Below are 52,453 nucleotides of genomic sequence, written 5' to 3'. Positions count from 1 at the left end.
CAAAGCCGCAGACACTCGCCAAACCGCTGGAAGTGCACGATCTCCCGCTCCCGCAGGAAGCGGATGACGTTGTTTACATCTGGGTCGTCGGAAAGACGCAGAATGTTGTCATAGGTGAGGCGGGCTTTCTGTTCTGCGGCCAAGTCCTCCGTCAGATCGGCAATAGGATCTCCGGTGGACTGGATAGATCCGGCGGTCCAGGGGAAGCCGGAGGCGGCGGTGGGGTAGACCCCGGTGGTGTGGTCCACGAAGTAAGGGGCGAAAGCGGAATTATTCCGCACGTCCTCATCGCTGAGATTTCTGGTGAGCTGGTGGACGATGGCCGCTACCATCTCCATGTGGCCCAGCTCCTCGGTGCCGATATCGGTGAGCAGCCCCTTGGCCTCGGCGAAGGGCATGGAGTATCGCTGGGACAGATAGCGCATGGAGGCCCCCAGTTCGCCGTCGGGGCCGCCGTACTGGCTGATGATGAAGGCGGCCAGCTTGGGATTGGGCGTGGCGATCTTTACCGGGAACTGGAGTTTTTTCTCATAAATAAACATCTCATTTCACCTCGTTCTGCCCAAAATTCCAGGGCCACGGGTCCTGGAGCCAGCGGTAGGAGCTGCCGGCGGCGGCGCTGGTCTTGGTGATGGGGCCGAATTTGGCCTCATAGGCGGCCTTGGCGCTCTGCTCCATGGCGGAGTACTGTTTAAAGAGCTCAAAGGCCTCCATGTCATCCGGGTGGGTGTCCAGGTAGGTGCCCAGCTCCAGCACCACAAACTCCAGGGCCTGGAGCTCCACCAGGGGGGTAGAGGGCAGGGCGCTCCCCTCCACCTTTAAATGGAAGGGCAGGTTCAGACCGGGAAACAGGGTTCCGTTGCTGAGCGCGTCATTCTGGGAATATTGCTTGGAGCCGGTCTGCTGAAAAGGTACATAGGGGACCGCCAGCCCGGCGCAGGAGGGCATGGTGCCGTAGTTGTCCGGGCAGGAGGGCATCGGGCAGGAATTGCCGGTTTCGTTGTTCAAGACAGGATTCCTCCTTGGTTAGGATCGGAGGGCGCTCAGGGCTCCTCCACGTCATTCTATGTTCCGTCCGTCCGGCCGGTCCCCGGCGGGGAGGAAAAGGGGGAGGGGAGAGGCGGAATGTGGGGAGATTTGAGGGGAGAAAAGCGGGAACTGCCGGAAAAACCGGCGGAGAGACGAAAAAATATTTTTCATATGCCGCCGCTGCAGACCATAGTCTGAAGGGGAGGTGGGGCCTTGTGAGAGGGAGAACGCGTTGGCTTGCGGCGGGCGTCCTGGCGCTGGGGGCGGTGATAGGCGGGGTATTGTGGCGGCTGGAGGAGAGCGTGTCCGCTGCCGCGCCGGCCCCCGCAGGGCTGGAGGTGCGGTGGATCGTGGACGCGGGCCACGGGGGAGAGGACGGAGGAGCGGTGTCCCCGGGCGGGGTGGTGGAGAGCCGGATCAATCTGGAGATCGCCCGGCGAGTGGACGGCATTTTTGGCTTCTGCGGAGAGCCCGCCCTCATGCTCCGCACCGAGGACATCTCCCTCCACGACCCGGAGGCGATCTCCCTGCGGGAGAAAAAGGCGTCCGACCTGCACAACCGGGCCGATACGGCGTCGTTATACCCGGAGGCCGCCCTGGTGAGCATCCACCAGAATATGTTCCAGCAGTCCCGGTACCGGGGAACCCAGGTCTTTTATGCTCCGACCCAGGGCTCTCAGGAGCTGGCCCAGGCCATTCAGGGGGTGGTGCGGGAGAGCCTCCAGCCGGAGAACAGCCGGGAGAGCAAGCCCATCCCAAGTACGGTGTACCTGATGAACCACATCCCCAACCGGGCGGTGCTGGTGGAGTGCGGTTTTCTCTCCAACCCGGAGGAGGAGGGACTGCTTCAGGACCCGAAATATCAGACGAAGCTGGCGGCGGTCATCGCGGCGGGGTGTCTGGGAGGAGGCTCCGCGTCCTCATAAGGAAGTTGTGTTCCAATGCCCTGTGTGATAGAATGTTTGTACGAGTAACGGAAAAGGCGGGTGGAATCCATGGAGGGAGCATTTGTCAACTTGACCCCGAAAAATCTGGAACGGGAGCACCTGTGCTGCATCATCCGCAGCAAAAAACCCCACCCGGGGGTGGAGGCCAAGCGTCAGTGGCTCTCCGACCGCTTGAAGGAGGGCCACGTGTTCCGAAAGCTGGACGCGAAGGCCACAGTATTTATCGAGTACGTCCCCCTGGAGACGGCCTGGGTCCCGGTTCTGGGGGACAACTACCTCTACATCTACTGCCTGTGGGTGCTGGGCGGTGAGAAGGGGAAGGGGTACGGCCGGGCGCTGATGGAGTATTGTCTCTCCGACGCCCGGGCAAAGGGCCGGTCCGGGGTGTGCATGCTGGGGGCGGCCAAGCAGAAGGCCTGGCTCTCCGACCAGTCCTTCGCCCAAAAATTCGGATTTGAGGCGGTGGACGCCACCGACTACGGCTATACCCTGCTGGCCCGGTCCTTTGACGGGACGGCCCCCCGGTTTGCGCCCCAGGTCAAGGAGCCAAGGGTGGAGGGGGAGGAGCTGACCATCTTCTATGACTTCCAGTGTCCCTATATCCTCCAGAGCGTGGAGCTGGCCCGGTCGTACTGCCAGGAGACCGGAACTCTGGTGACCTTCCATCCCGTGGACTCCCTGGAGAAGGCCAAGGCCTTGCCCTGTGTGTTCAACAACTGGGCGGTGTTTTATAAGGGAAAGTTCGAGACGGTGAACCTCCTAGACCTGGCCGCGCTGAAGCGGATTTTAAAGAAATAGGAAAAACAGAGGACGCCGGACTGCCCGCGGACAGTCCGGCGTCCCTTTGGAAATAGGATAAAGTAAAATAGCTTTACGGGGTAACGGCCCACACCCGGGCGGGCAGACCGGTGGCCCCCTTGATGTTGGGGTAGGACACCAGGATCACCGCCCCGGCGGGGGCCACCTGGTCCAGATTGCACAGCAGCTCCACCTGGAGCTTGCCGCTGGAGAGCACGTACCGCTCGCAGGCCAGGTCGCCCGCTTCGGCGGCCAGCTGGGAGGCGTCGGTGTCGATGGTCTCGTGGCCGTTGGCGGCGGCAGAGCGGGTCTCATAGATGTACTTCAGCGCCTCCATGGACCAGCCGGGGGTGTGCTCGCCCCCCTCGGCATCGAAATTGGACAGGGCGTCCATGCTGGGCCAGCGCTTGCCCCAGTCGGTGCGCAGGGCCACGAAGGCCCCGTCGGGGATGGGGCCGTACTTGGCCTCGTAGTCCAAAATGTCCTGGACGGTGACGGCGTAGTGTACGTCCTCCTTCACCTTTTCGCTCACGTCCACCACGCACAGGGGGTACACCAGCTGACGGGCCCCGTAGGCCTCGGACAGCAGGCCGCCCTTGAGGAAGTGGCCGGGGAAGTCGATGTGGGTGCCGAACTGGCCGGGAAACTTGAAGGTCTGAATCAGGCAGTCCAGCATGGGGTTGCCCCAGTCGTATACCATTTTGGACAGCTCCACCGACCCGTCCGGGATGCCCGCCCAATAGGGGCTGTCGTTGTCCAGGGGGTGGGAGAGCTCCACCCACTTGTACTCTCTCGCCTGTTCCAGTGCGGTCCAAAGTTCGTACATAATCGCTGCCTCCTCCGCCATGCAGTGCATGGAAATTTGATAGCTTATTGTACCACGGCAGGGGAGGCCCTGTCCAGAAAAAGCGCAGGGCGGTCAGGAGACCGGAATGGTCTCCCCAAAGACGTTGACGGAGGCCACCTGCTCCGGGTCCGTGATCCGCTCCAGCTGGAACACGGCCTCAGCCTGGCCGGCGTCCGAGTTATAGGTGAGATCCAACAGCCGGGACATGGGCAGCGTGGAGCCGTCCGCCAGGGTGAGGGAGGTCTCCTCCATCAGGGAGGAGAGGCCCACAGGCCCCCACATGCGGCTGTCGTGCTCCTCTCCCTGGAGAGTGAGGGCGCAGCTGATGGGGGAGAGGTACAGCTGGGTCACCTCCATCTCGTCCTCTCCCACCAGGACGGTCTGGCCGGACGGGACTTCCCTGCCGCTGTCCTCCGCCGGCAGGTCCACGGTGCAGCTCCACTCCTCCAGGGGAAAATCGGTCTTCCAGTACAGGAGGGTGTCCGGCACGTCGGACCAGAACCTGGAGGGGGACAAGACAGCGGTGCGGCCGGTAAAGGGCTCAGTCTCCGCCTCCAGATAGGAGGTGGGAGAGCGGTACCAAAGGAAGGTGAGTTGGTTGTCCGTGGGATCATCGTCGGACAGGAGGGTAGAGCCGGACCGCCAGCCTCCCACCCCAGCCGCGTTCTCCGCCTCGGGGAAGAGCTGGGAGGAGAGGTCAAAATAGTAATTGTATTGATCCTGGTACAGCGCTGTCCTCTCCGGGGCGGTCACCTCCACCAGGACGGTGAGGGAGTACCGGTCGGCCAGCGCCTGGCGCACCGACACCGTCCAGCCGTTTTCATAGGTGTGGCTCTGGTCCACCGCCACCACGCCTGCCCCCAGAAGCTCCGTGTCCTGGGGCGTGCGCTGGAAGAAGGAGAGGAGCCTGGGGTCCAGGGCGGAAAACGCGGCGGCGGCGCAGGCCAGGGCCATGGCCGCGGCGGCGGTGAGGACAAACACACTCTTTTTCCAGCGCCTGGACGGATTTTTCACCGCTTTCTCCGGCGCCTGGAGGCGGGCGAGCATGGCCTCCTCCTGCTCCGGGGCGGGGGACATCTGTTCAAAAAGATGGTTGAGTTCACGAGGGTCCATAGCCTTCCGCCTCCAATCGCAGTTTCAGGGCCTTTCGGGCCCGGGACAGGTGGCTGCGGAGGGTGCCCGGCGACTCCCCCAGCAGCTGGGCGATCTCCCCGGTGGAGTAGCCCTGGTAATAATAAAGGTAGAGAATGAGCCGCTCCCGGGCGGGCAGGGCCGCCACCTGCTCCCACACGCCGGCCCCCTCCGGCGGCTGCCAGGTGAGGCGGTCCAGCTCCTCCGGGTCCGCCCGGCGGGTGCGCCACCAGTGCTTCAGCTGGTCCCGGCACTCGTTGCGGGCGGTGACGATGAGCCAGGCCTTCTCCCGCTCCGGGTCCTGGAGGGCGGGCCCACGCTCCAGGCGCTTGCGGAAGACCGTCTGGGCGGCGTCCTCCGCGTCGGGGACGTTTTTCAGCATCAGCAGACAGATCTGATAGACCATTTTGATGTGCCGCCGGTACAGCCCGGCCAGCTCCTCCGGGGCCAGGGCCGTGCGCTTCTCCATGGGACCGCCTCCTTGTTCTCGCTCTCTATTTATAACACGATTGTCCCGGGAATTGTGCGGCAGAGGGGGAAAAATTCTTTGCGCTCTGCCAAAGTGCGGGAAACAAAAGGCCGGAGGAGGGGGGCGCATTGATGCTGTTCCACCAGAGAAGGACACGGAAAATTCACGAATTTTTCATTCTTGGACTGGGAATTCATGTTGCCATCCCGTCTGGAATATCGTATAATAACTAAGATAGACATGTTGTCTCCAAAGGGCTGGCTTCGGCCCGGCTGGGGAGTGGCCGTCAATCACAGCAGGAAGGAAGGGGTCGCGTTGTTGGAGACGTTGATGAGCTTTATTCAGGAGGAGATCCCGTTTGTCACCACCATCCGGATCTTCGATCTGATCGACATCGCCATCTTGTCCGTTGCCATCTACCAGCTGCTGTGGATCATGCGGAAGAGCAGCTCCGGCCGGGTCATCAAGGGCGTCCTGGTGCTGATTGTGGCCATCGCCGCGGCCGACTGGCTGCAGCTCACCGCTACCAGCTGGGTGCTGAACTGGGTGGTGGAGTGGGGCATCCTGGCTCTGGTCATCCTGTTCCAGCCGGAGATCCGCCGGGTGCTGGAGCGGCTGGGCAGCGGGAAGCTGTCCAGCATGTTCAGCAGTCAGCGCCCCGCCTCCCCCTACGACATGGAGACCGCCATCCGGGAGACGGTGGAGGCCTACACCTCCATGTCCAAGGACAAGGTGGGGGCCCTCATGGTCTTTGAGCGGAAAAATCTGCTGGACGACGTGATCAAGACCGGCACCCCCCTGGACTGCTCCGTGTCCAGCGAGCTGCTGAAAAATCTGTTTTGGAACAAGGCCCCCCTCCACGACGGCGCGGTCATCGTGCGGGAGGGGCGTATTGTGGGGGCGGGCTGTATGCTCCCCCTGTCCGGCAATGTGAATCTGAGCCGGGATCTGGGCATGCGCCACCGGGCGGGCATCGGCATGAGCGAGCACTCCGACGCGGTGGTGGTCATCGTCTCTGAGGAGACCGGCTCCATCTCCGCCGCCATGGGCGGCATGCTCAAGCGCCATCTGGCCCCGGAGACCCTGGAGCGCCTGCTGCGCAACGAACTGCTGCCCGAGGAGGCGGAGGAGGAGAAGAATCTGAATCTGAGCGGCCTTCTGTCCAATCTGATCAGCCGTGGAAAGAAGGAGGGGGAGGAATGATGGAGCGTCTGAAGGAAAGCCGCTGGCTCTATATCCTTGTCTCCGTCCTGATTGCGGTGGCCTTCTGGCTGTATATCCGTAATGTGCAGAACACCGCCAGCGACTATACCATTTATAATGTCCCGGTCCAGATCACCAACAGCCGGGTGCTCAACGAGCGGGGACTGACGGTGGCCAGCCTGTCCCAGGACACGGTCAATGTGACGGTGAACGCCCCCTGGAGCGTCCAGCGGAACCTGAACCGGAACAACATTGTAGCCACGGTGGATGTGTCCACCATTACGGAGGCGGGTTCCTATGAGCTGGCCTGTACGCCCCGGCTGCCCACCAACGTGGACACCACGGACGCATACTTTCCCGCCAACCAGGAGACCCAGACCATCACTGTCACAGTGGACACCCTGACCACCGAGACCATGAATGTGGAGGTCCGACTGGAGGGCAATGTGGCCGACGGCTATCAGGCGGGCACGCCGGTGGCCGACCCGGAGACGGTGACCATCAGCGGCACCCCGGACGCGGTGGCCCAGGTCCGACGGGTGGTGGCCGTCCTCCAGGCGGAGGATCTGGACCAGTCCTTTGCGGGCAGCCTGCCCCTGGTCATGCTGGACGCCGACGGCAACGAGATCACCGACACCAATGTGACCCTCAGCCAGGACACCGCCTACGTCACCATGACGGTGGGCGTGGTCAAGGAGGTGGACCTGACGGTCAACCTCATCCCCGGCGGCGGCGCCTCGGCGGACAACGGGACCGTCACGGTGGACATCCAGCCCAGCACCATCACCGTGGTGGGCACCCAGGAGGAGCTGTCCGCCCTCACCGAGATCTCCCTGGGCAGCATTGACCTGGCCCAGGTGATCGGCACCTCCACCCTCACTATGCCCATTGAGCTCTCGCCCACCCTGGAGAATGCGGACGGGGTGACCGAGGCCCAGGTGACCGTCACCGTCAGCGGACTGGAGACCCGGTCCTTTGACGTGACCAATATTTCCGTCATCAACGTGCCCGATCCCTATGTGCCGAACCTGGTGACCACTACCCGGACGGTGGTGGTCCGGGGGAGCGCCAGCGTGCTGGACCAGATTGACGCCAGCCAGCTGCGCATCGTGGCGGACCTGTCCGACGTGGCGGGCACCGGCATCCGGTCCGTCCCGGCCCAGGTCTATCTGGACGCCAGCGACGAGGTGGGGGTCATCGGCACCTATACCATCAGCGTAAACATTACCCAGTGACATCGGAGGCGTTTCATTTCTATGGTACAAAGCGCAATCGTAAAGAAACAGATCAAAGAGGGCGTGGTGGAGGTCTCCCTGCTGCGGCAGGTGGAGTGCGGCCTGAGCTGCAGCGGAAACTGCGCCGGCTGCATGCAGAAGCCCCAGGGGGAGCTGCTGGCTTTGGCCAGCGACCCCATCGGCACCAAGCCGGGGGAGCGGGTGGAGGTAGAGCCCTCCGCCGGCCACTCCATCGGCCTGTCCGCCCTGGTGTTCGGCGTGCCCTGTATTTTCCTGGCTCTGGGCTACCTGGCGGGGATGGCCCTGGGACTGGGAGAAGGGGCCTCGGTGGGGACTGCGGCCGTGGGCCTGCTGGTGGGCTTCCTGCCCGCCGTGTGGGTCAACCGCCGGATCACCCGCAGCCAGAAGCCGGAATTTGTCATCCTGCGCCATCAGGCGTAAGGCGGTGGATGCGTGTTCGGCTACGTCCGGCCTGTCCGGGAGGAACTGAAATGCCGGGACTTTGACCTGTACAAGGCCACCTACTGCGGCCTGTGCGGCGCCATGCGCCGGCGGTACGGGTGGCTGGCCCCCATGTTCCTCAACTACGACTTCACCTTTCTGGCCCTCCTGCTCTCTGAGCCGGAGGAGCGCTTCGCCCCCTGCCGGGGGCGGTGCCACGCCAACCCCCTGCTGAAAAAGCCCATGTGCCAGCCGTCTGAGGCCCTGGACACGGCGGCGGACGAGAGCGTGGTGCTCACCTGGTGGCAGCTCCGGGACAAGGCCCGGGACAGCGGCCTCTGGAAGGGGCTGCCCGCCCGGACGCTGGCCCTGCTGCTGAAGCCGGCCTACCGGAAGGCGGCCCGCCGCCGTCCGGAGTTCGACCGCTGTGTGCGGGAGAGCCTGGAGAAACTCTCCGCCCTGGAGGCGGAGAGGTGCTCCTCCATGGACCGGGCGGCGGACACCTTCGCGGTGCTCCTCCAGGGGGCGGCCCCAGCCTCCGGGGAGGAGATCCGGGACCGGGCGCTTCAGCAGCTGCTCTACCACCTGGGGAGGTGGATCTACCTCATCGACGCCCAGGACGACCTGGAGGAGGACCGGGCCTCGGGGAACTACAACGCCGTGGCCGCCCGCTTCGGCCCGGAGGGGGACGACGAGGCCATGAGGCGGACCCTGGACCACTCCCTGAACCTGATGGGTTCGGCGGCCCAGCTGGCGGACTTTGGATGCCGCTGGCCGGTGATTGAGAATATTCTGTATCTGGGCCTCCCGCTGGTGCAGCAGGCTGTGTTCGACGGGAGCTGGAAGCAGATTCAAAAACAAAAGATATGGAGACACAACACATGAGAGATCCCTACAGCGTTCTGGGCGTCAAGCCCGACGCCAGCGACCAGGAGATCAAGAAGGCATACCGGGAGCTGGCCCGCAAGTATCACCCCGACAACTACGTGGACAATCCTCTGGCCGACCTGGCCGAGGAGAAGATGAAAGAGGTCAATGAGGCCTACGAGGCCATCCAGAAGCAGCGCAGCGGCGGCGGAGGGAGCGGCGGATACAGCCAGTCCTCCTCGTCCTCCTCGGGCGGCTATCAGTACGGCTATCAGCAGCAGTCCTACGGTGGGGGGACCAACAACCCCACCTTTAACCGGGTGCGCAACCTGATCAACATGGGGGACCTGAACTCCGCCGAGCGCCTGCTTCAGGAGGTGCCTCAGAAGAGCGGCGAGTGGTACTTCCTCATGGGCAGTATCGCCTACCGCCGGGGCTGGCTGGACGAGGCCATGCAGAACTACAATCTGGCCGTCCAGATGGAGCCGGGCAACATGGAGTACCGCCAGGCCCTGAACATGATGCAGCGGGGCGGTCAGGCCTACCGCCCCTATGGGAACAGCGGAGGCATGGACTCTCTGGACTGCTGTACCACTATGCTGTGCCTGAACTGCTTGTGCGGAGGCTGCAACTGATATGAAGTTTACAAAGACGTGGCAGGTGGCCCTGGGCGGCGTGCTGGCCGCGGGCAGTCTGGCTGTGCTGTGGCTGGCCTGCGTGGTCCCCTCGGGACAGCTGGGGGTGACCGCGGTGGCGGGCCTGTTTCCGGTGGGGGCCGTTCTGGCCGCCGGACGGGGGGCGGGTCTTCTGTGCTGGGCAGCGGCCTCCATTCTGGGGCTGCTGCTCCTGCCGGACAAGGGCGTGGCCCTGATGTACCTGGTGTTTCTGGGACTGTACCCGGTGGTCAAAAGCCGCCTGGAGCAACTGAAGAGCCGCACGGTGGAGTGGGCAGGAAAGTTGATTTATTTCAACGCGGCCCTGACCCTGCTGTGGTTTGCCTTCCGGGAGCTGTTCCTGCCCGCCCTCCCGGAGTGGATGAGCGCCCAGGTGTGGGTCCTCTATTTGGCGGGCAACGTGATCTTTATTTTGTATGACATCGCTCTGTCCCGGCTGATCGGTGGGCTCAACGCCCGGCTGCGGCCCAAGAGAATGTGAATGTGAACATGAGGGAGTGACCGGATTTGGTCAAGAGTATGACAGGGTACGGCCGGGCGGAGGATACCGTGGGCGGCTGTACCATTACGGTGGAGCTGCGGTCGGTGAACAACCGGTATCTGGACTGCAATGTGCGCATGCCACGGCTCTACCTGTTCGCGGAGGAGGTCATCAAGTCCCGGGTGCAGAACACCATCTCCCGGGGCAAGGTGGATGTGTTTGTGACCCTGGACAACACAGGGGCCGAGCAGGTAAAGGTATCGGTGAACCGCCCGGTGGCCGACGGCTATTTCGCCGCCCTGAAGGAGCTGGCGGGGACCTATGAGCTGCCCCAGGACATCTCGGTGTCCCTGCTGTCCCGGTTCCCCGACGTGCTGCTGGCGGAGAAGACGGAGGAGGACCTGGAGGGCCGGGCGGCGGCCATCTGCGCCGTGCTGGACCGGGCCCTGGCCGACTTCGACCAGATGCGCACCCGGGAGGGAGAGCGGCTGGAGGCGGACGTGCTCTCCCGGGCCCAGACCATCGAGACGCTGGTGGGCCAGGTGGAGGAGCGCTCTCCCCAGACCGTGTCCGAGTACCGCGCCAAGCTGGAGGCCCGGATGCAGGAGGTCCTCTCCAACACCCAGATCGACCCCGCCCGCATCCTCACCGAGGCGGCCATCTTCGCCGACAAGGTGGCGGTGGACGAGGAGACCGTCCGTCTGCGTAGCCACATCGAGCAGCTGCGGGGGATGCTCTCCAAAGGAGGGGCCGTGGGCCGGAAGCTGGACTTCCTGATCCAGGAGTTCAACCGGGAGGCCAACACCATCGGCTCCAAGTGCAGCGACCTGGAGATCGCCCGCCATGTGGTGGATATCAAGGCGGAGATCGAGAAGATCCGGGAGCAGGTGCAGAATATTGAGTAAGGGGGCGGCGCGTTGAAGCTCATCAACATTGGATTTGGAAATATGATCTCCGCCGGGCGGCTCATCGCCATCGTCAGCCCGGACTCCGCCCCCATCAAGCGGATGGTCCAGGAGGCCAGAGAGCGGGGTGTGCTCATCGACGCCAGCTACGGACGGCGGACGAGGGCGGTACTGGTTATGGACAACGACCACGTGGTGCTCTCCGCCCTCCAGCCGGAGACGGTGGCCAACCGGCTGTCCGGGGAGAAGGATACGGGAGAGGAGGAAGACGAATGACGCGAAAGAAAGAGCGGGGACAGCTGATTGTCCTCTCCGGCCCCTCCGGGGTGGGCAAGAGCACGGTGATTGCCGAGCTGCTGGGGCAGCGGGACAACATCTATTTCTCGGTGTCCTACACCACACGGCAGCCCCGGGTGGGGGAGCAGAACGGCGTGAACTACAACTTTGTCTCCCGGGAGGAGTTTGAGCGGATGATCGCCGCCGACGAGCTTTTGGAGTTTGCGGAGTATGTCCATAATTACTACGGCACCTCCCTGAAGCTCATCCAGGAGAAACTGGCGGCGGGGATTGACGTGCTGCTGGACATTGAGGTTCAGGGGGCGGCCAAGGTGCGGGAGCGCTGCCCCGACGCCCTGTTTATCTTTATCATTCCCCCGTCCTTTGAGGAGCTCTCCCGCCGGCTCCACCGGCGGAACACGGACAGCGAGGACGTGATCGCCGGCCGCCTGGAGAAGGCCCGGCAGGAGTTCCGGGAGATCCCCAAGTACGACTACCTGGTCATCAACGACAAGGTGTCAAACGCGGTGGAGGAGATCGCCGCCATTCTCACCGCGGCGGAGTGCCGCGTGCCCAACCGGAGCCACATGCTGGCTCAATTTGCGTGATTTTGAAGAAAAGAGGAGTTTTGCCCTATGATGCTGTATCCTGCTATGAGAGACCTGCTGAACAAGGTGCCCAGCCGCTATAAGCTGGTGAACGTGGTGGCCCACCGGGCCCGGGAGATCTCCACCGAGGCCGAGCTGGCCGGAGAGCCCCTGGACGAGAAGTCGGTGAGCATCGCCATCCAGGAGGTGGCCGACGGCAAGCTGGACGAGCAGCTGGAGCAGATGAACCAGCTGGAACAGAGCCAGCCCCAGTAAGAGCGAAGGGGAGAGGGGAAGCCCGTGGGACACATGACGGCCAAGGTGGCGGTGGCCAAGGCGATCTACGCCATCGACCGGCCCTATGACTACCGGGTCCCCCAGGAGCTGGAGGGCCGCCTGCGGCCTGGCATGCGGGTGCTGGTCCCCTTTGGGGCGGGCAACCGGGGGTCGGACGGCATCGTCCTGGCCCTGAGCCGGGAGGGGCCGGAGGGCGGCCTGAAGGATGTGATTGCCGCCCTGGACGACCAGCCGGTGCTGGACGAAAAGTTGCTGAAGCTGGCATTGTGGATGCGGGAGCGGTACTTCTGCACCGTCTATGACGGTGTGAAGGCCATGCTCCCGGCGGGGCTGTACTATGCCCTGCGGGACTGCGTCGCTCTGAGGAGCGGGGTGGACCGGGCGGCGGCCTTCGAGGCCGCCGGGGAGTCTAAAGCCGCCCAGAAGCTGGCGGAGCTGCTGCTGGCCTGGGGCGGACGGGGCGACATGGAACAGATCCGCACCGCCTTTGGGGCCAAGGACCCGGACGGCGCCATCCGGACACTGATTGACCGGGGGGCAGCAGAGCGGATCACCAGCGCCCAGCGGGGCATCGGAGATAAAAAGGAGAAATTGGCGGTGCTGGCCATGCCGGCGGAGGAGGCCATGGCACGGGTCACCCCTCGCCGCAGGACGGCGCCGCTGCGCTATTCTGTGACCGAGCTGCTGTGCCAGCTGGGGGCGGCTCCCGCCAAGGAGCTGTGCTACTTCACCGGGGCCTCCATGCCCACCGTCAAGTCCCTGGAGAAGAGCGGCATCCTCACCCTGGAGGAGCAGGAGGTATTCCGCCGTCCCGCCGTGGCGGAGGTGGAGCCTGCCGGTCCCATCGTCCTCAACGAGGAGCAGGAGGCGGCCTTCCAGGGGCTGGACGCCCTGTGCCGGACGGAACAGCCGGCGGCCGCCCTGCTGTACGGGGTGACGGGGAGCGGAAAGACCCAGGTCTATCTGCGCCTGATCCAGGAGACCTTGAAGCGGGGAAAGACCGCCCTGTTCCTGGTGCCTGAGATCGCCCTGACCCCCCAGCTGCTGCGGATCTTTGCCGCCCACTTCGGCGAGCAGGTGGCGGTGCTCCACAGCTCCCTCCGGGCGGGGGAGCGGTACGACGAGTGGAAACGCATCCGCCGGGGAGAAGCCCCGGTGGTCATCGGCACCCGGTCGGCGGTATTCGCCCCCCTGTCCAACTTAGGACTCGTCATCCTGGACGAGGAGCAGGAGGCCAGCTATAAGTCGGAGAATAACCCCCGCTACCATGCCCGGGAGGTGGCCAAGTACCGCTGCGTGCAGGAGAACGCCCTGCTGCTGCTGGGCTCGGCCACTCCGTCGGTGGAGACCATGTACGCCGCCCAGAGCGGCAGCTACCGCTGCTTCACCCTGCGGCAGCGCTACAACCAGAAGGCCCTGCCCCAGGTCCACATCGTGGACATGAAGGAGGAGCTGAGGGCGGGCAACGGCACCTCCATCAGCCGCGCCCTGCGGCAGGAGCTGGAGGAGAACCTGGTGCGGGGGGAGCAGGCCATCCTGTTCCTGAACCGCCGGGGGGCCAGCCGAATGGTGTCCTGCGGGGAGTGCGGCCATGTGCCCGAGTGTCCCCGGTGCTCGGTGAAGCTCACCTACCACTCGGCCAACGGGCGGCTCATGTGCCACTACTGCGGCTACTCCCAGCCCCTGCCCAGGGCCTGCCCAGTGTGCGGCGGAGGGCTCAACTTCATCGGGGTGGGCACCCAGAAGGTCCAGGAGGAGCTCCAGGAGCTCTTTCCTCAGACCCCCATCCTGCGCATGGACACGGACACCGTCACCGCCTCCCGGTCCCACGAGGCCATTCTGGAGGAGTTTCAGAAGAAGAACGTGCCCATTCTGGTGGGCACCCAGATGGTGGCCAAGGGTCTGGACTTTGAGAACGTCACCCTGGTGGGGGTCATCCTGGCGGACCAGTCCCTGTTCGTGGACGACTTCCGGGCGGGGGAGCGCACCTTCTCCCTGCTCACCCAAGTGGTGGGCCGGGCGGGCCGGGGAGAGAAGACGGGCCGGGCTCTGATCCAGACCTACACCCCCGAGCATGACGTGGTCCGGTTCTCCGCCCGGCAGGACTACGACAACTTCTACCGCACCGAGGTGCAGCTGCGCCAGCTGCGGCAGGAGCCCCCCTTCCGGGATATTTTTCTCATCACCGCCTCGGGGGCCAACGAGTCCGGCGTGCTGCGGGCCTGCATCCGTTTTCGGCAGGCGCTGGAGGAGGGGCTGCGCCGCCTGGAGGACCGGGAGTGGCAGCTGCTGGGGCCCGCCCCGGCCCCGGTGGCCAAGGTGAACAACCGCTACCGCTATCGGCTGACCCTGACGGCCCCCAACCGGCACCCGCTGCGGCTGCTGCTGGCGGAGCTGCTGCGGACAGCCCATCGTGACAAGGACAATAAAGGGATTACCCTTTACGTAGATGTGAACCCATACTAAGGGAAAATTCGGCGGAGCCGGCGGCTCCGTCCGCGTCAAGGAGGAGAAGGAATGGCCATTCGCAAGATTTTGACAGAGGGAGACCCGGCCCTGACCAAGGTCTGCCACTCGGTCACCAAATTTGACCAGAAGCTGTGGGACCTGCTGGACGACCTGAAAGAGACCCTGGAGGAGGCCCATGGGGCCGGTCTGGCCGCCCCCCAGGTGGGGATTCTGCGCCGGGCTGTCATCGTCATGGACGAGAATTTTGAACCCATCGAGCTGGTGAACCCGGAGATCATTGCCCAGAAGGGGGAGCAGAACGGCCTGGAGGGCTGTCTGTCCGTCCCCGGCATGTGGGGCTATGTGAAGCGCCCCGAGTGGGTGCGGGTTCGGGCCTATGACCGGAACGGAAAGGAGTTCGAGGTGGAGGGCACCGGCATGACCGCCCGCTGCTTCTGCCATGAGCTGGCCCACCTGGACGGCCACCTGTACACCGAGCTCACCGACCGTCTCTACACCACCGAGGAACTGGACGAGCTGGAGGAGCAGGAGGAAGAGGCATGAGAATCGTCTTTATGGGCACCCCCGACTTCGCCGTCCCCTCTCTGGAGCGTCTCATTCAGGCGGGGCACACGGTGTGCGGGGTGTTCTGCCAGCCGGATAAGCCGGTGGGCCGGCACCAGAACAAGCTCCAGGCCCCGCCGGTGAAGCAGGCGGCGCTGGAGCACGGCATTCCCGTGTTCCAGCCCACCAAGCTCCGGGACGGGACCGCCCTGGCCCAGCTGAAGGAGCTGGACCCGGAGCTCATCGTGGTGGCCGCCTACGGCCGCATCCTGCCCGACGACATCTTGAACCTGCCCCCCATGGGGTGCATCAACGTCCACTCGTCCCTGCTGCCCAAGTACCGGGGGGCCGCCCCCATCAACTGGGCGGTGATCAACGGGGAGACTGAGACCGGCGTGACCATCATGTATATGGCCACGGAACTGGATGCAGGGGATATTATCGCCCAGGCCTCCACCCCCATCGACCCGGACGAGACGGTGGAGACCCTCCATGACCGGCTGGCTCAGATGGGCGGGGAGCTGCTGGTGAAGACGGTGGCCGACCTGGCCGCCGGTACCGCTGTACGGACCTCCCAGGATGAGTCCAAGGTCACCTTTGCCCCTCTGCTGTCCCGGGCCCTGTCCCCCATAGACTGGACCAAGCCGGCCAAGGCCATCCACGACCAGGTGCGGGGGCTGACGCCCTGGCCCGCCACCTCCACGGATATCCTGAACGGGGAGACGGTGAAGGTGTTCGCCGTCCAGGAAACGGGGGAGAGCACCCAGAAGGTCCCCGGCACCGTTCTGGCCGCCGGAAAAGAGGGCATCGACGTCTCCTGCGGAGATGGCAAGGTGATTCGCATTACAGAGCTTCAGGCGCCGGGGTCCCGGCGGATGGCGGCAGCGGATTATTTACGCGGACACCCGATTTCTGTTTGATTTGACGCAGGGGAATTTCGCCGCCCTTTCTTCATAAGCATTCCCCCCAGGGGGAAGGTGCCCCAGTGCGCACACTGGGGCGGATGAGGGGGCAGATTTTGGATTGGGCTTGTTGTATGCGGAGAGATTTCGCCGCTCCGGCGGCGAGTGACTTTCTGGCCGGCCAGAAAGTCACCAAAGAGCCGCTAGGGGGCGGGCGCAATCGGCAGGATCGGCAAAGCCGCCCTGCCTCCATGCCGCCTGCCCCCTAGAACCCCGTTACGGGGGACGCGTACCTGAAAGATGGAGGAGTATTTCCGGCGCGCAAAATCTGAGTGGGCATCTAAATTCCTCCCGGGCCACTGGGCCCTGGGTTTGCAAAAATTTCCGCTGGTGCGGTTCCGCAACTGCGCCTGGCTTTGCCGAGCAAACGTTCCCGGTGTGTATTCTGGCGGGAGCCCCAAGGGCCTTCCCTACCCAAACCGAAAAGACTTTCTTGAAACCCGCAGGGGAGAGGCTTGCCCCTCCCGCCGTATCTCGGAAAGTAAGCCGTGAACCGACGGGCCGGTCTGGGACCGGCTCCTGCGGCGAACCGGAAGGCTCTGCTCCACCCGTAGGGTGCGCCGCTCCGTGTATTTGTGGGGAAACGTCGTAGGGGCGACCCTTGCGGTCGCCCGTGTCGGGTACGGAATCAAGTTTCGGCCCCCTTTGTAGGGGCGGCACACCTGGGCCGCCCGAGAGAAGAAACGGAAAGAAAAATCCAGCAAAACGAAGTTTTGCGCCAAAGTTCTTTTTGATTCTTTTTCTTTTAAGAAAAAGAATGCACAACGAACCGGAGGAGGAGAAGAATATGGACGCACGCGAGGTGGCCCTGCTCACCCTGAACGCCTGCGAGCGGCAGGGGGGCTGGTCGGACGGAGTGCTGAAAAAGCAGATCGCCGCCGCCGGCCTGGACAGCCGGGACGCGGGCCTGGCCACCCAGCTGTGCTTCGGGGTGATTCAGAACCGCATTCTGCTGGACTTCTACCTGTCCAAGTTCTCCAACATCCCCCTGAGGCGGCTGGAGGGGAAGGTGCTCCAGGCCCTGCGGCTGGGGCTCTACCAGATGCTGTTTTTGACCCGCATCCCCCACAGCGCGGCGGTGGACCAGTCGGTGGCCCTCACCCGGGCCCACTGCAAGAATCCCCGGGCCCCCGGCATGGTGAACGCCATCCTGCGGAATCTGGAGCGCAGCCTGGACCGCCTGCCCACCATTCCCGAGGACGACCCGGCGGAGTACTACGCCACCCTGTACAGCCACCCGGTGTGGCTGGTGCGGGAGCTGCTGGAGACCCTGGGAAGCGAGGGGACTGCGGCCTTTCTCCAGGCCGACAACAGCCAGCCCCCCATCACCGCCATGGTGAACACGGTGAAAACGGATCTGGAGGGGGCGCTGGAGGCTCTCCAGGCGGAGGGGGTCCACGGGGAGCCCCATCCCTGGCTGAAAAACTGCCTGGTCCTCTCCCGCAGCGGCAGTCTGGAGGAGCTGGACGCCTTCCAGAACGGCCTCTTTTACGTCCAGGACCCCGCCTCCCGGCTGGCGGTACTGGCCCTGGACCCGGAGCCGGGGGACAGGGTGCTGGATATGTGCGCCGCCCCCGGAGGAAAATCCTTCGCCGCCGCCATTCAGATGAAGGATCAGGGGGAGATCTGGTCCTGCGACCTGCACCCCCACAAAAAGACCCTCATCCAGAAGGGGGCCCAGCGCCTGGGCCTCACCTGCATCCGGCCCCAGACCGCCGACGGCAAGGTGCGCCGCCCGGAGTGGGAGGGGGCCTTTGACCGGGTGCTGGTGGACGCCCCCTGCTCCGGCCTGGGGGTCATCCGGAAGAAGCCGGACATTCGCTTCAAGGACCCGGAGCCGCTGGCGGGGCTGCCCCAGGTGCAGAGCGCCATTCTGGACAACGCCGCCGGCTATGTGAAGCCCGGGGGCGTGCTGGTCTACTCCACCTGCACGATTTTGGAGCGGGAGAACCGGGAAGTCACCGACGCCTTCCTGGCCGCCCACCCGGAGTTCCGCCGGGAGAGTTTTCTTCTGCCCGGCCCGGCGGGGGAGGTCCCAGGGGGGCAGATCACCCTGTGGCCCCAGGTCCACGGGACGGACGGCTTTTATATCTGTAAGCTGCGAAAGGACGGAGAAGCGTGACCGATATCAAATCCATGACCCTGGAGGAGCTCACCGCCTGGCTCAAGGAGCGGGGAGAGCCCGCATTCCGGGCCAAGCAGATCTTCCACTGGCTCTACCGGGGGGTCACCTCCTTTGACGAGATGACCGACCTGTCCAAGGCGCTGCGGGAGAAGCTCTCCCGCCAGGCCTTCCTGACGCCGCCTCAGGTGGCAAGAAAGCAGGTCTCCAAGCTGGACGGCACCATCAAATACCTGTGGGAGCTGTCCGACGGCAACTGCGTGGAGTCGGTGCTCATGCGCTATCAGCACGGGAACACCGTGTGCATCTCATGCCAGGTGGGCTGCCGCATGGGGTGCGCCTTCTGCGCCTCCACCCTGGCGGGCAAGGTGCGGGACCTGACCCCCGCGGAGATGATCGACCAGGTGCTGTTCACCCAGATGGACAGCGGGGCTCCTATCTCCAACATCGTGCTCATGGGCATCGGGGAGCCCCTGGACAACTTCGACACGGTGATGCGGTTCCTCACTCTGGTGAACCACCCGGAGGGAATGAACATCGGCATGCGCCACATCTCCCTGTCCACCTGCGGACTGGTAGACAAAATTGACAAACTGGCCCAGTATGAGTTACAATTAACGCTGTCTGTATCCCTCCATGCCCCGGACGACGAGACCCGGTCCAAAATCATGCCGGTGAACCGGTCTGTGGGGGTGGAGAAGCTGATGGACACCTGCCGCCGGTACGTGCAGACCACCGGGCGGCGGATTTCCTATGAGTACGCCATGATCGACGGGGTGAACGACTCCGACGCCCAGGCGGACCAGCTGGCCCGTCTGCTGAAGGGGACCCTGGGGCATGTGAACCTGATCCCCCTCAACGACGTGGAGGAGAGCCCCCTGAAGCCCAGCCGCCGGGTGGCCGCCTTCCAGAAGCGCCTGGAGCGCCAGGGGGTCACCGTCACGGTGCGCCGGAAGCTGGGGAGCGACATCGACGCCTCCTGCGGACAGCTGCGGCGGAAGGCCATGCAGTCCGCCCAGGGGATGGGCGGACAAACCACCAACCGAAAAGAGGACGAAGTGCCATGAATGTATGGGGTATTACCGACCGGGGCAAGATCCGGGAACAAAATCAGGACGCCTTCGCCCATCAGGTCCTGCCCGATGGGCGGGTGATCGCTCTGGTCTGCGACGGCATGGGCGGCGCCCGGGCGGGCAACATCGCCAGCTCCATGGCGGTGGACGTGTTCATGGAGGCTTTCCTGGAGGATGGGGAGGATTCCCCCGACCTGGAGCACATGGAGCGAGCCGCCGCCCTGGCCAACCGTCAGGTCTTCCGGCGGGCGGTGGAGGATGAGAACTGCGTGGGCATGGGCACCACCCTGGTGGCCGCTCTGGCCGGAGAGGAGGAGGCCCTGATCCTCAACGAGGGGGACAGCCGGGCCTATCACATCTCTGAGGAGAGCGGCATCTCCCAGGTCACCCGGGACCACTCCCTGGTGGAGGACCTGGTGGAACGGGGAGAGCTCACCCGGGATCAGGCCCGGGTCCACCCCCACAAGAATCTGATCACCCGGGCCCTGGGAGCCGAGCCGGACCTGAAGGCCGACTCGTTCCGCCGGGAGCTGACGGAGGGAGATTTTCTGCTGCTGTGCAGCGACGGATTGAGCAATGTGGTCTCCGAACAGGAGATTCTTTACGAGGTGGTCCACGGGGGAGAGGCGTGCACCTGCTGCCGCCGCCTGCTGGACATCGCTCTGCACCGGGGGGCGCCGGACAACGTGACGGCCGTCCTGATCCAGTGCTGAGCGGCGTACGACGCAAACCTGCATAAGGAGGATATTTACCGTGGATCAGTATATAGGTAAATTACTCGACAACCGATACGAGATTATGGAGCAGATCGGCATGGGCGGAATGGCCCGGGTCTTCCGGGCCCTGGACCACCGGCTCAACCGCCAGGTGGCGGTGAAGATCCTGCGGGAGGACCTGGCGGAGGACGCGGAGCTGCGCCGCCGCTTCCACGAGGAGTCCCAGGCCGTGGCCATGCTCTCCCACCCCAACATCGTGGCCGTCTACGACGTGAGCCGCTCCTCCGATGTGGAGTACATCGTCATGGAGCTCATCGACGGCATCACCCTGAAGCAGTACATGCAGAAGAAGGGGAACAAGCTCAACTGGCGGGAGGCCCTCCACTTCATCACCCAGATCGTCAAGGCCCTGGGCCACGCCCACAGCCGGGGGATCATCCACCGGGACATCAAGCCCCACAACATCATGGTCCTGCGGGACGGCAGCGTGAAGGTGGCCGACTTCGGCATCGCCCGGGTGGCCTCCGGGGGCCACAGCACCCTCACCCAGGAGGCCCTGGGTTCGGTGCACTACATCTCGCCGGAGCAGGCCCGGGGCAGCCACATCGACGCCCGGTCCGACCTGTACTCCGCCGGTGTGGTGCTCTATGAGATGATTACCGGCCGCCTGCCCTTTGAGGGGGACACCCCCGTGTCGGTGGCCATTCAGCACATCAACTCCATCCCGCTGTCCCCCCGGGAGATCGACCCTGCCATCCCCGAGGCCCTGGAGGCCATCACCATGAAGGCCATGGCCCCCGACCCGGACAACCGCTATCTGTCGGCGGACGACATGCTGGCCGATCTGGAGGAGTTCCGCAAAAATCCCAACATCAACTTTGACTACAACGTGAGCGGGTTCCAGGACGACGAGGACGACGTGGATAAGACCCAGGTGCTGCCCACGGCGGCCTCCATCTCCCGGGTGGGGAGCCGGGTCCGGGAGCCGGAGCGGGTCCAGAACCGCAGCCGCTCCAATCCGCCCCCCCGGCATCGGGAGCGGGAGGAGGATGAGGAGGAGTACGACGACGGGCCCCGCCGGCCCAACTGGCCCATCATCGGGGCGGTGGCGGCCATCCTGGTTTTCGTAGCGGCCCTGCTGTATATCATGTTCTCCACCGCGTTCTCCGGTTCCCTGGGGGCCCAGACGCAGAATATCCGGGTGCCGTCGGTCACCGGCCAGCTCTTCAGTGAGGCCCAGGCCAACACAGAGCTGCTCAACGGATTCACTCTGGTTCAGGGGGAGACGGTGGAGAGCGACAAGCCCGCCGGAACGATTCTCCAGCAGAGCCCGAACGCCAACGACTTCGTCAGCGGAGACGACATGACCATCACCGTGACGGTGAGCTCCGGCGAGGCAGAGGAGGTCCTCATGCCTCCTCTGGAGGGGAAAACCCTGGCCCAGGCGCTCAGCGCTCTGCAGGTGGATTTGGATCTGGGGCTGAGTGTGGACTATGACTCCCGGAGTGAATACCACGACACCATTCCTGAGGGCTGTGTGATCTCCACCATCCCGGAGGAGGGGACAGTTCTCTCCGAGGGGCAGCAGGTCATCCTGGTGATGAGTTTGGGAAAGGAAGAGACCCCCATGGTCATGCCCAATCTGATCGGGATGGATGAGGAGACGGCCAAAAAGACCATCACCGATATGGGGCTTGTAGTAGGCCAGGTACAGCCCTCCCCCAGCGATGAGCAGGAGGCGGGCAAGGTCTGGTATCAGTCGGTTGCGGTCAATGCATCGGTCACGGAAGGAACCACTGTGGATATCTTCGTGAGTACCGGGCCCAGCGGCGGTTCCGGGAGCGGCGATACGGTGACCAAGACCTTCACCCTCACTCTGCCTACCAACCTGGGGGAGGACCTCCACGTGGAGGTGGTGGACAGCCAGGAGCAGACGGTTTTCTCCGGAGACTACAACACCAATTTGGACACTGCGGCGGAGATTCCTGTGTCCGGCTCCGGGGTGCAGACCTACACCATCTATATCAACGGCCACAGCTATACCCAGCAGACTGTGGACTTCGGGGCCTGAGTATGGAGGGAATCATCCTGAAGGCCCTCAGCGGCTTCTACTATGTGGACGACGGCCAAACCGTCACCTCATGCCGGGGGCGGGGAAAGCTCCGCCACGCCAAGGTCACACCGCTGGTGGGGGACCGGGTGGAGTTCACCCCCCTCTCCGATGGGCAGGGGGCCCTGGAGGCCGTCCTGCCCCGGAAAAACCAGTTCCACCGCCCGGCGGTGGCCAACATCGACCAGCTGGTCATCATCGCCTCCCAGGCCATTCCGGTCACCGATCCGTTTCTCATCGACCGGGTGGCGGCCATTGCCGAGGGAAACGGCTGTGAGAGCGTCATTTGCATCAATAAGTGCGACCTGGTCTCAGGTGAGGATCTGGCAGCCATCTATCAGAAAGCCGGGTTCCCCACCGTCCAGGTGAGCGCCGAGACCGGCGAGGGCCTGGACCGGCTGCGGGAGCTGATAGCTGGAAAGGTATCCGCCTTTACCGGTAACTCCGGTGTGGGAAAATCCAGCATTTTGAACGCCCTGGAGCCGGGGATCGCCCTGGAGACCAGCGCCGTCAGCCAGAAGCTGGGCCGGGGCCGTCACACCACCCGCCATGTGGAGCTCATCCGCCTGTCCTGCGGGGCGCTGGTGGCGGACACCCCGGGCTTCTCCTCCTTTGAACTGGACAAGGGGGAACTGTGCCGGAAGGAGGATCTGGCTTCCCGGTTCCGGGAGTTTGCCCCATACATCGGCAAGTGTCAGTTTCTGGACTGCGCCCATGTGAAGGAGAAGGGCTGCGCCGTACGGGCGGCGGTGAAGGCGGGGGAGATCCCAAAGAGCCGCCATGACAGCTATGTGCGCCTGTACGAGCAGGCCAAACAGATCCCGGACTGGGAGAGAGATTGAAGTTTTCTTTGTGTTTTTAAGTTCCCTGGGGGCTGTGGGGCCCTGGGGAACTTTTTTCGCTTTGAGGGGGATTCCGCCGCCCCGGCGGCGGGTGAATTGCTCCGCAGGGGCAAGAGAGGCTGGTCTGAGCCACGACCTCGGCGCGCGCTTTGCAAGGGTTTCGCCCTACGGGGCGAGTTACTTTGCCCATGGCGGCAAAGGAACCAAAACGCCACCGGGGACGGCTCCGATGAGCACTTTGTGCTCATAGTCGCCCACCCTACCCCCTCTGGCCCTTCGGGCCATCTCCCCCTGACAGGGGGAGTCGGCCCCGGACCCCATTACGGGGGACGCCCTCCTGAGAGATTGTTCTTTATTTCCAGCGCGCAAAATCTGAGTGGCTTTCCGTGATTTCTTCCGGGGCACTGGGCCCTGACTTTCCCAGAATTACAGTTGGTGCGATTCCACAGCCGCGCCTGGCTTGGCCGAGCAGGTGGCGGCTGGTGCTGGGCTGTAGGGCGCGGCCTCCTGGACGCGCCGCGTACATCTGCGGGCCGGTCTGGGACCGGCCCCTACGTTAAAAACAGACGGTTTCTGGATACGCCGTAGGGGCGGGTCCGTGACCCGCCTGTCAGGGTTCAGACAGATGGGCGTAGGGGCGACCCTCGCGGTCGCCCGTGCCGGATGTAGAATCCAGTTTCGGACCCTTTTGTAGGGGCGGCACACCGGGCCGCCCGGTTCCTGGCGGGAAACTTCCCAATAACAAGCGAAAAGCCATATTTTTTATTTGAAAAACAAAACTCATACAATCAAAAAATCCCTGTTAAGGATTTACCGGCATGAGCCCAAGATTTTGATGCATACTAAACGCCGGATGGAACCTCCAAAAGAATGAAATCATGCGGACTTATGGGAGGCGACGGCAATGCGAGGGAGATGGACGGCGCTTGGGCTGGCGCTGATGCTGTCCTTGACTCTGACGTCCTGCGGCGTCAGGACAGGGACGGACACAACCACCGGCCGTTTGAGCAATCGGGGGACCTCCGGCACGGAGACCCCGGCGGGACGGAACCGGAACGTAATGGAGGATGGCAGCTACCACGCCGGGGCGGACGGCGCCGTGAAGCGCCGGACTGCCGGCGAGACCGAGTGGGAAAAGCTGGGCCGGGAGCTCCGGGAGAGCTGGGACAAGATGATGGACGGCGCGGAGGATGCCGCTCAAAACACAGAGCGGGCGGCAGAGAACGCCGTTCGCGGCACGGAACGGGCCACCAAGGACGCGGTCCGGGACGTGGAACACGGAGTTTGACCCCAATAGAGCGTGCAGACGCAACAAGGAGCCGCGCCCGAACGGGCGCGGCTCCCGGTTCCATCTGGAGACTTGCGGCCATCCTGCTCTCTTGGTATAATGACCAGGAACCGGCGGACCGCCCTGGAACTCATCCGCATGCGGGGCCGCAGTGGAGTATGGAACAGAGTGAGAAGGAGCGTTGAGCATGAGAGAAAAGAGACAGACAAAATTTGTCACGCCCGAGGAGGCGGTCCAGGCGGTCCGGAACGGGGACTGGGTGGACTACGGCTTCGGAGCCGGTTTCCCGGAGCTGCTGGACCGGGCGCTGGCCGGGCGGAAAGGGGCCGTACAGGATGTGAAGATCCGGGGCGGTCTGGTGATCCGCCCCCGGATCGAGGTGGTGGAGCAGGACCCGGAGCAGGAGTCCTTTACATACTACAGCTGGCACATCGGGGACTATGAGCGCAAACTCCAGAGCCGGGGGCTGGTGCGGTTCATGCCCGCCATGCTGCGGTCCCTGCCCTACCTGTACCGGGACGGGCACATCCGCTGCGACGTGGCCTTCGTACCGGTGTCCCGGCCGGACGGAGAGGGGTACTGCGGCCTGGGCATCTCCAACTACGCCTGGCGGACCATCTTTGAGAGCGCCCGCACCGTGATCTTTGAAATCAACGAGAAGCTGCCCCGGCTCCAGGGAGTGGACGGCTCCCACCGGGTCCACCTGAGCGAGGCGGACTATGTGGTGGAGGGGGAGCACGAGCCCCTGCCCCTGCGCAGCTACCGGGCGCCCAGCGAGACCGATCTCCAGATTGCCAAGCTGGTGGTGGAGGAGATCCCCGACGGGGCGGTGCTGTCCCTGGGGGTGGGCGGCGTGCCCTTCACCGTGGCCAAACTGCTGGCCCAGTCGGACCGGAGAGACCTGGGCTGCCACACGGGGACTATCAGCGACGCCTTTCTGGAGCTGTGGAAGGCGGGCAAGCTGACCAACGCAAGGAAAGAGGTGGACCGGGGGTGGTCCACCTGGAATCTGGCTATGGGCTCTCAGGAGCTGTACGACTGGCTGGACCAGGAGCCCCAGCTGTTCCGCCCCGGGGATGTGGACTACGTCCACTCGGTGGAGCGCATCAGCCGGATGAGCAATGTCATCAGCATCAACGGCGGAGTGGAAGTGGACCTGATGGGCCAGGAGAACGGGGAGTCCGCCGGGACCCGGCAGCTCTCCGGCATCGGGGGACAGATGGACTTTCTGGAGGGGGCCTACCGATCCAAAGGGGGCAAGGGTTTCGTGTGCCTGAACGCCACCCACAAGAAGAAGGACGGCACCCTGAAGTCCAACATCGTCCCCTGCATCGCCGGGGGGAGCACGGTTTCCGCACCCCGTACCATGATCCAGTATGTGGCCACCGAGTACGGCGTGGCCAAGCTCTCCGGCAAGACCCTGCGGGAGCGGGCGGAAGCCCTGGCCGCCATCGCCCACCCGGATTTCCGGGAGGAGCTGCTACGGTACGCAAGGGAGAACTTTTATTAAGCTAAGTTGCGCAGGGGGATTTCGCCGCCTGCGGGCGGCGAGTGACTATGCCCGCGGCGGCAAAGTCACCAAAACGCCGCCGGGGACGCGGCCGATGGACTACGGCTTCGCTTTGCTCTGCCTAGGTCCATAGGACCGCTTTCCCCGGACCCCATTACGGGGGACGCGTACTTGTTAGGTTTTGCAATATTTCCGGCGCGCAAAATTTGAGTGACTTTCTGCGGTCCAATCCGGCCCACTGGGGCCTGGCTGTTCCAAAATTGTTGTTGGTGCGGTCCCACAGCCGCGCCTGGCTTTTCCGAGCAGGCGGCGGCTGGTGCTGGGCCGTAGGGCGCGGCCTCCTGGACGCGCCGCGTACATCTGCGGGCCGGCCGGTGTCCGGCCCCTACGGAAAGAAAGAACAGCTATCAGCCGCCCGAAAGCCTTCCCCTTTAGGGGAAGGTGCCGAGCGAAGCGAGACGGATGAGGTGCGTAGGGGCGGGTCCGTGACCCGCCCGTCCAGGATTTCACATATCCCCTTTTCTGATGTGCGTCTTGGCGGGAGGCCAAATCCCGGAAGAGCTTCTGGAGAATCGTTGGGGAGGGGCCTGCCCCTCCCGCCGTATCTGAGGGATGTTCCATTTATGTGGACTACTTTGCGAAAGAAGGACCGGCTTCTGTGCCCGCCGTCCACCGGCCGTTCCCCTGGAAAAGGAACGGCCGGCGCCCCCCGCAGGGGAACCTCTGTGCTTCACCCCAGAGCCACGTCCAGGATCATCATAATGAGAAAACCGGCCATGACGCCGCAGGTGCCTCCGCGGCTCTCGTGGTCATGGCGCAGGTTGGCCTCGGGGATGAGCTCCTCCACCACCACATAGAGCATAGCCCCAGCGGCGAAGGAGAGGAGCCAGGGCATCAGCGGCTCCACCGTCCCCGCCGCCAGGACGGTGAACAGGGCGGCGATGGGCTCCACCGCCCCGGAGGCCGCGCCGATGAGGAAGGATTTTTTCCGGCTCATGCCCGCCTGCCGCAGGGGCAGGGAGATGGCGGCCCCCTCCGGAAAGTTCTGGATGCCGATGCCCAGAGCCAGGGCCATGGCGGCGGGGAGGAGGGTGGGGTCGCTCCGGGCGGCCAGGGCGAAGGAGATGCCCACCGCCATCCCCTCGGGAATGTTGTGCATGGCGATGGCCAGCACCAGCAGAGTGCTGCGGCGGCCGGAGCCGTCACGGGGGGCCTGGAGAAAGGCGGGGGTCAGATGGGGGAGAAGGGTGTTCATGGTGACCAGGAACAGGACCCCCAGAACGGAGCCCCCGGCGGCGGGGAACCACCCGGGCAGCCCGGCCTCCTCCGCCGCCTCGATGGCCGGGATGAGCAGGGACCACATGCTGGCCGCGATCATCACACCGGCGGCAAAGCCCAGCAGGAGCTGATGGAGCTGCCGGTTGACCCGGCTGCGGAACAAAAAGACGGTGGCCGAGCCCAGAGCCGTCATAAAACATGTAAAACCAGTGCCGCCTGCGGCCCAAATCAGTGCGTGTGTCAAAGCGAGTTTCCTTTCCCGGCGGAGGGCGTTTGGACGGGCTCCCCGCCGCTGTGATGGGTGTGCGCCGTATCAGACTATGAGCGCACCGGGGAAGCGGTGCGGCGGATACGGCCTAATGTAAAAAAATTTTACAAGAAGCACTAGGCAAAATGGGATAATTATATTAGAATAAGAAAGAGTGTTTTAAAACCATTGCGCAAGGAGGGATTCCCATGGAGAATCCGAAGTATAAACGAGTATTGCTGAAAATCAGCGGCGAGGCCCTGGCGGGGGAGGCGTCCCGGGGGCTGGACTTTAATGTGATCGGCGAAGTGTGCGACGTGGTCAAGCGCTGTGTCCAGCTGGGCGTCCAGGTGGGCATCGTGGTGGGCGGCGGCAACTTCTGGCGCGGCCTGAAGGACGGCGGCGACCGGATGGTGCGCGTCCGCGCCGACCACATGGGCATGCTGGCCACCGCCATCAACGCTCTGGCCGTGGCCGACGTGCTGGAGCAGAAGGGCGTGGAGGTCCGGGTGCAGACCGCCATCGAGATGCGCTCGGTGGCCGAGCCCTATATCCGCTCCAAGGCCATCCGCCATCTGGAGAAGGGGAGAGTGGTCATCTTCGGCTGCGGCACCGGCAACCCCTTCTTCTCCACCGACACGGCGGCGGTGCTCCGGGCGGCGGAGATCGACGCGGACGTGATCCTGCTGGCCAAGAACATCGACGGCGTCTATTCCGCCGATCCCAGAAAGGTGCCCGACGCGGTGAAGTACGAATCCATCACCTACTCCGACGTGCTGGCCCAGCGGCTCCAGGTCATGGACTCCACCGCCACCTCCCTGTCCATGGACAACAAGATTCCCGTGCTGCTGTTTGCCCTGAAGGACCCGGAGAACATTCTGCGGGCCATTATGGGCGAGAAGATCGGAACCATCGTCCAGGGCTGACCGGACGAGAGATTAGAACGGAAAGGAAGGGCATACCATGAGTCCCGAGACAAAAGCTTACGATCAGAAAATGCTGAAGACCATTGAGGTGGTCAAATCCAACTTTGCCTCCGTCCGGGCCGGCCGGGCCAACGCCGGTGTGCTGGACCGCATCACCGTGGAGTATTACGGGACCCCCACCCCCCTGAACCAGGTGGCGGCCATCTCCTCCCCGGATCCCCGGACCCTGATGATTCAGCCCTGGGACGGCTCTCTGCTGAAGGCCATTGAGAAGGCCATCCAGACCTCCGATCTGGGGATCAACCCCCAGAACGACGGCAAGGTGATCCGTCTGGCCTTCCCCCAGCTCACCGAGGAGCGCCGCAAGGACCTGACCAAGCAGGTGCGCAAGTACGGCGAGGAGGGCAAGGTGGCCCTGCGGAACATCCGCCGGGACGCCATGGAGGATTTTAAGAAGAAAAAGAAGGCCTCCGAGCTCACCGAGGACGACCTCAAGCAGCTGGAGAAGGAGCTGCAGGACCTGACCGACAAACGCTGCAAGGACATTGATGAACTGACCGCCAAGAAAGAGCAGGAGCTGATGGCGGTCTGACAGACCAAACGGGAGAGCCGCCGGGGACCTTGGTCTCCAGCGGCTCTGCCGGGAATTTACACTTTTGGTAAGGATGTTGAACATGCCCTTTTTTAAGGCAAAGGAGCAGGCTCCTGCTCCGGCGGTGGACTTTGACCATCTGCCCCGGCACATTGCCATTATCATGGACGGAAACGGCCGCTGGGCCCAGAAGCGGGGGCTGCCCCGCACGGCGGGCCACGCGGCGGGGGCGGAGAATTTCCGCACCATCGCCACCTACTGCAAGGACATCGGGCTGGAGTATCTGACGGTCTACGCCTTCTCCACCGAGAACTGGAAGCGCCCCGCGGAGGAAGTGGGGGCCATCATGGGCCTGCTGAAGAAGTACCTGCTGGAGGCCATCAGCCGCATGGAGCGGGACCGGGTGAAGATGGAGTTTTTCGGGGACCTGTCCCCGCTGCCCCAGGAGCTCCAGGACCTGTGCCGGCGCACCCGGGAGATCTCCAAGGGGTACGACGGCTGTCAGGTGAACGTATGCCTCAACTACGGGGGCCGGGACGAGCTGCTCCGGGCGGCCCGGGCCTACGCCCAGGACTGCGTGGAGGGGAAGGCCGATCCCAACCACCTGACGGCGGAGCACTTCGCCGGCTACCTGTTCTCCCGGGGGGTGCCAGATCCGGATCTGGTCATCCGTCCCAGCGGGGAGCTGCGCCTGTCCAATTTCCTGCTGTGGCAGTCCGCCTACGCGGAGTTTTATTTTACCGACGTGCTGTGGCCCGACTTTACCAAGGAGGAGCTGCACCGGGCGATTGCGGCTTACCAGGGCCGCTCCCGCCGGTTTGGAGGGGTTTGAGTGGGAAAACGAATTTTGGTGGCGGTCATACTGGCTCCGCTGTTTTTCGTTGTACTGTTTTTCCTGGAGCCGGTGTGGCTGGCGGTGCTGATGGCGGCCATCTCCGCCCTGGCCTCCTTTGAACTGCTTCGGGCCACCGGGGTGGCCCACCACAACGGCATGTATTTCTGCACCGCCCTGGCGGCGGCGGCCATCCCCCTGGGGGAGTGGCTGGGCCAGGAGGGCATGGTGCTTCAGGCGTCCGCTCTGCTGCTGATGGTGGCCATCTTCTGGATCGCCATCCGCCTGTATGACCGGGAGAAGGCGGTGCGCTTTGAAGATGTGCTGGTCTGTCTGTTCGGCGGGCTGATGATTCCCTGGGCCCTGTCCACGCTGGTGGAGCTGAAGGGGATGGAGCAGGGGCGCTTCCTGGTGCTCCTGCCGGTGATCTGTGCCTTTTTGACAGATGGAGGCGCCTATTTTGCCGGAATTTTCCTGGGCAGGCATCGGGGAATCACTCGAGTGAGCCCCAACAAATCCCTGGAGGGCTATATCGGCGGAATCCTGTCCGGGGCCATTTTTCTGCTGATCTACGGCGTGCTGCTGGAGCAGTTCGCCGGGCTGGACGCCTCTCTGCCCGTGCTGGCCGTCTACGGCCTGGTGGGCAGCGCGGTTACCGAGTTGGGGGACCTGTCCTTCTCCTTTGTGAAGCGGCAGTTCGGCGTGAAGGACTACGGCGATCTTCTGCCCGGCCACGGGGGAATGCTGGACCGGTTCGACTCCATGGTGTTCGCCGCCCCCACCCTGATGCTTCTAGTGGAGCTGTGCCCCCCCTTCTGACCTACTTTCTTTGGAAAAGAAAGTAGGCAAAGAAACTTTCTGCGAAACTGCGTTTCGCCTCTGCGGATCAAGTTTTTGTTCAGAATTTAAGGGACGGTTTGATTTTCTATGGCAGGAAAGTTTACGGGTGGGATCAGAATCTGTCCCTGCCAAGTATCCTAAAAAAGCAAAACGAAGTTTTGCGCCAAAGTTCTTTTGCTTCTTTTCTTTCAAGAAAAGAAGAGAAAGGAGGGTGCGTATGAGCAGACGCATTTCGATTTTAGGTTCTACAGGGTCCATTGGGCGGCAGTCACTGGAGGTGATTGCCGCCTGCGGCATGACAGTGGGGGCTTTGACGGCCAACGCCAATGTGGAGCGCATGGAGGAGCAGGTCCGGCAGTTCCAGCCGGAGCTGGCGGTGATGATGGACGAGAAGGCCGCCGCCGATTTGAAGGTTCGGCTGGCGGACACCAAAACTCGGGTGGCCTCCGGCATGGAAGGCCTGGTGGAGGCGGCGGAGCTGCCCTCCGCCGACACGGTGATCACCGCGGTGGTGGGCATGATCGGCCTGCGGCCCACCATGGCCGCCATCCGGGAGGGGAAGCGCATTGCCCTGGCCAATAAGGAGACCCTGGTGTGTGCCGGGCAGCTGGTCCAGGAGGAGGCCCGGGACTGGGGGGCGGAGATTCTGCCCGTGGACTCGGAGCACTCGGCCCTGTTTCAGTCCCTCCAGGGGTGTAAGGACCGGAGGGAGGTCAAGCGTTTGATCCTCACCTGCTCCGGCGGTCCTTTCTTCGGAAAGAGCCGGGAAGAACTGAAACATATGACAAGGGAAGACGCCTTACAGCATCCGAATTGGAGCATGGGGGCTAAGATCACCATAGACTCGGCCACCCTGATGAACAAGGGGCTGGAGTTCATCGAGGCCATGCATCTCTACCACATGCCCCCGGAGAAAATTTCCATTGTGATCCACCGGGAGAGTATCATCCACTCTCTGGTGGAATACTGTGATAACGCGGTGATCGCCCAGCTGGGCACGCCGGATATGCGCCTGCCCATCCAGTACGCCCTCACCTGGCCCCGGCGGGTGGAGGGGCCGGCCACGCCTCTGGACCTGTGTTCCTGCGGCCCCCTGACCTTTGCCCAGCCCGACCTGGACACCTTCCGGTGCCTGGCCCTGGCCCTGAAGGCGGCCCGTACCGGCGGCACCGCCGGGGCCATCTTGAATGGAGCCAACGAGGCGGCGGTGTCCCTGTTCCTGGACGGAAGGATCGGATTCCTGGACATCGCCCGCCGGGTAGAGCGGGCCATGGACCGGGTGCCGGTGATCCAGGACCCCACTATGACCCAGATTCTGGAGGCGGACCAGGCGGCCCGGGAGGCCGTACTGTCCGCATGACCAGGCAGATCCACAGCACCACAGCGCAGGAGGTTCTATGCTCTATATCATTTTAGCTCTCATCATGTTCGGCCTGCTCATTGCCGTCCACGAGTTCGGCCACTTCGCGGCGGCCAAGCTCTTCGGCATCCAGGTCAACGAGTTCTCCATCGGCATGGGACCCGCCCTGCTGAAGAAGCAGAAAGGAGATACCCTTTACAGCCTTCGCCTCTTTCCCGTGGGCGGCTACTGCGCTATGGAGGGGGAGGACGAGGAGGCGTCCTCCGACAACCCCCGGGCCTTCGGCAACGCCGCCGGATGGAAGCAGGCCATTGTCCTGGTGGCGGGGGCCTTTATGAACTTTCTCACCGGCCTGCTCATCGTGCTGATTCTGTACGCCGGAGCGGCGGGCTTTCGGGTCCCCACCTATGGCGGCGCCATCGAGGGCTACGGCACCGAGAACTGCGGCCTCCAGGAGGGGGACCGCATCCTGTCCGTGGACGGCCACGCCATCCTGGTGTACAGCAATGTATCCCTCTACCTGAGCCGGGCGGGGGACGATGTGGACTTCGTGGTAGAGCGGGATGGGGAGCGGCTGGAGCTGAACAACGTGCATATCCCCTACCAGGAGCGCACCGATGAGGAGGGCAACTACACCCGGCTGCGGGGCATCTCCATCGGCTACGACGTGGACCCGCCCACCATTGGAAATAAGCTTCTCTACGCCTGGAACACCGCCATTGACTATGTGCGCCTGGTCTGGATCAGCCTGGGGGATCTGGTCACAGGGGCGGTGGGCCTGCGGGACCTGTCCGGACCGGTAGGCATCGTGGACACCATGTCCCAGGTGGGCAGCGCCTCCCCCACAGCGGCGGACGCGGCCTACAACCTGCTGACCCTGGCGGCCCTCATCGCCGTCAACCTGGCGGTGATGAACCTGCTGCCCATCCCCGCGCTGGACGGGGGCCGGGTGCTGTTTCTGGTGCTCAACGGCATTTTACACGCCCTGTTCCGCATAAAAATCCCCGCCAAGTATGAGGGATATGTCCACTTTGTGGGGCTGGCGGCCCTGCTGACCCTGTCCCTGATGGTTGCTTTCAGCGACGTGGGAAAGATCATCGGCATTTGACGTTCTGAAACGTGCTGTCAGCTTGTCGAAAAGACTTTTTCGACAAGCTGGGTTTGAACGGGAGGTTTTTCCATGACCAAGCAGATCATGGTGGGTGGGGTCCCCATCGGAGGGGGCGCCCCGGTCACCATCCAGTCCATGACCAACACCCGCACCGACGACGTGGAGGCCACCCTCCACCAGATCCGCACCCTGGCGGCAGCTGGGTGCGAGATCATCCGGGTGGCGGTGCCCGATATGGCCGCCGCCAAGGCGGTGGGCAAGATCAAGGAGGGCAGCCCCATCCCTGTGGTGGTGGACATCCACTTTGACTACAAGCTGGCCCTGGAGGCCATCGCCGCCGGGGCGGACAAGGTGCGCATCAACCCAGGGAACATCGGGGGAGCCGACCACGTGAAGGCGGTGGCCCAGGCCTGCGCCCAGCGGGGGGTCCCCATCCGCATCGGAGTCAACGGCGGCTCTTTGGAGAAGCCCCTGCTGGCCAAGTACGGGGGCGTCTGTCCCGAGGCTATGGTGGAGTCCGCCTTCGGCCACATCCGGCTGCTGAACCAGTTCGACTTTGACGACATCTGCGTGTCGTTAAAATCCTCCAGCGTGCCCATGACCATGAAGGCCTATCAGCTGATGAGACAAGCAAGTGATTATCCTTTACATATTGGGGTCACCGAGGCGGGCACCGTCCGCATGGGAACCCTGAAGTCCGCCGTGGGCATCGGGGGCCTGCTGGCCCTGGGCATCGGGGACACCATGCGGGTGTCCCTGTCCGCCGACCCGGTGGAGGAGGTCTATGCCGCCAAAGAGATCCTCAAGGCGGCGGGCGTCCGGAAGGAGGGGGCGGAGCTGGTGTCCTGCCCCACCTGCGGCCGCACCCGCATCGACCTGATCGCCCTGGCCAATGAGGTGGAGGAACGCTTAAAAACCGTGGACAAGCCCATCACCGTGGCCGTCATGGGCTGTGTGGTCAACGGCCCCGGCGAGGCCTCCGCCGCCGACTGCGGCATCGCCGGCGGCGTGGGGGAGGGGCTCCTCTTCAAAAAGGGGCAGATCGTCAAAAAAGTCCCCCAGGAGCAGCTGGTGGACGAGCTGTTTGCGCTGATTGACACCCTATAATAAGAAGAAGGCTATGTCCATATGGAGTGCGATTCTGGAAAAGGACGGGCAGTGCCACACATTCCTGGGGCGGGTGTTTGACGCCCTGGAGGGCCGGCAGCGGGATTACAATTTTCTGCTGGTGGGGGTCGAAGCTTACCCCGGAACTCCTGACTTTCAGTTTGTCAATCAGGCCCCGGTCTGGATGTCCGGGGAGGAACTGACCCGCATGATCCGGCAGGAGGATTTTCAGTGGGTGTGGGGGGCGCTGCTGGCCTTCTCAACCTCCTGTTCCAAGGAGCAGATTCTTTCGGGGGTCCGCGCCCTCTATGTCCCGGAGGCCTCTGACCAGGACAGCTGGCACATTCGGAACCGCTTTCTGGAGACCGGGGCGGAATTTATGATTTATGCGGAGGATTCCGCCTATACAGAGCTGCTGCTCCGAAACCGGAAACTGCTGGAGCTGTTTTGCCGCCACGAGCCTGGGGCGGTAGTGCGAGAGCTGTGAGTGAGCGGTAGAGGATTCATTCCGCCGTTATCTCCGCGCTAAGAATCGCCCTTCGGGCGGCTGCGCTCCGAAACGTGCCTGCGGGCGCAGTGCGAGCGGCGAGTGACTTTCTGCGATTCCTTACGGCTCACTGGGATCTGGGTCTACAAAAATGGCGCTTGGTGCGGTTACGCATCTGCGCCTGGGTACCCCAGCCAACGGTCCGGGGGATGGCAGCCGGCGAATCGGGGGCGTTGGTCCGGCAAACTTAGGCGCAGTTCTTGGATTGTGACAGGCGCCAGATTTTACTCACCCAGGGCCCAGTGGCCCGGACGAAATTGCACCCAGGCACTCCTGATTTTGCGCGCCGGAAATTCCGCTGCATGTGGCAGGAGTGCGTCTCCCGTAAAAGGGGGACCGGGGGAAAGGCGACTAGGAGCACCGGAACGGTGCTCCTCTGGAGCCGTCCCCCGGTGGCGTTTTGCCTACTTTGCCGCCACGGGCAAAGTAGGTCGCCGCCCGCAGGCGGCGAAATCCCCCGAGACAAGAAAGGAGCCCCCATGGAAGAAATGCGCGAACAGAAAATCCGCCTGTGGTTCGACATGTGGCTCCAAGCCAAGGACCTGGGCATGGAGGACCTCTTTGCCCCCGACTGTACCTATATCGAGAGCTGGGGTCCCAAGTATGAGGGCCGGGACAAGGTGTCCCTCTGGTTCCGGGAGTGGAACACCCGGGGAAGGGTGGTCCGCTGGGATATCGAGCAATTCTTTCACAAGGGGGACCAGACAGTGGTGGAGTGGTCCTTCCGCAACGAGATGAACGACGGGACTGTGGAGGAGTTCCACGGCCTCTCCCTGGTCCGCTGGGACAGGGAGGACCGCATCGCCTTTTTGCAGGAATTTGGCTGCAACATCCACAACTATGACCCCTATGCGGCAGGGGAGACCCCCGTCTTTCGGGACGAGCCCTCTGTCTGGTTTTAAGATCCTGTTCCAAGGAGTATTCGCATCATGTCCAAGAAAATTCCCTTTTTAGAGATGTTTGCCGCCCTGCGCCAGTGGACGGAATTCGTCAACGCTATGAGCGGCTGGAAGATCGTGGAGGCGGCTATCGACCGCGCCGCCCGCAGCGCGGTGGTGGCGGTGGAGGGGGCCTCCGGCGCAGGGCCCAACTTGATCGCCCAGGCGGAGGAGGCGGTGGCCAAGTGCTACGGCCTCAGCCATGTAAAGCTGAACTGCCTTGCAGATGCTCCCGCCCAGCCGGAGCCGCCCGTGCTGGAGAAGCAGCCGGTTCCCGGGCCGGAACAGCCGGTTCAGGCGCCCCCCAGCGCTCCAGCCCAGGAGGAGATCCAGACGCCCCAGGACGCCTTCGCCCGGGCGGAGGCCATCCGGGCCGCCGCGCTGAAGCAGGTGCGCCAGGCCGCCCCAGGGGCGAAGAAAAAGGCCGCCGGAAAAGGGGAGAAGCGGGACAACGGCAGGGCCATCTTCGGCAAGCCCATCAAGCGCGCCCCGGTGCCCATCGGGGAACTGGAGCTGGATATGGGCATGGTGGTCATCGAGGGGGACGTGTTCGCTGTCGACAACCGGGAACTGAAAAAGCGGGGGGCCTGGGTGGTGGCCTTCGACATGACTGACTACACCGGCTCCATCCGGGTGAACAAGTTCTTCCCCGGGGACGAGGGCAAGGCCCTGGTGGACGGCATTCGGAAGGGAATGCACCTGCTGGTCCAGGGCCGGCTGAACATGGACCGGTTTTACGGGGACATGGTACTGGAGCCGGTGGCCGTCATGGCTGCCGAGAAGAAGATGAAAATGGACAATGCCCCGGAGAAGCGGGTGGAGCTCCACCTGCACACCACCATGTCCGCCATGGACGCCCTCACCGCCGTGGGGCCCAAGCTGGGGCCGGACAAGAACGTGGTGAAGCGGGCGGAGGCCTGGGGCCACCGGGCCATCGCCATCACCGACCACGGGGTGGCCCAGTCCTTCCCGGACGCGTGGCACTCCGCCAAAAACATCAAGCTCCTGTACGGGGTGGAGGCCTACTTTCTCAATGACGTGGACGACCGGGTGGTGGTCCACGGGGAGACCAATCAGCCCTTCGCCGACGAGATCGTCTGCTTTGACATCGAGACCACCGGCCTGGACAAAAAGCGGGAGGTCATCATTGAGATCGGCGCGGTGATCCTGAAAAACGGGGAGATCACCGACACCTTCAATACCTTCGTGTCCCCGGAGCGGATCTTGAGCCCGGAGATCATCCGCCTCACCGGCATCACGGATGAGATGCTGGCGGGGGCTCCCTCCCAGGAGGAGGCCCTGCGGATGTTCCTGGACTTCGCCGGGGACCGGCCTCTGGCCGCCCACAACGCGGAGTTCGACATGGGCTTCATCTCCGCCGGGTGCCGGAAGTACGGCATTCCCTTCCATAACGCCTCGGTGGACAGCCTGATTCTGGCCCAGAACCTCCTGCCTGAGCTGGGCAAGTATAAATTGGACATCGTGGCGGAGTACCTGCATCTGCCCGCCTTCAACCACCACCGGGCCAGCGACGACGCGGCCACGGTGGCCTACATGCTGCCCCCCTTCTTTGAGAAGCTGGAGGCCATGGGGGTGCGCACCCTGGGGGAGATCAACCCCGCCATGCCCAAGCTGCGCAAGGGGGGCGGAAAGATGCGCCGCCAGCCCAAGCACCTGATCGTCCTGGCCAAGAACCAGATCGGGCTGCGCAACCTGTATAAGCTCATCTCCCTGGCCCACTTGGAGCATTTTAAGCGCTACCCCATCATGCCCAAGTCCCTGATCAACGAGAACCGGGAGGGATTGATCATCGGCTCCGCCTGCGAGGCGGGAGAGCTGTTCCGGGCGGTGGTGGACGGCAAGGACTGGGAGGAGCTCAAGCGCATCGCATCCTGGTACGACTATCTGGAGATCCAGCCCATCTGCAACAATATGTTCATGCTCCGCAAGGGGATGGTCCGCAGCGAGGAGGAGCTCCGGGACTTCAACCGCACGGTGGTGAAGCTGGGGGAGGAGCTGGGCAAGCCGGTGTGCGCCACCGGAGACGTCCACTTCCTGGACCCGGAGGACGAGATTTACCGCCACATCCTCCTGGCCTCCAAGGGCTTTGAGGACGCGGACGAGTCCCTGCCCATCTACTTCAAGACCACCGAGGAGATGCTGGAGGAGTTCTCCTACCTGGGGAAGGAGAAGGCCTATGAGGTGGTGGTGAAAAACACCAACCTCATCGCCGACTGGTGTGATCCCATCAATCCCCTGCCCAAGGGGCTGTTCGCCCCCAAGCTGGAGGACTCCGACGGGGAGCTGAAGCGGCTAGTATGGGGGAAAGCCCATGAGCTTTACGGAGAAAATCCCCCGAAAATCGTCACCGACCGCATCGAGGTGGAGCTGGGGGACATCATCCGCTGTAAGTACGACGTGATCTACATGTCCGCCCAGAAGTTGGTGCAGAACTCCCTGGAGCACGGCTATCTGGTGGGCTCCCGTGGTTCGGTGGGTTCCTCTCTGGTGGCCTTCATGTCGGGCATCACCGAGGTAAACTCCCTGCCCGCCCACTACCGCTGCCCCAAGTGCAAGCACTCCGACTTCGACTACGCCCAGGACCCGGCCCACCCCTACGGGTGCGGGGCGGATATGCCCGACGCGGTGTGCCCCGTGTGCGGCGCCAAGTATGTGAAGGACGGCTTCAACATCCCCTTCGAGACCTTCCTGGGCTTCGGGGGCGACAAGGTGCCCGATATCGACCTGAACTTTTCCGGGGAGTACCAGGCCAACGCCCACCGCTATACCTTCGAGCTCTTTGGACAGACCCACGTGTTCCGGGCGGGCACCATCGGCACGGTGGCGGAAAAAACCGCCTTCGGCTATGTGAAGAAGTATCTGGACGAGCGGGGGAAGATGGCCTCCAAAGCGGAGGAGAATCGCCTGGCTATCGGCTGCACCGGCGTCAAGCGCACCACGGGCCAGCACCCAGGCGGCATGGTGGTTATCCCCCAGGACAAGGAGATCTACGACTTCTGTCCCGTCCAGCACCCGGCGGACGACCCCAACACGGACATCATCACCACCCATTTCGAATATCACTCCATGGAAAGTAACCTCCTGAAACTGGACATGCTGGGACACGATGACCCCACCATGATCCGTATGCTGGAGGACCTGACGGGGGTGAACGCCCGCACGGACATCCCCCTGGACGACAAGGACACCATGTCCATCTTCCAGTCCTCCAAGGTGCTTGGCTATGAGGATGACAAGATTTTAGGACCCACCGGCGGCACCGCCATCCCGGAGTTCGGCACCACCTTCGTCCGTGGCATGCTGGAGGACACCCAGCCCGACCAGTTCGACATTCTGGTGCGGCTGTCCGGCTTCTCCCACGGCACCGACGTGTGGCTGGGCAACGCCAAAGACCTGATCACCTCGGGCACCGCCAAGGTCAACGAGGCCATCGGCTGCCGGGACGATATCATGCTGTTCCTCATCTCCAAGGGCATGGACCCCAAGCGCTCCTTCAAGATCATGGAGGCGGTGCGAAAGGGCCGCGGGCTCCCCGAGGGAGCGGAGGAGGAGATGAAGGAGCACGGGGTGCCCGACTGGTACATCGGCTCCTGTAAGAAGATCGCCTACCTGTTCCCCAAGGCCCATGCGGTGGCCTACGTGATGATGGCCTTCCGCATCGCCTGGTTCAAGGTCCACCGGCCTCTGGCCTTCTACGCAGCCTACTTCTCCATCCGGGCCAAGGCCTTTGACGAGCGGTACATGTGCCGGGGCATGGACGAGTGCCAGCGGAAAATGCGGGAGATTATCGCCAAGGACAAGGAGGCCACCGCCGTGGAGCAGGACATGCTCACCACCCTGGAGGTGTGCTATGAGTTCTATCTCCGGGGCTTCACTTTCCGGCGGATGGATCTGTATGAGTCCGAGGCCATCCTGTTCAAAATGGACGAGGAGCACAACGCCCTCATCCCGCCCTTTGTCTCGGTGGCCGGACTGGGGGAGACGGCGGCCATCTCCCTGGCCGAACAGCGGAAGGGCAAGCAGTTCATTTCCATTGAGGAAGTGTCCGCCGCCTGCCCGAAGGTCTCCAAAACCCACATCGAGCTGCTGAAGGACGCGGGTGCCTTCGGCGATTTGCCGGAGACCAGTCAGATGGATCTGTTCGTCATGTTTGGATGACAGCGTCCTTAAATTTGAAATACAATCCCAGCAAATCGCCGAAGGGCCGCGGAGCGGCCCCGCGCCTTTTGGCGCGTCCAAGCGTTTTTGCCGAAGGCAAAAACCTTGCTCCCGGGCGAATTGATTTCGCCCGGGAGTTTTGAAATCCCGGGGTCCCCGCAAAGCGCAGCTTTGTGGGGTGATTTGCCGGAGACCAGTCAGATGGATTTGTTTTCCCTGTTCGGATGATAGAGCACCCAAATTTGAAACAGCGGCCCCGCGCCTTTTGGCGCGTCCAAGCGTTTTTGCCTCCGGCAAAAACCTTGCGCCCGGGCGAATTGATTTCGCCCGGGAGTTTTGAAATCCCGGGGGCCCCGCAAAGCGCAGCTTTGTGGGGCGATCTGCTGGAGACCAGCCAGATGGATCTGTTCTCCATGTTCGGCTGAGCGGCGGACACCGAAGTGCTGGCGCTTCATCAGTCTGCCGGTTGGAGGGAATCACATCTCTATGGAAAATGAGACCCTGTAGGGCAGGGGCTTGCCCCTGCCGCTCTGTTCGGGGTATTGCAGGGACGCACCTGAGTGGGGACGCCCGTTCCTGCAAAAGGGCGAGGCGCCGTGGGCGGCGGATCGGCCCGCCCGGCCCCGTCCGCCTGCGCCAGGCTTCAAAACGGGGATCTGTTGGCCCGAAAATAAGGAAATTCCAGAAAAAACGTCCCAATGCAGCCCAAGAAAGAGATTGCCTTTCCCCGCCGTCCAGGGTATAATAAAGACGCTCGGAAGCTAGGCCATGTTTGAAAAATGTCAACATGCCCGAACAGCGAGTCTTTTTCCGCCATACTGCGTTGATATTCCTTGCAATACACAAAGTATTGCTGCGTCAAATCGCCTTGTCTGGCGAAAAATCCTTCGCTGTTGGGCAAATTTCCAATTTTCAAACAAGGCCTAATCTCACAGCTCTGGAAAGGAGTGTTTTCGATGAGCTTTGATCCCTATGAATTTGACCGGGACTACAGCCCCGCAAACCGGCGGGTGGTCACCGAAGGGGAGTATACCACCCGGACCTTCCTGTGGATGGTGCTGGGCCTGATGATTACCTTTGGCGTGGCGGTGGTGGGATGGATCACCAACCTGACGCTGTATGTGTATGTGTACGCGCCCTTTGTCCAGCTGGCAGTGCTGATTGCCACCCTGGTCATGGCCTATACCATGTCCGCCCGCATTGAGAAGATGTCGGTGGGGACGGCCCGGTCCATTTTTGTGGCCTTCTCCGCCCTGTTCGGGTTTACCCTGTCCATCTATCTGTATGTGTACCGGCTGGACAGCATCATCCTTGTATTCCTGGCCACGGCCCTGTACTTCGGAGTGCTGGCGGCCTATGGACATTTTACCAAGCGGAATCTGGCGGGCATCGGCCCCATCCTGTTTTCCGGCCTGATCTTCCTGGTGGTGTTTGGACTGGTGAGCCTGTTCATCCCGGCCCTCACCGCCTTTGACACCATTGTGTGCCTCATCGGCATCGCGGTATTCCTGGGCTACACCGCCTATGACACCCAGCGCATCCGGGAGTACTACCACTACTACGCCGGCTATCCGGATATGATGGAAAAGGCGTCCATCTTCTCCGCGTTGCAGCTGTATCTGGACTTTATCAACCTGTTTTTGTACCTGCTGCGCTTCCTGGGCAAGAGCCGCAACTGAACAAAAAAATTCCGGCACCGCGGTGCCGGGATTTTTTTCGGTCATGTTACCGCCAGGACAGGAGCACGTCCACGTCCTTGCGCTTGGGGGCGGGACCTACCTCCGCCGGATGTCCCACGGCGATGAGGGCCATCAGCTCCTGGTCCTGGGGGATCTCCAGGTAGGCCTGGAGGCGCTTGCGGTCGAACACCCCCATGATGACGGTGCCCAGCCCCAGGTCGTGGGCGGCCAGACAGAAGGTCTGGGCGGCGATGCCGCAGTCGTAGTACTGCCAGCCGTCCTCCCGGTCGGTGGTGAAGGTGCCGTCCCGGTTGTAGCCGCAGCGGTCTTTCACAAAGGTCTGGGCCACCAGCAGGGGAGCCCCCTTGATGATGTTGGGGTTGTTGGCTCCGGCCAGACAGTACTCCTCGGCGATGGTGTTTTGGACCGCCGGGTCCTCAATGGCCAGATAGCGGCTGATCTGGGTGTTTTTCCAGCTGGGGGCGTAGGCGGCCAGGGCCACCACCTTCTCCAGCAGCTCACGGCTCACCGGCTCGTCGGTAAATTTCCGAACGCTGCGCCGGGTGAGGATACAGGTCTGTGCGTCCATCAAAAAAATCCTCCTGGAACAATGATTGGGATGGGGTTATGGTAGACCGGAGCGAAACATTTGTCAAGGACAGGGGAGAGAAAAATTTCCGCTCCTCGCCCTTTTCAAGGGGCGGGGGGATATGGTACACTTACCCCTGGTGATTACATTATGATACGCATTCAAAATATTCCCCTGCCCGTCGGCGGGGATCTGGAGCTTTTACGCAGGCGGGCGGCCAAGGCCCTGGGGGTGCGCCCCGGGGCGATGGAGGAACTTATTCTGGTCCGGCAGTCCATCGACGCCCGGAAGAAGCAGGACGTGCACTACGTGTACACCGTGGACGTGTCCCTGAAAGGCGGAGAGGAGCAGGCGGTGGAGCGGGCCGGGAAGAAAAATATCTCCCTGGTAACCCCCAAGCCCTACGTGTTCCCGGAGGTGAAGCGCCGCTCGGGGACCATGCCCGTGGTGGTGGGGATGGGGCCGGCGGGGCTGTTCGCCGCCCTGTTCCTGGCCCGGAACGGCATCCCCTGCGTGGTGCTGGAGCGGGGCGAGGACGTGGATGCCCGCACCGCCAAGGTGGAGGGCTTCTGGGACGGGGGAGCGCTGGACCCCGCCTCCAACGTGCAGTTCGGGGAGGGGGGCGCGGGCACCTTCTCCGACGGGAAGTTGACCACCGGCACCCACGACCCCCGCATCTCAGCGGTGATGGACGCCCTGGTGGGGGCGGGGGCCCCGGCGGACGTGAAGTGGTCCCACAAGCCCCACATCGGCACCGACATTCTGCGCCAAGTGGTGAAGTGCATCCGCCAGGAGCTCATCGCCCTGGGATGCGACGTGCGCTTCGGCCATCAGCTCACCGGCCTGGAGACCGGGGAGGGGATGCTCACCGGCGTGTGCGTGGAGGGCCCCCAGGGGACGTACCGCCTGGACTGCGACGCCCTGGTGCTGGCCCCGGGACACTCCGCCCGGGACACCTTTGCCATGCTCCACGGGGCGGGGGTGCCTATGGAGCAGAAGCCCTTTGCCATCGGGGTGCGCATCGAGCAGGACCAGGCCGCCGTCTCCCGGGCCCAGTACGGACCCGCCTGGGAGCAGCTGCCCCCCTCGGACTACAAGCTGGCCTGCCACCTGCCCACCGGCCGGTCCGCCTTCACCTTCTGCGTGTGCCCCGGGGGAGAGGTAGTGGCCGCCGCCTCCGCTCCGGGACAGGTGGTGACCAACGGCATGAGCTACCGGGCCCGGGACGGGAAGAACATCAACGGCGGCTTTCTGGTGGGGGTGGGCCCGGAGGACTTTTCGGCCTTCGGCTCCGATCCCCTGGCCGGGGTGCGCTTCCAGGAGCAGTGGGAGCACGCGGCCTTTCAGCTGGGGGGCGGGAACTTTTTTGCCCCCGCCCAGCGGGTGGAGGATTTCCTCCTGAAACAGCCCTCTCAGGGGCCGGGGAGCATCCGGCCCACCTACCGACCCGGGGTGACCTGGACGGAGCTGGACCGGTGTCTGCCCCAGGCGGTGGCCGACACCCTGCGGGGGGCCCTGCCCCTGATGGACCGGAAGCTCCGCGGCTTTGCCTGCCCGGACGGGGTGCTCACCGGAGTGGAGACCCGCTCCTCCTCGCCGGTGCGCATCCTCCGAGACGAGACCCTCCAGTCCGCCCTCCGGGGTCTCTACCCCTGCGGCGAAGGGGCCGGGTATGCGGGCGGAATTGTGTCCGCTGCAGTGGATGGTATTCGGGTTGCCGAGGCCATCGCCAAGGGGTAATTTTGTTTTTGGGTATCTGATTTCGCCGCCTGGGATAGGGCCTTTTTCTAACAGGACCCAGTCCCGGGCGGCGAGTTACTTTGCCCATGGCGGCTCGTCGTCGCAAAGTCCGCTAAGCTCCGTTTCCGCCTAGCGGCGAAAACTGCGCCCGCTCCCTTGCTCCTCCTCTTCCTGGCGAACCCGCTACGCTGGGCTTCGCCGGGAGAAACGGGGGTTTCAGCAAAACGCCCCCGGGGTTCGCTCAGGATGAGCGCTCCGCGCTCATATTCGCTCACCTCGGACCCCATTTACGAGGTCCCAATTAGGCGACCTGGTCTGTCAACGCAAAGGCGCGGGTGTTCAGCTGATTGGGTTCCGTTCTATTACCGCTGCCGCTAAAGCTCCGGTGACCTTTGGGTGTGTGTCCTCCTGGCAGAAATCGCGCCTTTTTAGGCTGGTGGGGCTCAATTTCGGCTCAGAAAATCGGCGGGCGGCGGATAGCCGCCCCGGTAGCACAGATAGGAAACCCAGGCGCGGAAATTAGACTGCGTCAGCCGCAATTTTTGAAAACCCAGGGCCCTATGGCCCGGTGGGAATTTAGACCAACCACTCAAATTTTGCGCGCCGGAAGGTCACCACCCACCTAAAGTGGTAACCCCCGTAATGGGGTCCGGGGAAAGCGGCCTATGGACCTAGGCGGAGCGAAGCGCAGCCGTAGTCCATCGGACGCGTCCCCGGGGGCGCTTTGCCTACTTTGCCGCCCCTGGCAAAGTAGGTCGCCGCCCAGGATCGGGGTCGTTAGAAAAGAAAACTGTCCTAGGCGGCGAAATAACAGCACAGCCGAGGGAGGCGGAAGAGGGAAGCCTTAGAGAGGGACGGCGAAACGGAAGCACAGCTTAAAAAACAAATTCCCCCTTGACAAGACTATCAGAGTGGCGTATTATTACATCATCACTTTAGCGAACTAATGAAATAGAACATAAAAGAGGAGGGCGCACCATGTCCCAGTTTTTCAGTGGTCAACTCAGCCAGCTGGCCCCCTACACCCCGGGGGAGCAGCCTAAAGATAAAAACTATGTGAAGCTCAACGCCAACGAGTCCCCCTATCCGCCCTCTCCCGGCGTGGCCGCGGCGCTCAATGCCCGGGAAGTGGCCGGGCTGCGGCTGTACTCCGACGCCACAGCCACGGAGCTGAAAACCGCCTTGGCCAATCAGTACAGGGTGGGGCCGGAGAACGTGTTCGTGTCCAACGGCTCCGACGAGGCGCTGAACTTTGCCTTCCTGGCCTACGCCACCGACGGCCGGGGGGCGGCCTTCGCCGACCTCACCTACAGCTTTTACCCCGTGTTCTGCGACCTGTACCACATCCAGGCCGACGTGATCCCCCTGAAGGAGGACTTCACCCTGGACCCCAGAGACTACTACGGGCGGAACCAGACCGTTGTGATTGCCAACCCCAACGCCCCCACCGGCCTGGCCCTGAGCCGGGACGAGATCGAGGGGATCGTGAAGGCCAACCCGGACAGCGTGGTGGTCATCGACGAGGCCTATGTGGACTTCGGCGGGGAGAGCTGCGTGCCCCTCACCCAAAAGTACCCCAATCTGCTGGTGGTCCAGACCTACTCCAAATCCCGGTCCATGGCCGGGGCCCGGTTGGGCTACGCCATCGGGGACGCCTCCCTCATCCAGGACCTGGAGACCATCAAGTTCTCCACCAACCCCTTCAACGTGAACCAACTGACCATGAAGGCGGGGGCGGCCGCCCTGGCGGAGCAGAGCTACTACGACGAGAACTGCAAAAAAATCATGGAGACCCGGGACTACACCACCCGGGAGCTGGAGAAGCTGGGCTTTAGCGTGCTCCCCTCCAAGACCAACTTTATCTTCGCCAAAAAGCCCGGGCTGGCCGGAGCCGCCCTCTACCAGGGGCTGAAGGAGCGGGGGGTGCTGGTGCGCTACTTTGACAAGGACCGCATCCGGGACTATAATCGAATCACCATCGGCACCCGGGAGCAGATGGACATTTTGCTGGAAAAAGTAAGGGAGCTGCTGCAAGTATGAGAACAGCCCAGATCACGCGTAAGACCAACGAGACGGACATTCAGCTGTCCCTGAACCTGGACGGGAGAGGGGAGAGCTCCATTGAGAGCGGCGTGGGCTTTTTGGACCACATGCTCACCCTCCTGTCCCGCCACGGGCGGATGGACTTGGAGCTGACGTGCCGCGGCGACACCTACGTGGACGACCACCACACCGTGGAGGACATCGGTATCGCCCTGGGGCAGGCCTTTGACCAGGCCCTGGGGGAGAAGCGGGGCGTGAAGCGCTACGCCTCCCTGTGCTTGCCCATGGACGAGGCCCTGATCCTGTGCGCCGTGGACCTGTCCGGCCGGGGCGGGTACTATGAGGACCTGGATATCCCCACCGAGAAGATCGGCACTTTCGACACCCAGCTGGTGTACGAGTTCATGGAGGCCTTCGCCGTCAACGCTAAGGTCACCCTCCATATCCGGAAGCTGGCCGGCCGCAACTCCCACCACATCGTGGAGGGGGCCTTCAAGGCCCTGGGCCGCGTCCTCCGGGAGGCGGTCTCCCTGGACCAGCAGTTCAAGGACGAAATTCCATCCACCAAGGGGATGCTGTGAGACATTCGGGAGATTCCGGCGGGGATGCGGGCGGTTTTGGAACCCGCCCCTACGAAATCCCTGACCTGGTTTCGGCTTTATCTGTAGGGGAGGGGCTTGCCCCTCCCGTCTCCCAAGCGGCCTCCGCTCTACAGGCGAGACATTTCAAATTCTGTAACGTGAATTAGGAGTACCTATGTTAGAAGAACAGCTCAACCAACTGTACGAGGGCTACGGCTACCGGAAATTCCGCATGTCCAAGTTTGAGGACTACGACCTGTACGCCCAGAACAAGGACTTTTTGAAAAAGGGCCACATCATCACCTTCACCGACGTGGACGGCTCCCTGAAAGCCCTGAAGCCGGACATCACCCTGTCCATCATCAAGAACAACAGCGGGGACAGTGAGAAGGTCTACTACAACGAGAACGTCTACCGGGAGATGGGGGGCACCTTTAAAGAGATCCTCCAGGTGGGGGTGGAGTCGGTGGGCCAGATCGACCCCTACGCCGAGGCGGAGGTCATCGCCCTGGCGGCCAAGTCCCTTGAAATTCTGTCGGAGGACTATGTGCTGGACCTGTCCGACGTAAGTTTCATCCGCTGTCTGCTGGGGGGGATGAACCTGTCCCAGCGGGACCAGGAGCAGGCCCTGACTCTGATTTCCCAGAAGAACGCCCCGGGCATCCAGGCCATGGCCGACCGGGGGATTTTGACCGCCCAGGACGCCCAGGCCATCCAGGAGCTCATGGGCATCTACGCCCCGCTGAAGGAGGGCATCGCCCAGGCGGGGCGGCTGGCCCGGGATAACCAGAGCTGGGAGATTTTAAGGCAGCTGTCCGTCACCGCCTCCATGCTGGAGGCCTTCGGCCTCAACGGCCGCATCCGCCTGGACTTCTCCCTGGTGAACAGCATGGACTACTACAACGGGGTCATCTTCCAGGGATTTCTGCCCAATATCCCCTTCCCGGCCCTGTCCGGCGGGCGGTACGACAACCTGCCCCGGAAGATGGGCAAGCAGGTGGGGGCCATCGGCTTTGCCCTGTACATGGGCCGCCTGGAGCAGTACTTCTCCCAGGAGCGGCAGTATGACGCCGACCTGCTCCTCACCTACGGGCCGGACGCAGACCTGGCCAAGCTGGCCGCCTTTGCGGAGCAGATCCGCTCCAAGGGCTGTACGGTCCGTTGCGAGCGGGAGATGGGCCCTAGCGCCCCTGTGCGGTGCCGGACAAAGGTCCGCTACTACGACGGCCTCAGGCCGGAGGAGGTGTCCCTATGATCCAGGTAGCCCTGCCCAAGGGGAGATTGGGTGAAAAAGCCTATGAGACCCTGGCCGCCGCCGGCTATGAGTGCCCCTCCATTTTGGAGAAAAACCGGAAGCTGACCTTTGAAAACCCGGAGAAGGGGGTGCGGTACTTCTGGGTCAAGCCCTCCGACGTGAGCATCTACGTGGAGCGGGGGGCCGCCGACGTGGGCATCGCGGGAAAGGACATTTTATTGGAGTACCGCCCCGACGTGTACGAGCTGCTGGACCTGAACATGGGCAAGTGCCGCATGTGCGTGGCCGGTCCCGAGAACTTCTATGACGACCCCAACAAGACCCTGCGGGTGGCCACGAAATTCCCCCACATCGCCGGGGACTACTACGAGTCCCGCTCCCGGGACATCGACATCATCAAGCTCAACGGCTCCATCGAGCTGGCCCCCATCCTGGGCCTGTCCGACGTGATCGTGGACATTGTGGAGACGGGCAACACATTAAGGGAGAACCACCTGGCCCCTCTGGAGACCATCGTGGACATCAGCGCCCGGTTTATCTGCAACAAGGTGAGCTATAAGTTCAAATACCAGGAGATCCTCGCCATGCGGGACGCCCTGGCCAAGAATTTGTGAGGTGTGCCCCATGATGAAGATATACGACCTTAACCAGGTGCCGGAGGAGAAAATTTTTGCCCGCCAGGAGGAGGCGGTGGACGTATCCGCTCCGGTGGCGGACATCCTCCGTGCCGTGAAGGAGCGGGGGGACGCGGCCCTGCTGGAGTATGAAAAGCAGTTCGACCGGGTGGAGCTCTCCGCCCTGGAGGTGACTCCCCAGGAGCTGGAGGAGGGGGCCGCCCAGGTGGACCCGGAGTTTACTCAAATCCTCCGGGAAGCCGCCGAAAACATCCGCGCCTTCCACGCCAAGCAGAAGCGGGAGGGGTTTCTCATGACCGAGCGGGAGGGGGTGGTCCTGGGTCAGAAGATCACCCCTCTGGCCCGGGTGGGCATTTACGTCCCCGGGGGCACCGCCGCCTACCCCTCCACCGTGCTCATGAACGCCATCCCCGCCCACATCGCCGGGGTGGGGGAGATCATCATGGCCACCCCACCCGGCCGGGACGGGAAGATCCGCCCGGCTATTCTGGCGGCGGCCAAGCTGGCCGGGGTCACCCGCATCTTCAAAATGGGGGGCGCCCAGGCGGTGGCCGCCTTGGCCTACGGCACCCAGAGCGTGCCCAAGGTGGACAAGATCGTGGGCCCCGGCAACGCCTATGTGGCCGAGGCCAAGCGTCAGGTGTTCGGACTGGTGAACATCGACATGATCGCCGGCCCCTCCGAGGTGCTGGTCATCGCCGACGGAAATTCCAACCCCGCCTGGGTGGCCGCCGACCTGCTCAGTCAGGCGGAGCACGACAAGATGGCCTCCGCCGTCCTAGTCACCGACTCCCGAGAACTGGCCCAGGCCGTTTCCCAGGAAATTGAGGCCCAGCTCCAGACCTTGGAGCGGGAGGAGATCGCCCGGGCCTCCATCGAGGCCAACGGCAAGATCATCGTGGCCCGGTCGCTGAAGGAGGCGGCTGCGGTGGCCAACCGCATCGCCCCGGAACACCTGGAGCTGTCAGTGGACAACCCCTTCGACTACCTGGGGCTCATTCAGAACGCCGGGTCTATCTTCCTGGGCCGCTACAACCCGGAGCCCATGGGGGACTACTTTGCCGGGCCCAACCACACCCTGCCCACCATGGGTACCGCCCGGTTCTACAGCCCCCTGTCGGTGGACGACTTCATCAAAAAGTCCCAGTTCAGCTACTATACCAGGGAGGCCCTGGAAAAAGACTACCGGAAGGTGAGCCGCTTTGCCAAGGAGGAGGGCCTCACCGCCCACGCCCGGGCGGTGGACATCCGCTTTGAGAAGGAGGGGGAGGCATGATCGCCATCATTGACTACGGGGTGGGCAACCTGTTCTCCCTCAAAAGCTCCCTGGGGGCCATCGGGGAGGAGGCGGTGGTCACCCGGGATGAGCAGATTCTGAATCAGGCCGACCACATCATTCTCCCCGGCGTGGGGGCCTTCGGCGACGCGGTGGAGAAGCTGCGGGACACGGGGATGTTCCAGGCGGTTCTCAACCAGGCGGCCAAGGACAAGCCCATTCTGGGCATCTGTTTGGGCATGCAGCTGCTGTTCCAGAAGTCCTTCGAGTACGGGGAGCACGCCGGTCTGGGCCTCATTCAGGGGGAGGTGCGGGACATCCGCACGGTGATCCCCCAGAATCTGGCCGTCCCCCACATGGGGTGGAACGGCCTCCACTTCCCCAAGGACAAGCCGAGAAGTCCCATCTTCGCCGATCTGGCGGAGGGAGAGCATGTGTACTTTGTCCACTCCTTCGCGGGGTTTGACTGTAAAGGTCAATGCACTGCCACCACGGAGTACGGCGCGGAGCTGACGGCGGCGGTTCAGAACGGCAACGTGTACGGCACCCAGTTCCACCCGGAGAAGAGCGGGGAGACCGGCCTGAAAATTTTGAAGGCCTTTTGCAGATTGGAGGGGAAGGCATGATCCTGCTTCCGGCCATTGATCTATACGACGGAAAGGTGGTCCGCCTGACAAAGGGGGACTACGCCCAGATGACCGTCTACCGGGACGACCCGGCGGCTCAGGCGGCGGACTTCCAGGCCGCCGGGGCCAAGTGGCTCCACACCGTGGACCTGGAGGGGGCCAAGGACGGCACCACCCCCAACTTCCCGGTGATTGCCGCCATCTGCAAAAAGACGGATTTGAAGGTGGAGATCGGTGGGGGCATCCGCAGCCTGGACACCATCCAGAAGTACCTGGACGCCGGGGTGTCCCGGGTGATCCTGGGCACCGCCGCCGTCACCGACCCCAAGTTTTTGGAGCGCGCCCTGGCCCGCTTCGGCAGCCAGGCGGCGGTGGGGGTGGACCTGAAGGACGGGGCCATCGCCATCAAGGGCTGGAAGGAGACCGCCCCGGAGCGGGCCGAGGATTTCTTTACCCGCCTGTGCGGCCTGGGGGTCAAGACCGTCATCTGCACCGACATCTCCAAGGACGGCATGCTGGGAGGCGCCAACGTGGAGCTCTATCAGACCCTCTCCCAGCAGTTCCCCCTGGACTTCATCGCCTCGGGCGGTGTGTCAAGCATTTCTGACTTACAGAATCTGAAAACTCTGGGCCTGTACGGGGCCATCCTGGGCAAAGCCCTGTACACCGGGGCCCTGGACCTGAAAACGGCTTTGAAGGAGGTGGAGTGAGATGGTGACCAAGCGGATCATCCCCTGTCTGGACATCAAGGACGGACGGGTGGTGAAGGGGGTCAACTTCTTAAACCTCCAGGACGTGTCCAACCCGGTGAAGCTGGCGGACTACTACTCCCGCTCCGGGGCGGACGAGCTGGTTTTCTATGATATCACCGCCTCCTTTGAGGGAAGAAAACTCTTTACCGACATTCTCACGGCGGTGGCCTCCACCATCTTCATCCCCCTCACCGTGGGGGGCGGCATCAACAGCCTGGAGGATTTTGAGCGGGTGCTGTCCTGCGGGGCGGACAAGGTGTCCGTCAACTCCGGGGCCATCAAGAACCCGGAGCTCATCGGCCAGGCGGCCAAGCGTTACGGAGACCAATGCGTGGTGCTGTCCGTGGACGCCAAGCGGGTGGACGGCAAGTACCACGTGTTTTTGAACGGCGGCCGGGTGGACACCGGTCTGGACGCCCTGGAGTGGATTCGCCAGGGGGTGGACCGGGGCGCCGGGGAGGTGGTGGTCAACTCCATCGACACCGACGGGGTGAAGCAGGGGTTTGACCTGGAGATGCTCCGGGACGTGAGCGAGATTGTCCACGTGCCGGTGATTGCCTCCGGCGGGGCCGGGGGCGTGCAGGACTTCGTGGACCTGTTCCGGGAAATTCCCGACATGTCCGCCGGTCTGGCGGCCAGCATCTTCCACTTTGGAGAGGTGGCCATCCCCGATTTGAAGCAAGTGCTGCGGGAGAACGGAGTGTGCGTGCGGCTATGATGGACTTGGATACCTTGAAATTTGACGACCGGGGGCTCATCCCTGCCATTGTCCAGGACGCGGACACGGGAAAGGTGCTCACCCTGGCCTACATGAACCGGGAGTCCCTAAAAATTTCCCTGGAAAAGAAGCTCACCTGCTTCTGGTCCCGGTCCCGGCAGGAGCTGTGGCTCAAGGGGGAGACCAGCGGCAACTACCAGCACATTGTGGAGCTGCGGGCCGACTGCGACAAGGACGCCCTGCTGGTGCGGGTGCGCAAGGACGGACCCGCCTGCCACCTGGGCACCGACTCCTGCTTTGACGGAAATCCCATTTATGAGAGCGAGGAAGATTGACATGGAAGAACAGTTCAGCTACGAGGGGCTCTATCAGCTGCTCCAGGAGCGCAACGCCCAGCGGCCGGAGGGGTCCTACACCACCTACCTCTTCGAAAAGGGCCTGGACAAGATTTTGAAGAAGGTGGGGGAGGAGTGCACCGAGGTCATCATTGCCGCCAAGGCGGAGGACCACAAGGAGACGGTGTACGAGATTGCCGACCTGGCCTACCACGTGATGGTGCTCATGGTCCAGGCGGGCATCTCCCTGGACGAGGTGAAGGCGGAGCTGGCCAGCCGCCACGTCATCGACCACAAGGTGAAGCAGGAAAAGATGGCTTCCGACTTTTCCTGACCTACTTTTCTGAAAAGAAAAGTAGGCAAAAGAAGGGCCCGTCGCAGAATTGAAAAATTCTGCGGCGGGTTTTCTTGCGTCTAAGGAGGGCAGAAGAATGGAAATTGCCAT

Annotated in this window: 53 protein-coding genes; 46 read left to right on the top strand and 7 right to left on the bottom strand. The window is 63.3% G+C overall.

What is annotated here, in order from left to right; genetic code table 11:
• Together H6B31_RS08550 and H6B31_RS08545 are read right to left on the bottom strand one after the other, a co-directional pair.
• On the bottom strand, positions 1 to 542 hold a 542-nt coding region (locus H6B31_RS08550; protein ID WP_204898133.1), incomplete at its 3' end, for a manganese catalase family protein.
• A 1-nt stretch (position 543) separates the two neighbouring features.
• Entirely contained in the window at positions 544 to 1,008 is a 465-nt protein-coding gene (locus H6B31_RS08545) for a spore coat protein CotJB (RefSeq protein WP_243418926.1), read from the bottom strand.
• 236 nt (positions 1,009 to 1,244) lie between these two features.
• Here H6B31_RS08545 and H6B31_RS08540 point away from each other — a divergent pair, with 236 nt between their 5' ends.
• Both H6B31_RS08540 and H6B31_RS08535 read left to right on the top strand, forming a co-directional pair.
• Positions 1,245 to 1,955: an N-acetylmuramoyl-L-alanine amidase gene (locus tag H6B31_RS08540; RefSeq protein WP_204898132.1), complete on the top strand. Its 711-nt coding sequence runs from the start codon at positions 1,245 to 1,247 to the stop codon at positions 1,953 to 1,955.
• A 69-nt stretch (positions 1,956 to 2,024) separates the two neighbouring features.
• Entirely contained in the window at positions 2,025 to 2,774 is a 750-nt protein-coding gene (locus H6B31_RS08535) for a GNAT family N-acetyltransferase (RefSeq protein ID WP_204898131.1), read from the top strand.
• A gap of 73 nt (positions 2,775 to 2,847) precedes the next feature.
• On the opposite strand, the gene H6B31_RS08530 is transcribed toward H6B31_RS08535, so the two are convergent.
• The 3 genes from H6B31_RS08530 to H6B31_RS08520 form a co-directional block, all read right to left on the bottom strand.
• Positions 2,848 to 3,600 (bottom strand): cyclase family protein, encoded by a 753-nt coding sequence (locus H6B31_RS08530; RefSeq protein WP_191342868.1) that lies wholly within the window; start codon positions 3,598 to 3,600, stop codon positions 2,848 to 2,850.
• A gap of 93 nt (positions 3,601 to 3,693) precedes the next feature.
• Positions 3,694 to 4,734, bottom strand: coding sequence for a hypothetical protein (locus tag H6B31_RS08525; protein ID WP_204898130.1), 1,041 nt, complete (start codon positions 4,732 to 4,734; stop codon positions 3,694 to 3,696).
• Positions 4,721 to 5,221 (bottom strand): RNA polymerase sigma factor, encoded by a 501-nt coding sequence (locus H6B31_RS08520; RefSeq protein ID WP_204898129.1) that lies wholly within the window; start codon positions 5,219 to 5,221, stop codon positions 4,721 to 4,723. Before H6B31_RS08520 ends, H6B31_RS08525 begins: the two co-directional genes overlap by 14 nt.
• A 330-nt stretch (positions 5,222 to 5,551) precedes the next feature.
• Between H6B31_RS08520 and cdaA the strand changes: the two genes are divergently transcribed.
• The 20 genes from cdaA to H6B31_RS08420 all read left to right on the top strand — a co-directional run bounded on the left by cdaA (position 5,552) and on the right by H6B31_RS08420 (position 25,822).
• On the top strand, positions 5,552 to 6,424 hold the full coding sequence (gene cdaA / locus H6B31_RS08515; protein ID WP_087287281.1) for a diadenylate cyclase CdaA: 873 nt from the start codon (positions 5,552 to 5,554) through the stop codon (positions 6,422 to 6,424).
• Positions 6,421 to 7,659 (top strand): CdaR family protein, encoded by a 1,239-nt coding sequence (locus H6B31_RS08510; RefSeq protein WP_204898128.1) that lies wholly within the window; start codon positions 6,421 to 6,423, stop codon positions 7,657 to 7,659. Before cdaA ends, H6B31_RS08510 begins: the two co-directional genes overlap by 4 nt.
• Positions 7,660 to 7,680: 21 nt before the next feature.
• Positions 7,681 to 8,100, top strand: coding sequence for a SoxR reducing system RseC family protein (locus tag H6B31_RS08505; RefSeq protein WP_204898127.1), 420 nt, complete (start codon positions 7,681 to 7,683; stop codon positions 8,098 to 8,100).
• A 12-nt stretch (positions 8,101 to 8,112) separates the two neighbouring features.
• A complete protein-coding gene (locus H6B31_RS08500) occupies positions 8,113 to 8,985 on the top strand; it encodes a DUF5685 family protein (protein ID WP_204898126.1) in 873 nt (290 codons plus the stop codon).
• Positions 8,982 to 9,602: a J domain-containing protein gene (locus tag H6B31_RS08495; protein WP_204898125.1), complete on the top strand. Its 621-nt coding sequence runs from the start codon at positions 8,982 to 8,984 to the stop codon at positions 9,600 to 9,602. The genes H6B31_RS08500 and H6B31_RS08495 overlap by 4 nt, the downstream gene beginning before the upstream one ends.
• 1 nt (position 9,603) lies before the next feature.
• Complete coding sequence (locus tag H6B31_RS08490) at positions 9,604 to 10,122, top strand: hypothetical protein (protein WP_204898124.1); 519 nt, start codon at positions 9,604 to 9,606, stop codon at positions 10,120 to 10,122.
• A gap of 26 nt (positions 10,123 to 10,148) precedes the next feature.
• Complete coding sequence (locus tag H6B31_RS08485) at positions 10,149 to 11,027, top strand: YicC/YloC family endoribonuclease (RefSeq protein WP_243418925.1); 879 nt, start codon at positions 10,149 to 10,151, stop codon at positions 11,025 to 11,027.
• Between the two features lie 12 nt (positions 11,028 to 11,039).
• Positions 11,040 to 11,303 carry an extracellular matrix/biofilm regulator RemA gene (remA, locus tag H6B31_RS08480; RefSeq protein WP_204898123.1) on the top strand — a complete coding sequence of 88 codons (264 nt, stop codon included), beginning with the start codon at positions 11,040 to 11,042 and terminating at the stop codon, positions 11,301 to 11,303.
• Positions 11,300 to 11,911: a guanylate kinase gene (gene gmk / locus H6B31_RS08475; protein WP_087287258.1), complete on the top strand. Its 612-nt coding sequence runs from the start codon at positions 11,300 to 11,302 to the stop codon at positions 11,909 to 11,911. Before remA ends, gmk begins: the two co-directional genes overlap by 4 nt.
• A 27-nt stretch (positions 11,912 to 11,938) precedes the next feature.
• Positions 11,939 to 12,166 (top strand): DNA-directed RNA polymerase subunit omega, encoded by a 228-nt coding sequence (gene rpoZ / locus H6B31_RS08470; protein WP_087287256.1) that lies wholly within the window; start codon positions 11,939 to 11,941, stop codon positions 12,164 to 12,166.
• 33 nt (positions 12,167 to 12,199) lie between these two features.
• Positions 12,200 to 14,653, top strand: a complete 2,454-nt coding sequence (gene priA / locus H6B31_RS08465; protein WP_204898136.1) for a primosomal protein N' — start codon at positions 12,200 to 12,202, stop codon at positions 14,651 to 14,653.
• 51 nt (positions 14,654 to 14,704) lie between these two features.
• On the top strand, positions 14,705 to 15,199 hold the full coding sequence (gene def, locus H6B31_RS08460; RefSeq protein ID WP_204898122.1) for a peptide deformylase: 495 nt from the start codon (positions 14,705 to 14,707) through the stop codon (positions 15,197 to 15,199).
• On the top strand, positions 15,196 to 16,119 hold the full coding sequence (gene fmt, locus H6B31_RS08455) for a methionyl-tRNA formyltransferase (RefSeq protein ID WP_204898121.1): 924 nt from the start codon (positions 15,196 to 15,198) through the stop codon (positions 16,117 to 16,119). The genes def and fmt overlap by 4 nt, the downstream gene beginning before the upstream one ends.
• Positions 16,120 to 16,948: 829 nt before the next feature.
• Positions 16,949 to 18,283, top strand: coding sequence for a 16S rRNA (cytosine(967)-C(5))-methyltransferase RsmB (gene rsmB / locus H6B31_RS08450; protein ID WP_204898120.1), 1,335 nt, complete (start codon positions 16,949 to 16,951; stop codon positions 18,281 to 18,283).
• The gene (gene rlmN / locus H6B31_RS08445) at positions 18,280 to 19,350 is read left to right on the top strand and encodes a dual-specificity RNA methyltransferase RlmN (protein WP_346014054.1); all 1,071 of its coding nucleotides are present in this window, start codon (positions 18,280 to 18,282) and stop codon (positions 19,348 to 19,350) included. Before rsmB ends, rlmN begins: the two co-directional genes overlap by 4 nt.
• On the top strand, positions 19,347 to 20,069 hold the full coding sequence (locus H6B31_RS08440; RefSeq protein ID WP_204898119.1) for a Stp1/IreP family PP2C-type Ser/Thr phosphatase: 723 nt from the start codon (positions 19,347 to 19,349) through the stop codon (positions 20,067 to 20,069). Before rlmN ends, H6B31_RS08440 begins: the two co-directional genes overlap by 4 nt.
• A 40-nt stretch (positions 20,070 to 20,109) precedes the next feature.
• On the top strand, positions 20,110 to 22,143 hold the full coding sequence (gene pknB, locus H6B31_RS08435) for a Stk1 family PASTA domain-containing Ser/Thr kinase (protein ID WP_346014053.1): 2,034 nt from the start codon (positions 20,110 to 20,112) through the stop codon (positions 22,141 to 22,143).
• Between the two features lie 2 nt (positions 22,144 to 22,145).
• Complete coding sequence (rsgA, locus tag H6B31_RS08430; protein ID WP_204898118.1) at positions 22,146 to 23,024, top strand: ribosome small subunit-dependent GTPase A; 879 nt, start codon at positions 22,146 to 22,148, stop codon at positions 23,022 to 23,024.
• Positions 23,025 to 23,928: 904 nt separating this feature from the next.
• Positions 23,929 to 24,312: a hypothetical protein gene (locus H6B31_RS08425; protein WP_204898117.1), complete on the top strand. Its 384-nt coding sequence runs from the start codon at positions 23,929 to 23,931 to the stop codon at positions 24,310 to 24,312.
• Positions 24,313 to 24,499: 187 nt separating this feature from the next.
• The gene (locus tag H6B31_RS08420; protein WP_204898116.1) at positions 24,500 to 25,822 is read left to right on the top strand and encodes an acetyl-CoA hydrolase/transferase family protein; all 1,323 of its coding nucleotides are present in this window, start codon (positions 24,500 to 24,502) and stop codon (positions 25,820 to 25,822) included.
• A gap of 730 nt (positions 25,823 to 26,552) precedes the next feature.
• On the opposite strand, the gene H6B31_RS08415 is transcribed toward H6B31_RS08420, so the two are convergent.
• Positions 26,553 to 27,293 carry a ZIP family metal transporter gene (locus H6B31_RS08415; protein WP_191345831.1) on the bottom strand — a complete coding sequence of 247 codons (741 nt, stop codon included), beginning with the start codon at positions 27,291 to 27,293 and terminating at the stop codon, positions 26,553 to 26,555.
• Between the two features lie 263 nt (positions 27,294 to 27,556).
• Here H6B31_RS08415 and pyrH point away from each other — a divergent pair, with 263 nt between their 5' ends.
• The 13 genes from pyrH to H6B31_RS08350 all read left to right on the top strand — a co-directional run bounded on the left by pyrH (position 27,557) and on the right by H6B31_RS08350 (position 41,458).
• Positions 27,557 to 28,273 carry a UMP kinase gene (pyrH, locus tag H6B31_RS08410; RefSeq protein ID WP_087287225.1) on the top strand — a complete coding sequence of 239 codons (717 nt, stop codon included), beginning with the start codon at positions 27,557 to 27,559 and terminating at the stop codon, positions 28,271 to 28,273.
• 37 nt (positions 28,274 to 28,310) lie between these two features.
• Positions 28,311 to 28,865, top strand: a complete 555-nt coding sequence (gene frr, locus H6B31_RS08405) for a ribosome recycling factor (RefSeq protein ID WP_087287223.1) — start codon at positions 28,311 to 28,313, stop codon at positions 28,863 to 28,865.
• Positions 28,866 to 28,947: 82 nt separating this feature from the next.
• Positions 28,948 to 29,697: an undecaprenyl pyrophosphate synthase gene (gene uppS, locus H6B31_RS08400; protein ID WP_087287220.1), complete on the top strand. Its 750-nt coding sequence runs from the start codon at positions 28,948 to 28,950 to the stop codon at positions 29,695 to 29,697.
• Positions 29,698 to 30,516, top strand: coding sequence for a phosphatidate cytidylyltransferase (locus H6B31_RS08395; protein WP_204898115.1), 819 nt, complete (start codon positions 29,698 to 29,700; stop codon positions 30,514 to 30,516). It begins immediately after the preceding gene.
• Positions 30,517 to 30,754: 238 nt separating this feature from the next.
• Positions 30,755 to 31,897, top strand: a complete 1,143-nt coding sequence (locus H6B31_RS08390) for a 1-deoxy-D-xylulose-5-phosphate reductoisomerase (protein WP_204898114.1) — start codon at positions 30,755 to 30,757, stop codon at positions 31,895 to 31,897.
• A gap of 37 nt (positions 31,898 to 31,934) precedes the next feature.
• Complete coding sequence (locus tag H6B31_RS08385) at positions 31,935 to 33,005, top strand: M50 family metallopeptidase (RefSeq protein ID WP_204898113.1); 1,071 nt, start codon at positions 31,935 to 31,937, stop codon at positions 33,003 to 33,005.
• A 72-nt stretch (positions 33,006 to 33,077) separates the two neighbouring features.
• Positions 33,078 to 34,115, top strand: coding sequence for a flavodoxin-dependent (E)-4-hydroxy-3-methylbut-2-enyl-diphosphate synthase (gene ispG, locus H6B31_RS08380; protein ID WP_204898112.1), 1,038 nt, complete (start codon positions 33,078 to 33,080; stop codon positions 34,113 to 34,115).
• 13 nt (positions 34,116 to 34,128) lie between these two features.
• Positions 34,129 to 34,602 (top strand): hypothetical protein, encoded by a 474-nt coding sequence (locus H6B31_RS08375; RefSeq protein ID WP_204898111.1) that lies wholly within the window; start codon positions 34,129 to 34,131, stop codon positions 34,600 to 34,602.
• A gap of 539 nt (positions 34,603 to 35,141) precedes the next feature.
• On the top strand, positions 35,142 to 35,564 hold the full coding sequence (locus H6B31_RS08370; protein ID WP_204898110.1) for a nuclear transport factor 2 family protein: 423 nt from the start codon (positions 35,142 to 35,144) through the stop codon (positions 35,562 to 35,564).
• A 27-nt stretch (positions 35,565 to 35,591) separates the two neighbouring features.
• The gene (locus tag H6B31_RS08365; protein WP_204898109.1) at positions 35,592 to 39,779 is read left to right on the top strand and encodes a PolC-type DNA polymerase III; all 4,188 of its coding nucleotides are present in this window, start codon (positions 35,592 to 35,594) and stop codon (positions 39,777 to 39,779) included.
• A 242-nt stretch (positions 39,780 to 40,021) separates the two neighbouring features.
• Positions 40,022 to 40,204, top strand: a complete 183-nt coding sequence (locus H6B31_RS08360) for a hypothetical protein (protein ID WP_204898108.1) — start codon at positions 40,022 to 40,024, stop codon at positions 40,202 to 40,204.
• A gap of 347 nt (positions 40,205 to 40,551) precedes the next feature.
• A complete protein-coding gene (locus H6B31_RS08355; RefSeq protein WP_204898107.1) occupies positions 40,552 to 40,746 on the top strand; it encodes a hypothetical protein in 195 nt (64 codons plus the stop codon).
• Entirely contained in the window at positions 40,736 to 41,458 is a 723-nt protein-coding gene (locus H6B31_RS08350; RefSeq protein ID WP_204898106.1) for a Bax inhibitor-1/YccA family protein, read from the top strand. The genes H6B31_RS08355 and H6B31_RS08350 overlap by 11 nt, the downstream gene beginning before the upstream one ends.
• Before the next feature lie 46 nt (positions 41,459 to 41,504).
• Here H6B31_RS08350 and H6B31_RS08345 read toward each other — a convergent pair whose 3' ends face one another.
• Positions 41,505 to 42,047 (bottom strand): nitroreductase family protein, encoded by a 543-nt coding sequence (locus H6B31_RS08345; protein WP_087286723.1) that lies wholly within the window; start codon positions 42,045 to 42,047, stop codon positions 41,505 to 41,507.
• 150 nt (positions 42,048 to 42,197) lie between these two features.
• Between H6B31_RS08345 and H6B31_RS08340 the strand changes: the two genes are divergently transcribed.
• The 11 genes from H6B31_RS08340 (at position 42,198) to hisE (ending at position 52,342) form a co-directional block, all read left to right on the top strand.
• On the top strand, positions 42,198 to 43,787 hold the full coding sequence (locus tag H6B31_RS08340; protein ID WP_204898105.1) for an NAD(P)/FAD-dependent oxidoreductase: 1,590 nt from the start codon (positions 42,198 to 42,200) through the stop codon (positions 43,785 to 43,787).
• A gap of 978 nt (positions 43,788 to 44,765) precedes the next feature.
• Positions 44,766 to 45,827 carry a histidinol-phosphate transaminase gene (gene hisC, locus H6B31_RS08335; RefSeq protein WP_204898104.1) on the top strand — a complete coding sequence of 354 codons (1,062 nt, stop codon included), beginning with the start codon at positions 44,766 to 44,768 and terminating at the stop codon, positions 45,825 to 45,827.
• The gene (gene hisB, locus H6B31_RS08330; RefSeq protein WP_204898103.1) at positions 45,824 to 46,411 is read left to right on the top strand and encodes an imidazoleglycerol-phosphate dehydratase HisB; all 588 of its coding nucleotides are present in this window, start codon (positions 45,824 to 45,826) and stop codon (positions 46,409 to 46,411) included. Before hisC ends, hisB begins: the two co-directional genes overlap by 4 nt.
• Before the next feature lie 175 nt (positions 46,412 to 46,586).
• Positions 46,587 to 47,666, top strand: coding sequence for an ATP phosphoribosyltransferase regulatory subunit (locus H6B31_RS08325; protein ID WP_204898102.1), 1,080 nt, complete (start codon positions 46,587 to 46,589; stop codon positions 47,664 to 47,666).
• The gene (gene hisG / locus H6B31_RS08320; protein ID WP_204898101.1) at positions 47,663 to 48,280 is read left to right on the top strand and encodes an ATP phosphoribosyltransferase; all 618 of its coding nucleotides are present in this window, start codon (positions 47,663 to 47,665) and stop codon (positions 48,278 to 48,280) included. Before H6B31_RS08325 ends, hisG begins: the two co-directional genes overlap by 4 nt.
• Before the next feature lie 10 nt (positions 48,281 to 48,290).
• Positions 48,291 to 49,577, top strand: a complete 1,287-nt coding sequence (gene hisD, locus H6B31_RS08315) for a histidinol dehydrogenase (protein WP_204898100.1) — start codon at positions 48,291 to 48,293, stop codon at positions 49,575 to 49,577.
• Positions 49,574 to 50,203 carry an imidazole glycerol phosphate synthase subunit HisH gene (gene hisH / locus H6B31_RS08310; protein WP_204898099.1) on the top strand — a complete coding sequence of 210 codons (630 nt, stop codon included), beginning with the start codon at positions 49,574 to 49,576 and terminating at the stop codon, positions 50,201 to 50,203. Before hisD ends, hisH begins: the two co-directional genes overlap by 4 nt.
• Positions 50,200 to 50,913 (top strand): 1-(5-phosphoribosyl)-5-[(5-phosphoribosylamino)methylideneamino]imidazole-4-carboxamide isomerase, encoded by a 714-nt coding sequence (gene hisA, locus H6B31_RS08305; protein ID WP_204898098.1) that lies wholly within the window; start codon positions 50,200 to 50,202, stop codon positions 50,911 to 50,913. Before hisH ends, hisA begins: the two co-directional genes overlap by 4 nt.
• A 1-nt stretch (position 50,914) precedes the next feature.
• Complete coding sequence (hisF, locus tag H6B31_RS08300) at positions 50,915 to 51,673, top strand: imidazole glycerol phosphate synthase subunit HisF (RefSeq protein WP_204898097.1); 759 nt, start codon at positions 50,915 to 50,917, stop codon at positions 51,671 to 51,673.
• Positions 51,670 to 52,008: a phosphoribosyl-AMP cyclohydrolase gene (hisI, locus tag H6B31_RS17700; protein WP_204898096.1), complete on the top strand. Its 339-nt coding sequence runs from the start codon at positions 51,670 to 51,672 to the stop codon at positions 52,006 to 52,008. The genes hisF and hisI overlap by 4 nt, the downstream gene beginning before the upstream one ends.
• 1 nt (position 52,009) lies before the next feature.
• Positions 52,010 to 52,342 (top strand): phosphoribosyl-ATP diphosphatase, encoded by a 333-nt coding sequence (hisE, locus tag H6B31_RS17695; protein WP_204898095.1) that lies wholly within the window; start codon positions 52,010 to 52,012, stop codon positions 52,340 to 52,342.
• Positions 52,343 to 52,453 lie beyond the last annotated feature (111 nt).

This window comes from Pseudoflavonifractor capillosus (assembly GCF_016899775.1).
GTDB lineage: Bacteria > Bacillota > Clostridia > Oscillospirales > Oscillospiraceae > Lawsonibacter.
This window is presented reverse-complemented; position numbering and strand designations above follow the sequence as displayed.

Excerpts from the sequence above, each read along its gene's own strand:
- H6B31_RS08535 (WP_204898131.1), top strand. The coding sequence starts at position 2,025 with ATGGAGGGAGCATTTGTCAACTTGACCCCGAAAAATCTGGAACGGGAG.
- H6B31_RS08530 (WP_191342868.1), bottom strand. The coding sequence starts at position 3,600 with ATGTACGAACTTTGGACCGCACTGGAACAGGCGAGAGAGTACAAGTGG.
- H6B31_RS08525 (WP_204898130.1), bottom strand. The coding sequence starts at position 4,734 with ATGGACCCTCGTGAACTCAACCATCTTTTTGAACAGATGTCCCCCGCC.
- H6B31_RS08520 (WP_204898129.1), bottom strand. The coding sequence starts at position 5,221 with ATGGAGAAGCGCACGGCCCTGGCCCCGGAGGAGCTGGCCGGGCTGTAC.
- cdaA (WP_087287281.1), top strand. The coding sequence starts at position 5,552 with ATGAGCTTTATTCAGGAGGAGATCCCGTTTGTCACCACCATCCGGATC.
- H6B31_RS08510 (WP_204898128.1), top strand. The coding sequence starts at position 6,421 with ATGATGGAGCGTCTGAAGGAAAGCCGCTGGCTCTATATCCTTGTCTCC.
- H6B31_RS08505 (WP_204898127.1), top strand. The coding sequence starts at position 7,681 with ATGGTACAAAGCGCAATCGTAAAGAAACAGATCAAAGAGGGCGTGGTG.
- H6B31_RS08495 (WP_204898125.1), top strand. The coding sequence starts at position 8,982 with ATGAGAGATCCCTACAGCGTTCTGGGCGTCAAGCCCGACGCCAGCGAC.
- H6B31_RS08490 (WP_204898124.1), top strand. The coding sequence starts at position 9,604 with ATGAAGTTTACAAAGACGTGGCAGGTGGCCCTGGGCGGCGTGCTGGCC.
- gmk (WP_087287258.1), top strand. The coding sequence starts at position 11,300 with ATGACGCGAAAGAAAGAGCGGGGACAGCTGATTGTCCTCTCCGGCCCC.
- rpoZ (WP_087287256.1), top strand. The coding sequence starts at position 11,939 with ATGATGCTGTATCCTGCTATGAGAGACCTGCTGAACAAGGTGCCCAGC.
- priA (WP_204898136.1), top strand. The coding sequence starts at position 12,200 with ATGACGGCCAAGGTGGCGGTGGCCAAGGCGATCTACGCCATCGACCGG.
- def (WP_204898122.1), top strand. The coding sequence starts at position 14,705 with ATGGCCATTCGCAAGATTTTGACAGAGGGAGACCCGGCCCTGACCAAG.
- fmt (WP_204898121.1), top strand. The coding sequence starts at position 15,196 with ATGAGAATCGTCTTTATGGGCACCCCCGACTTCGCCGTCCCCTCTCTG.
- rsmB (WP_204898120.1), top strand. The coding sequence starts at position 16,949 with ATGGACGCACGCGAGGTGGCCCTGCTCACCCTGAACGCCTGCGAGCGG.
- H6B31_RS08440 (WP_204898119.1), top strand. The coding sequence starts at position 19,347 with ATGAATGTATGGGGTATTACCGACCGGGGCAAGATCCGGGAACAAAAT.
- rsgA (WP_204898118.1), top strand. The coding sequence starts at position 22,146 with ATGGAGGGAATCATCCTGAAGGCCCTCAGCGGCTTCTACTATGTGGAC.
- H6B31_RS08425 (WP_204898117.1), top strand. The coding sequence starts at position 23,929 with ATGCGAGGGAGATGGACGGCGCTTGGGCTGGCGCTGATGCTGTCCTTG.
- H6B31_RS08420 (WP_204898116.1), top strand. The coding sequence starts at position 24,500 with ATGAGAGAAAAGAGACAGACAAAATTTGTCACGCCCGAGGAGGCGGTC.
- H6B31_RS08415 (WP_191345831.1), bottom strand. The coding sequence starts at position 27,293 with ATGACGGCTCTGGGCTCGGCCACCGTCTTTTTGTTCCGCAGCCGGGTC.
- pyrH (WP_087287225.1), top strand. The coding sequence starts at position 27,557 with ATGGAGAATCCGAAGTATAAACGAGTATTGCTGAAAATCAGCGGCGAG.
- frr (WP_087287223.1), top strand. The coding sequence starts at position 28,311 with ATGAGTCCCGAGACAAAAGCTTACGATCAGAAAATGCTGAAGACCATT.
- uppS (WP_087287220.1), top strand. The coding sequence starts at position 28,948 with ATGCCCTTTTTTAAGGCAAAGGAGCAGGCTCCTGCTCCGGCGGTGGAC.
- H6B31_RS08390 (WP_204898114.1), top strand. The coding sequence starts at position 30,755 with ATGAGCAGACGCATTTCGATTTTAGGTTCTACAGGGTCCATTGGGCGG.
- H6B31_RS08385 (WP_204898113.1), top strand. The coding sequence starts at position 31,935 with ATGCTCTATATCATTTTAGCTCTCATCATGTTCGGCCTGCTCATTGCC.
- ispG (WP_204898112.1), top strand. The coding sequence starts at position 33,078 with ATGACCAAGCAGATCATGGTGGGTGGGGTCCCCATCGGAGGGGGCGCC.
- H6B31_RS08375 (WP_204898111.1), top strand. The coding sequence starts at position 34,129 with ATGTCCATATGGAGTGCGATTCTGGAAAAGGACGGGCAGTGCCACACA.
- H6B31_RS08370 (WP_204898110.1), top strand. The coding sequence starts at position 35,142 with ATGGAAGAAATGCGCGAACAGAAAATCCGCCTGTGGTTCGACATGTGG.
- H6B31_RS08365 (WP_204898109.1), top strand. The coding sequence starts at position 35,592 with ATGTCCAAGAAAATTCCCTTTTTAGAGATGTTTGCCGCCCTGCGCCAG.
- H6B31_RS08350 (WP_204898106.1), top strand. The coding sequence starts at position 40,736 with ATGAGCTTTGATCCCTATGAATTTGACCGGGACTACAGCCCCGCAAAC.
- H6B31_RS08345 (WP_087286723.1), bottom strand. The coding sequence starts at position 42,047 with ATGGACGCACAGACCTGTATCCTCACCCGGCGCAGCGTTCGGAAATTT.
- H6B31_RS08340 (WP_204898105.1), top strand. The coding sequence starts at position 42,198 with ATGATACGCATTCAAAATATTCCCCTGCCCGTCGGCGGGGATCTGGAG.
- hisC (WP_204898104.1), top strand. The coding sequence starts at position 44,766 with ATGTCCCAGTTTTTCAGTGGTCAACTCAGCCAGCTGGCCCCCTACACC.
- hisB (WP_204898103.1), top strand. The coding sequence starts at position 45,824 with ATGAGAACAGCCCAGATCACGCGTAAGACCAACGAGACGGACATTCAG.
- H6B31_RS08325 (WP_204898102.1), top strand. The coding sequence starts at position 46,587 with ATGTTAGAAGAACAGCTCAACCAACTGTACGAGGGCTACGGCTACCGG.
- hisG (WP_204898101.1), top strand. The coding sequence starts at position 47,663 with ATGATCCAGGTAGCCCTGCCCAAGGGGAGATTGGGTGAAAAAGCCTAT.
- hisD (WP_204898100.1), top strand. The coding sequence starts at position 48,291 with ATGATGAAGATATACGACCTTAACCAGGTGCCGGAGGAGAAAATTTTT.
- hisH (WP_204898099.1), top strand. The coding sequence starts at position 49,574 with ATGATCGCCATCATTGACTACGGGGTGGGCAACCTGTTCTCCCTCAAA.
- hisA (WP_204898098.1), top strand. The coding sequence starts at position 50,200 with ATGATCCTGCTTCCGGCCATTGATCTATACGACGGAAAGGTGGTCCGC.
- hisF (WP_204898097.1), top strand. The coding sequence starts at position 50,915 with ATGGTGACCAAGCGGATCATCCCCTGTCTGGACATCAAGGACGGACGG.
- hisI (WP_204898096.1), top strand. The coding sequence starts at position 51,670 with ATGATGGACTTGGATACCTTGAAATTTGACGACCGGGGGCTCATCCCT.
- hisE (WP_204898095.1), top strand. The coding sequence starts at position 52,010 with ATGGAAGAACAGTTCAGCTACGAGGGGCTCTATCAGCTGCTCCAGGAG.